The 47,239-nt window shown below is 72.9% G+C and carries 35 protein-coding genes; 25 read left to right on the top strand and 10 right to left on the bottom strand.

All coding sequences use genetic code 11. The features are described 5' to 3' along the window. Positions 1-79: 79 nt before the first annotated feature. From I5Q34_RS00080 to I5Q34_RS00090, 3 genes are read right to left on the bottom strand one after another with little or no spacing between them, the layout of a single operon-like run. The gene (locus I5Q34_RS00080; RefSeq protein WP_199889979.1) at positions 80-1,390 is read right to left on the bottom strand and encodes a coenzyme F420-0:L-glutamate ligase; all 1,311 of its coding nucleotides are present in this window, start codon (positions 1,388-1,390) and stop codon (positions 80-82) included. Continuing rightward, positions 1,387-2,346, bottom strand: coding sequence for a 2-phospho-L-lactate transferase (gene cofD, locus I5Q34_RS00085; RefSeq protein ID WP_199889980.1), 960 nt, complete (start codon positions 2,344-2,346; stop codon positions 1,387-1,389). The genes I5Q34_RS00080 and cofD overlap by 4 nt, the downstream gene beginning before the upstream one ends. A gap of 28 nt (positions 2,347-2,374) precedes the next feature. Beyond that, a complete protein-coding gene (locus I5Q34_RS00090; protein WP_199889981.1) occupies positions 2,375-2,902 on the bottom strand; it encodes a cysteine dioxygenase family protein in 528 nt (175 codons plus the stop codon). A gap of 651 nt (positions 2,903-3,553) precedes the next feature. Here I5Q34_RS00090 and I5Q34_RS00095 point away from each other — a divergent pair. The 3 genes from I5Q34_RS00095 (at position 3,554) to I5Q34_RS00105 (ending at position 9,280) form a co-directional block, all read left to right on the top strand. Beyond that, on the top strand, positions 3,554-3,817 hold the full coding sequence (locus I5Q34_RS00095) for a WhiB family transcriptional regulator (protein ID WP_004952403.1): 264 nt from the start codon (positions 3,554-3,556) through the stop codon (positions 3,815-3,817). Between the two features lie 376 nt (positions 3,818-4,193). Beyond that, positions 4,194-7,796 carry a glycosyltransferase family 2 protein gene (locus I5Q34_RS00100; protein ID WP_199889982.1) on the top strand — a complete coding sequence of 1,201 codons (3,603 nt, stop codon included), beginning with the start codon at positions 4,194-4,196 and terminating at the stop codon, positions 7,794-7,796. Then, positions 7,793-9,280: a DUF5719 family protein gene (locus I5Q34_RS00105; RefSeq protein ID WP_199889983.1), complete on the top strand. Its 1,488-nt coding sequence runs from the start codon at positions 7,793-7,795 to the stop codon at positions 9,278-9,280. The genes I5Q34_RS00100 and I5Q34_RS00105 overlap by 4 nt, the downstream gene beginning before the upstream one ends. A 7-nt stretch (positions 9,281-9,287) precedes the next feature. Here I5Q34_RS00105 and I5Q34_RS00110 read toward each other — a convergent pair whose 3' ends face one another. Then, positions 9,288-9,773: a metallopeptidase family protein gene (locus tag I5Q34_RS00110; RefSeq protein WP_199889984.1), complete on the bottom strand. Its 486-nt coding sequence runs from the start codon at positions 9,771-9,773 to the stop codon at positions 9,288-9,290. 274 nt (positions 9,774-10,047) lie between these two features. On the opposite strand from I5Q34_RS00110, the gene I5Q34_RS00115 reads away from it, so the two are divergent. The 6 genes from I5Q34_RS00115 (at position 10,048) to I5Q34_RS00140 (ending at position 15,851) form a co-directional block, all read left to right on the top strand. Next, positions 10,048-10,491 carry a DUF3499 domain-containing protein gene (locus I5Q34_RS00115; RefSeq protein ID WP_199889985.1) on the top strand — a complete coding sequence of 148 codons (444 nt, stop codon included), beginning with the start codon at positions 10,048-10,050 and terminating at the stop codon, positions 10,489-10,491. Between the two features lie 163 nt (positions 10,492-10,654). Continuing rightward, positions 10,655-12,013: a phosphomannomutase/phosphoglucomutase gene (locus I5Q34_RS00120; RefSeq protein WP_199889986.1), complete on the top strand. Its 1,359-nt coding sequence runs from the start codon at positions 10,655-10,657 to the stop codon at positions 12,011-12,013. A gap of 108 nt (positions 12,014-12,121) precedes the next feature. Next, complete coding sequence (locus I5Q34_RS00125; protein WP_199889987.1) at positions 12,122-12,325, top strand: Trm112 family protein; 204 nt, start codon at positions 12,122-12,124, stop codon at positions 12,323-12,325. A gap of 41 nt (positions 12,326-12,366) precedes the next feature. After that, positions 12,367-13,527: an SIS domain-containing protein gene (locus tag I5Q34_RS00130; protein WP_199889988.1), complete on the top strand. Its 1,161-nt coding sequence runs from the start codon at positions 12,367-12,369 to the stop codon at positions 13,525-13,527. Between the two features lie 49 nt (positions 13,528-13,576). Further along, the gene (gene manA / locus I5Q34_RS00135; protein ID WP_199889989.1) at positions 13,577-14,800 is read left to right on the top strand and encodes a mannose-6-phosphate isomerase, class I; all 1,224 of its coding nucleotides are present in this window, start codon (positions 13,577-13,579) and stop codon (positions 14,798-14,800) included. A 76-nt stretch (positions 14,801-14,876) separates the two neighbouring features. Then, a complete protein-coding gene (locus I5Q34_RS00140; protein WP_199889990.1) occupies positions 14,877-15,851 on the top strand; it encodes a cation diffusion facilitator family transporter in 975 nt (324 codons plus the stop codon). A 287-nt stretch (positions 15,852-16,138) separates the two neighbouring features. On the opposite strand, the gene I5Q34_RS00145 is transcribed toward I5Q34_RS00140, so the two are convergent. Further along, on the bottom strand, positions 16,139-18,154 hold the full coding sequence (locus I5Q34_RS00145; protein ID WP_277965270.1) for a fructose-specific PTS transporter subunit EIIC: 2,016 nt from the start codon (positions 18,152-18,154) through the stop codon (positions 16,139-16,141). Between the two features lie 406 nt (positions 18,155-18,560). Here I5Q34_RS00145 and ahcY point away from each other — a divergent pair, with 406 nt between their 5' ends. After that, the gene (gene ahcY / locus I5Q34_RS00150) at positions 18,561-20,018 is read left to right on the top strand and encodes an adenosylhomocysteinase (RefSeq protein WP_199889992.1); all 1,458 of its coding nucleotides are present in this window, start codon (positions 18,561-18,563) and stop codon (positions 20,016-20,018) included. Between the two features lie 120 nt (positions 20,019-20,138). Then, the gene (locus tag I5Q34_RS00155; protein ID WP_199889993.1) at positions 20,139-20,753 is read left to right on the top strand and encodes a hypothetical protein; all 615 of its coding nucleotides are present in this window, start codon (positions 20,139-20,141) and stop codon (positions 20,751-20,753) included. A gap of 489 nt (positions 20,754-21,242) precedes the next feature. On the opposite strand, the gene I5Q34_RS00160 is transcribed toward I5Q34_RS00155, so the two are convergent. After that, positions 21,243-22,301: a glycerophosphoryl diester phosphodiesterase membrane domain-containing protein gene (locus tag I5Q34_RS00160; protein ID WP_199889994.1), complete on the bottom strand. Its 1,059-nt coding sequence runs from the start codon at positions 22,299-22,301 to the stop codon at positions 21,243-21,245. A gap of 167 nt (positions 22,302-22,468) precedes the next feature. Between I5Q34_RS00160 and mtnA the strand changes: the two genes are divergently transcribed. The 7 genes from mtnA (at position 22,469) to I5Q34_RS00195 (ending at position 30,930) form a co-directional block, all read left to right on the top strand. Next, the gene (gene mtnA / locus I5Q34_RS00165) at positions 22,469-23,632 is read left to right on the top strand and encodes an S-methyl-5-thioribose-1-phosphate isomerase (protein WP_199889995.1); all 1,164 of its coding nucleotides are present in this window, start codon (positions 22,469-22,471) and stop codon (positions 23,630-23,632) included. Beyond that, entirely contained in the window at positions 23,629-24,306 is a 678-nt protein-coding gene (gene mtrA, locus I5Q34_RS00170) for a two-component system response regulator MtrA (protein ID WP_199889996.1), read from the top strand. Before mtnA ends, mtrA begins: the two co-directional genes overlap by 4 nt. A 1-nt stretch (position 24,307) precedes the next feature. Then, on the top strand, positions 24,308-26,269 hold the full coding sequence (mtrB, locus tag I5Q34_RS00175; RefSeq protein ID WP_199889997.1) for an MtrAB system histidine kinase MtrB: 1,962 nt from the start codon (positions 24,308-24,310) through the stop codon (positions 26,267-26,269). A gap of 5 nt (positions 26,270-26,274) precedes the next feature. Next, complete coding sequence (locus tag I5Q34_RS00180) at positions 26,275-28,074, top strand: LpqB family beta-propeller domain-containing protein (protein ID WP_199889998.1); 1,800 nt, start codon at positions 26,275-26,277, stop codon at positions 28,072-28,074. A 93-nt stretch (positions 28,075-28,167) separates the two neighbouring features. Further along, positions 28,168-28,884: a ComF family protein gene (locus tag I5Q34_RS00185; RefSeq protein WP_199889999.1), complete on the top strand. Its 717-nt coding sequence runs from the start codon at positions 28,168-28,170 to the stop codon at positions 28,882-28,884. Positions 28,885-29,250: 366 nt separating this feature from the next. Continuing rightward, positions 29,251-29,937, top strand: a complete 687-nt coding sequence (gene hpf / locus I5Q34_RS00190) for a ribosome hibernation-promoting factor, HPF/YfiA family (RefSeq protein ID WP_374192938.1) — start codon at positions 29,251-29,253, stop codon at positions 29,935-29,937. 243 nt (positions 29,938-30,180) lie between these two features. Then, positions 30,181-30,930 (top strand): response regulator transcription factor, encoded by a 750-nt coding sequence (locus I5Q34_RS00195; RefSeq protein WP_199890001.1) that lies wholly within the window; start codon positions 30,181-30,183, stop codon positions 30,928-30,930. A gap of 104 nt (positions 30,931-31,034) precedes the next feature. Here I5Q34_RS00195 and I5Q34_RS00200 read toward each other — a convergent pair whose 3' ends face one another. Next, positions 31,035-32,240, bottom strand: a complete 1,206-nt coding sequence (locus I5Q34_RS00200; protein WP_199890002.1) for a winged helix-turn-helix domain-containing protein — start codon at positions 32,238-32,240, stop codon at positions 31,035-31,037. Between the two features lie 56 nt (positions 32,241-32,296). Continuing rightward, the gene (locus tag I5Q34_RS00205) at positions 32,297-32,887 is read right to left on the bottom strand and encodes a GNAT family N-acetyltransferase (RefSeq protein WP_199890003.1); all 591 of its coding nucleotides are present in this window, start codon (positions 32,885-32,887) and stop codon (positions 32,297-32,299) included. Positions 32,888-33,151: 264 nt separating this feature from the next. Between I5Q34_RS00205 and secA the strand changes: the two genes are divergently transcribed. After that, complete coding sequence (gene secA / locus I5Q34_RS00210; protein ID WP_199890004.1) at positions 33,152-35,974, top strand: preprotein translocase subunit SecA; 2,823 nt, start codon at positions 33,152-33,154, stop codon at positions 35,972-35,974. Positions 35,975-36,045: 71 nt separating this feature from the next. On the opposite strand, the gene I5Q34_RS00215 is transcribed toward secA, so the two are convergent. Beyond that, positions 36,046-36,489, bottom strand: a complete 444-nt coding sequence (locus I5Q34_RS00215) for an Rv3235 family protein (RefSeq protein ID WP_199890005.1) — start codon at positions 36,487-36,489, stop codon at positions 36,046-36,048. 235 nt (positions 36,490-36,724) lie between these two features. Here I5Q34_RS00215 and I5Q34_RS00220 point away from each other — a divergent pair, with 235 nt between their 5' ends. The 3 genes from I5Q34_RS00220 to I5Q34_RS00230 all read left to right on the top strand — a co-directional run bounded on the left by I5Q34_RS00220 (position 36,725) and on the right by I5Q34_RS00230 (position 43,403). After that, positions 36,725-37,228, top strand: coding sequence for a hypothetical protein (locus I5Q34_RS00220; protein WP_199890006.1), 504 nt, complete (start codon positions 36,725-36,727; stop codon positions 37,226-37,228). Between the two features lie 106 nt (positions 37,229-37,334). Next, complete coding sequence (locus tag I5Q34_RS00225) at positions 37,335-37,997, top strand: HAD family hydrolase (RefSeq protein ID WP_199890007.1); 663 nt, start codon at positions 37,335-37,337, stop codon at positions 37,995-37,997. 378 nt (positions 37,998-38,375) lie between these two features. After that, the gene (locus tag I5Q34_RS00230) at positions 38,376-43,403 is read left to right on the top strand and encodes an NAD-glutamate dehydrogenase (protein ID WP_199890008.1); all 5,028 of its coding nucleotides are present in this window, start codon (positions 38,376-38,378) and stop codon (positions 43,401-43,403) included. A 137-nt stretch (positions 43,404-43,540) separates the two neighbouring features. Here I5Q34_RS00230 and I5Q34_RS00235 read toward each other — a convergent pair whose 3' ends face one another. Next, positions 43,541-44,089 carry a GtrA family protein gene (locus tag I5Q34_RS00235; RefSeq protein ID WP_374192939.1) on the bottom strand — a complete coding sequence of 183 codons (549 nt, stop codon included), beginning with the start codon at positions 44,087-44,089 and terminating at the stop codon, positions 43,541-43,543. A 124-nt stretch (positions 44,090-44,213) separates the two neighbouring features. Between I5Q34_RS00235 and I5Q34_RS00240 the strand changes: the two genes are divergently transcribed. The 3 genes from I5Q34_RS00240 to I5Q34_RS00250 form a co-directional block, all read left to right on the top strand. Beyond that, positions 44,214-45,293, top strand: a complete 1,080-nt coding sequence (locus tag I5Q34_RS00240) for a sugar phosphate nucleotidyltransferase (protein ID WP_199890010.1) — start codon at positions 44,214-44,216, stop codon at positions 45,291-45,293. Positions 45,294-45,326: 33 nt separating this feature from the next. Further along, positions 45,327-46,130, top strand: coding sequence for a polyprenol monophosphomannose synthase (locus I5Q34_RS00245; RefSeq protein WP_199890011.1), 804 nt, complete (start codon positions 45,327-45,329; stop codon positions 46,128-46,130). A 12-nt stretch (positions 46,131-46,142) separates the two neighbouring features. After that, on the top strand, positions 46,143-47,239 hold a 1,097-nt coding region (locus I5Q34_RS00250; protein WP_199890012.1), incomplete at its 3' end, for a hypothetical protein.

The following is a 47,239-nucleotide window of genomic DNA, read 5'->3' on the forward strand; positions in this document are numbered from 1 at the left end:
CCCGTCCGGCGCTTGAGGACAGCGCGCGCAGCGTGCTGCTGCGGAAACGGTGAAAGGGCGGGTCCGGGGCAAAACCTCCCTACCGCACCGCTACGAACGCCTCCGCGCTCCGCGCGCCCCGCTCCCGCGGCGCCCCCGCCGCCCGCCCGACGGCGACGGCCCCCATCGGATCCCAGTCCTCCGGCAGGGACAGAACGTCCCTCACCACATCCCGGCAGAACATCGTCGACGACACCCACGCCGACCCCAGCCGCTCCCCCGCCAACGCCACCAGGAAGTTCTGCACCCCGGCCCCCGTCGCCACCACGAACATCTCCCGCTCCGCCGCGGCGCGCCGCTCGTCCGGGTAGTCGTGGGAGCCGTCCATCACCAGGCACGGCACGACCAGGTACGGCGCGTTGCGCAGCACGTCCCCGCGCTTGACGCGGCGCGCGATGCCCGCCTCGGAGCGGCCGTCCCGGCGCAGGTCCGCGATCCACGCGTCCCGCATCGCGTCCAGCAGCCGCGTCCGCGACTCCGCGGACTCCAGGAGGACGAACCGCCACGGCGTCGTGTGATGCGGCGCCGGCGCCGTCAGCGCGGCGGCCACCGCGCGCCGGACCGCGCCCGGGTCCACCGGATCGTCCGTGAACTCCCGCACCGTGCGCCGCAGCGACAACGCCTCGCGCACCGCCTCCGACGTCCCCAGCCGGAACATGTCGGACTCGGCGGACCGGACCAGCGCCCGGGCGTCCTCCGCGTCCTCGGCCACCACGTGCGGCAGCCCCCGGACCACCGCCACCGGCAGCCCGCCCGCCTTGCCCTTCACCAGGTCACCGGCGGCCGCCAGTTCGTCGGCGGTCGCGACGACCGTCGCGTTCAGCGGGTTGCCGTGCGCGTCCGTGCCGCCGCGCAGGTCGTCGAGGACGCGGACGCCGGCGGCGCCGATCGCCATGTCCGTCAGACCGCTGCGCCAGGGCCGGCCGGCCGTGTCCGTGATCACGACGCCGACGTCCACGCCGAGCTCGGCGCGGAGCCCGGCGCGCAGGGCACGGGCGGAGGCGTCCGGGTCCTCGGGCAGGAGCAGGACGGTGCCGGCCGGGGTGTTGGAGGCGTCGACGCCGGCCGCGGCCATGACGAGGCCGAGCCGGTTCTCGACGATGCGCAACGCACCGCGGCGGGCCACGACCCGGACGGTCTCGGCGTCGATCGCGGCCTCGCGGTCCTCCGCCTCGACGACGCGCCCCTCCGCCTTGCTGACGATCTTCGAGGTGACGATCAGGACGTCGCCGTCGGCCAGGCCGGGCGTCCCCTCGGCGGTGGCCGCCGCCGCGACGAGCTTGACCAGGTCGTCGCCGGGCCGGACCTCGGGGATGCCGGGCAGGGCCCACACCCGGTAGGCGGGAATCACGCGCGTACCTCCTCGGCCAGGGCGAGCGCCTCCGCGGCCATCCGCGCCGTCGCCTCGATGTCGGTCATCATCAGCGGGACGGCTCGGCAGCGTATGCCCGCGGCCTCCACACCGGCGGCCTCGGCCGCGTCCACGGTGTCCACCAGCCAGCCGTCCAGCAGGCCGGCACCGTAGTGCCGGGCCACGGCCCCGGCGGTGGACTCCACGCCGACGGCCGCCAGCACCTTGTCGGCCATGCCGCGCACCGGCGCGTCGCCGACGATCGGCGAGAGGCCGACGACCGGCGCCGCGGCGCCCGCGACCGCCTCGCGGACGCCCGGCACGGACAGGATCGTGCCGACGCTGACGACCGGGTTGGACGGCGGGAAGAGGATGACGTCCGCCGCGCCGATCGCCTCCAGCACGCCGGGCGCGGGCTCGGCCTGCTCGGCGCCGACCGGGACGATCGCGTGGGCCGGCACCTGGGCGCGCAGCCGCACCCAGTACTCCTGGAAGTGGACGGCCTTCCGTCCGCCGTCCTCGTCGTCGATCAGGACGTGGGTCTCGACGCGGTCGTCGCTCATGGGCAGCAGCCGCACCCCCGGCTTCCAGCGCTCGCACAGCGCCTCGGTGACGGCGCTGAGCGGATAGCCGGCGGAGATCATCCGGGTGCGGACGATATGCGTCGCGAAGTCGCGGTCGCCGAGCCCGAACCACTCGGGCCCGACGCCGTAGGCGGCCAACTCCTCCTTCACGGCGAAGGTTTCACCGGCCCGGCCCCAGCCCTGCTCCTCATGGATGCCGCCGCCGAGCGTGTACATCACCGTGTCGAGGTCGGGACAGACCTTGAGTCCGAAGAGGTGGATGTCGTCACCGGTGTTCCCGATGACGGTGATGTCCGCGTCAGGGACTGCTGACTTGAGGCCGCGGAGGAAGCGGGCGCCCCCGATCCCGCCGGCCAGAACCACAATGCGCATGTGGAGCAGTGTGTCAGTCCGGGGGCGCTCACTGACGGGCGGGCGCCGGGGAGTTGCGGAGTGCGACCACATCGCGCCGGTCGTGGAACCGGTCGTGGAACGGCATTTCGGTCAGACCGGGGAAGTAGACGTGCAAGCTGACCGCCGGCTCCACCGAGTCGTTGACGACCTCGTGGATGTGGCCGGGGGCGAAGACCCGCTGGTCACCGGCGCCGAGGCGGCGCCGGACCGTGCTCCCCGGCGCGCGGTGCGTCTCGGTGAGCTCGCCGTGCAGGACGGTGAGCACCCCGGAGGAGCGGCCGTGGTCGTGCAGCCCGCTGCCCTGGCCGGGCACCCAGCTCAGCAGCCACACCTCGTAGCCGGGCCCGGTGCGCAGCCGGTGGTACCAGCGGCTGACGGCGTCGTAGCGGACGAGGTGGGACCAGGCGGCGCGGTCGGCGGCGATGGAGCGGGCGAGGCCGGCGAACTCGGCCACGGTGGCCGGGTGGGCGGCCGGCGGCGGCATGAGATGCGGGACGGCGAGCGGGTCGCCGGCGATCTGGACGTCGCTGTTCATGAAGGGTGGGTTCCTCGGTACGGCGGACCGACCGGGGCGCGGCAGCCGGAAGAGCGGCGCCACGGACCGGCCCGGGCAGGCGAAGGGAAAGAAAGAGAAGAGGGGAGAAAGATCAGCCGGAGCTCTGCGGCATCAACAGCTGGAACAGCGACAGCGCGCCTGCACGGCACAGCGCGACCCGTAGGCACGGGTCAGGCCGGACGGGGCGGGTGCGGTCGCGAGCATGCAGACAAGGAGACCGGCACGGACCGCGCGGTGTCAACCGGATGTCCGTTTTGATGCCAATCTTTCACCTCATCCGGTAACGGAGCCCGGTGAAGGGTTTGTGTCGGCGTGCGGCAGGACAATCGCCCGGCATCCTGGTCCTCAAACATCCTCCGACGCCCCGGTGCAACTGGATCGCCGCGGACGACGTCCCTCTCATTGGCGAGGGACTCTCGGGACGCTTGTGGCGGGCGGGAGATGTGTCCACTCTTGTGGCGATTTGGCAACTTTCCGCTCGGCCTTGGTTCCGCAGAGTGAATAAGGGGCCCAATAGCAGATCTCGGCTTGACTGGCCCGGATCGGCGCACTTGTAATTTCACTCGTGTCGTTCTGCCGTACCTGATCACGGCAGCATCACGGGGACGCAATGACAGACGAGGGGCGCACATGACCGAGCTGTTTCAGCAACTGCTGGTCGAGGAGGCGGACGAGGAGCTCGGCTGGCAGGAGCGCGCACTCTGCGCCCAGACCGATCCCGAGTCCTTCTTCCCCGAGAAGGGCGGTTCCACCCGCGAGGCGAAGAAGGTCTGCCTCGCCTGTGAAGTCCGCTCCGAGTGCCTCGAATACGCTCTCGCCAACGACGAACGCTTCGGCATCTGGGGCGGGTTGTCCGAGCGCGAGCGCCGCCGCCTGAAGAAGGCCGCGGTCTGAGGCGACGTCAGCCGCCCGCACCGGCTGCGCCACCACTCCACGCCACGCCGGCACCACCCCGCACCATCCCCGCCCGGACCAGGGCCGACGCCGTCCGGCCGGGCACCGCGCACGGGTCCGCCGTGACCCGGGAGCGTGAATAGGCCAGGACCCCGTCCGGCCCGCCCGAACCCGATACCCGCTCGTACCGCACGGTCCGCCTCCCGCGCCCCGCACTCAGGAGGCGGACCGCCGTGTTGTCAGCCACTAGTCTGGGGTGCCGTCCGTGACGCACCGGCGCCCCCGAACCGGGGTCGCACACGTCCACCGCAGTCCAGCACCGCGGTCCCGCCGGGAGCACGCCTCCCGTACGACCGGCCGGAGGGCCCGTACCCCGATGTCCGCGCACAGCAGCCACGCGTTCGACCTCACCCACCCCCCGGCGTTCCCCCGGCACGTCGTCACCGCCGTGCTCGTCGCCCACGACGGCGCCCGCTGGCTCCCGGACGCGCTCGCCGGGCTGCTCGGCCAGGACCGGCCCGTCCAGCGGGCGGTCGCCGCCGACACCGGGAGCGACGACGGCTCCGCCCGGCTGCTCGCCGACGCGCTCGGCGACGACCGCGTCCTGCGCCTCGCCCGCCGGGCCGGCTTCGGCACCGCGGTGGAGGAGGCGGTGCGCGCCGCCCCCGCGCCCACCGCCGACGACCTGCCCTACCTCGCCGGCTCCAGCGGCTGGGACCCCGTCGGCCGCACCTGGCGCGAGGACCCCCAGGACTCCGACGGCCGCGGCGCCACCGGCGAGCCCGTGCAGTGGCTGTGGCTGCTGCACGACGACTGCGCGCCCGAACCGGCCGCCCTCCACGAACTGCTGCGGGTCGCCGACGCCGAGGGCGCCGCCGTCGTCGGCCCCAAGCTGCGCAGCTGGTACGACCGCCGGCAGCTGCTGGAGGTCGGCGCCGCCATCGCCCGCGGCGGCCGCCGCTGGACCGGCCTCGACCGCCGCGAGCAGGACCAGGGCCAGCACGACCAGGTGCGTTCCGTGCTCTCCGTCTCCAGCGCCGGCATGCTGGTGCGCCGCGACGTGTGGGAGGCGCTGGGCGGCTTCGACGCCCGGCTGCCCCTGATGCGCGACGACGTCGACTTCTGCTGGCGCGCCCACGCCGCCGGCCACCGCGTCGTCGTCGCCCCCGACGCCGTGCTCCGGCACGCCGAGGCCGCCTCCCGCGAGCGCCGGCCCGTCGACTGCGCGGGCCGCAAGCCGGTCCCGGCGCACCGGGTGGACAAGGCCGGTGCCATCCACACCCTGCTCGCCAACGCCCGTGGCGCGGCGCTGCCTTACGTCCTGTTCCGGATCCTCCTCGGCACCCTGCTGCGGGTCCTCGGCTACCTCGTCGGCAAGGCGCCGGGTCCCGCCCTCGACGAACTCACCGGCCTCGGCGCCGTCCTGCTGCGGCCCGGCCGCGTGCTCGCCGCCCGCAAACGGCGGGCCGGGGCGACCGTCCCCGCCAAGGAGCTGCGCCCCCTCTTCCCGCCGCCCGGCGCCAGCCTGCGCGCCGCGTTCGAGCAGCTGACGGCCGCGTTCGGCGGGCGGCCGGACGCCGGCTCGTCGTCGGCCGGCCGGCACGGCGCGGTCGAGTCCGGGCCCGGCGGCGACGACGCGGACTACCTGGACATCGAGCAGTTCGCCCGGATCAAGCGGCTCGCCCGCAAGCCGGCCCCGGTCCTCTTCGCGCTCCTGCTGCTGGTCTCCGCCCTCGCCTGCCGGGGGCTCTACGGCGGTGGCGCGCTGTCCGGCGGCGCCCTGCTGCCCGCGCCCGACGGCGTCGGCGGGCTGTGGTCGCGCTTCGCCGACGGCTGGCACGCCGTCGGCACCGGCGACACCGCCGGCGGCCCGCCCCACCTCGCCGTGCTCGCGGCCCTGTCGGTGCTGCTGCTCGGCTCGGTGAACCTGACCCTCACCCTGCTGCTCGTCTGCTCGGTCCCGCTGGCCGGGCTGACCGCCTACTTCGCCGCCCGCCCGCTGGTCGAGTCCCGGCTGCTGCGCGCCTGGGGCAGCGTCGCCTACGCCTTCCTGCCCGCGGCCACCGGAGCGCTCGCGGCCGGCCGGCTGGGCACCGCGGTCCTGGCGATCCTGCTGCCGCTGATGGCCCGCGCGGCCGTCTCCGCCGGCGGCTTCCGCTCGGCGGGCGCCCGGCCCACCTGGCGCGCGGTCTGGGCGTACGCCCTCCTGCTCACCGTCACCACCGCCTTCACGCCCCTGGTGTGGCCGATCGCCGTTGCCCTGGGCCTGGGCGTGCTGGCCCTGCGCGTGCGCGGCGGGCAGCTCGCCGCGCACGGACCGGCGTTCCTCGCGGTCGCCCTGACCCCCGTCCTGGTGCTCGCCCCCTGGTCGTTCGGCCTGTTCGCGCACCCGGGCCGGTTCCTCGACCAGGCCGGGACGGAGTACGGCGGCGGCACGACCACCCCGCTGCTCCTGCTCCTCGGCGACCCCGGCGGGCCCAACACCTTCGGCGGGCTGGCGCTGGCCGGCGTGCTGCTGGCCGCGCTCGCCGCGCTGCTGCGCGCCGACCGCCGGCCCGTCGTCCTCACCGCCTGGGCCGTGGCCCTCACCGGGATGCTGGGCGCGGCGCTCGCCAACCACTCCGCGTGGGCCGGGCCCGCCACCCTCGTCCAGGGCCTGGCGCTGATCGCGGCCGCCGCGGTCGGTGCCGAGGGCGCGCGCGAGCGGGTCGCCGCGCGCAGCTTCGGCTGGCGGCAGCCGGTCGCCGGACTCGTCGCGCTCGCCGCCGCCGCGGGCCCGCTGTGTGCCGCCGTCGCCTGGGCGGCGGGCGGGGCGGGCGGCCCGCTGGAGCGGCGGGACCCGGTCCAGGTCCCGGCGTTCGTCGCCGAGGCCGCCACCACCCGCGACCAGGCCCGCACCCTCGTGCTCGGCGGCACGGCGGACGACCTCGCCTACGCGCTCGTCCGGGGCTCCGGCGTGCGTATGGGCGACGAGGCGCTGGGCGGCGGTCGTGACCGGCGGTTCGACGGCGTCGTCGCGGACCTCGTCTCCGGCTCCGGCGCCGACCAGGCCGGCCGGCTGGCCGGGTACGCCGTCGGCTTCGTGCTCGTCCGCGACGGCGCGGCCAAGGAGGCCGGCGCCGCCCTGGACGCCACGCCGGGCCTGACCCGGCTCAGCCAGGAGGGCCGCACCGCGCTGTGGCGGGTGGACCGCGAGGTCGCCCGCGTCACCGTCGTCTCCGGCGGATCCGCTCCCGTCCCCGTCGCCTCCGGCCCGGTCGGCGCCCGCGCCGACCTGCCCGCCGGTTCCGGCGGCCGGGTCCTGCGCCTCGCCGACAAGGCGGCGCCCGGCTGGCACGCCACCCTCGACGGCAAGGAGCTCGAGCGGACCACCGTCGACGGCTGGGCCCAGGGCTTCCGGCTCCCGGCGAACGGCGGCACGTTGACGCTCTCCTACGAGACGCCGCTCACCCGCACCGCCTGGGTGTGGACCCAGGCCCTGCTCGGCGTCGTCCTGGTCGTCCTCGCCCTGCCGGGCCGCCGGCGCCACGTCGACGACGACCTGCCCGAGGCCGCCGCACCGGCCGCGGCCGTGCCCGCGCAGGCACCGGCCGGGGAGGGCCGCCGGGCGCGGCGACTGCGCGCTGCCGCGGAGCCGGCGCCGACGGCTCCCGTCGCGCCGGAGCCCGCTCCGGAACCGGTGCAGCACGACCCCTACGCACAACCGTCGGCCGACCCGTACGCCGCCGTGCCCCAGCAGCCCTACGCCCAGGCCTCCGCCGCCGAGGGCTGGGAGGCGTACTACGGGCAGCAACAGCCCTACCAGGAGGGCGCGTACGACGGCGGCTACGCGCAGCAGGCGTACTACCCCGACGGGACCTACCAGGCGGACCTCTACGCGGGCGGCGCCCACGACCCGTACGGCTACGGCACGCAGCCCCACGACACGACGTACGGCGGGGCCGACGCGGCCCGCCGCGACGGGAGCGAGCAGCAGTGAAGCGCACGACCCTCTCCCTGTTCGCGACGGCCGCGGCGCTCGCCGCCGTCACCGGCGTCGCCCTGGTCACCGGCCCGTCGCAGGACGGCACCGCCGCGCCCCGGCCGTCCGCCGCGCGGATGCCCGTCCAGCACACGTCCGTGCTCTGCCCGGCGCCCACCTCCTCCGAGGTGGGCGAGACGACGTACACCGCCTACGCGCCCGGCGGCGGCCGGGGCGAGACGAAACCGGCCGACCTGCTGCCCGCGGCGGACGGCAAGAAGGACGACGCGAAGAAGAGGGACGGCAAGCCGGTTCTCTCCCTCAAGGCACCGGGCAAGCCGGTGACCGCCACCACCGACCGCTCCGACGCCCCCGCGCTGACCGGCTCCGCCGACGGCGCGCTGGCCCCCGGCTGGACGGTGCAGCAGACCACCACGATCGCCGCCGGCAGCGGGCGCGGGCTGCAGGGGCTGACCTGCACGGCGCCGGACACCTCGTTCTGGTTCCCGGGCGTGGCCACGGCCAAGGGCCGCCAGGACTACGTCCACCTGACCAACCCCGACGCCACCACGGCCGCCGTCGTCGACCTGGAGCTCTACGGCAAGGACGGCCGCGTCGCCGCTCCCACCGGCGAGGGCGTCACCGTCCCGCCGCGTTCCACCGTGCCCGTGCTGCTGACCACGCTCCCCGAGACGTCCGACGGCACCGAGGGCGACCTCACCCTCCACGTGGCCGCCCGGTCCGGACGGGTGGGAGCCGCCGTGCAGTCCAACGACGACAAGCTGGGCGGCGACTGGCTGCCGGCCTCCGACGCCGGGACGGGCGCGGTGCTCCCGGGCATCCCGGCCGACGCCACGTCCGTGCGGCTCGTCGCCTTCGCGCCCGGCTCGGACGACGCCGATCTGACGCTGCGGCTGGCCGGGCCCAGCGGCACCATCCGGCCGGCCGGTCATGAGTCGCTGCACGTCAAGAGCGGGATGACCGCCTCGGCGGATCTGGGGGCCATCACCAAGGGCGAACCGGGGTCGCTGCTGCTGACGTCCGAGGGCGGCGTCCCGTTCACCGCCGGGCTGCGGGTGACCCGGGGCAAGGGGGACAAACAGGAGACCGCGTTCGTCCCGGCCGTCCCTCCGATCGGCACCCGGGGCACCGTGGCGGACGCCCGGGCGAAGGGGACGACGCTGTCGCTCACCGCTCCCGAGAAGGACGCGCAGGTCAAGGTGGTCGCCTCGGCCGGTAGCGAGGGCGGCGCGCCGGCCTCGCGGACGTACACCGTCAAGGGCGGCACCACGCTGACGGTCGAGCCGCCGACGCCCGCGGGGGGCAAGGGCGTCTGGGCGGTCGGTGTGGAGAAGGTGTCCGGCGGGCCCGTGCACGCGTCCCGGATGCTGGCCCTGCCCAAGGACGGCGTCCCGGCGTTCACGATCCAGCCGCTGCCCGACGACCGCTCCACGGTGGAGGTCCCGGCGGTCCGTCAGGACCTGTCCGCCGTCACCCGCTGACGGGCGCTCAGTCCTGGCCGTAGCGCGGGTCGACCGACTCGGGGGCCAGCCCCAGCAGTTCGGCGACCTGCTCGACCACGACCTCGTGCACCAGCAGGGCCCGCTCGTCGCGGCTCTTGGTGCGGATCTCCACGGGACGGCGGTAGACGACGATCCGGTCGGGCCGGTCGCCATGGGCCGCGACGTAGCGGCCGAGCGGCACGGACTCGCCGTCGAGGAACTCCGCGGGGGGCTCGCCGTCCTCGCCCGGGACGGGCACCTCGCGCACCGCGAAGTCCACCGACGCCAGCTGCGGCCAGCGGCGCTCCAGCCGCTCCGCCGAGTCGTGGACCAGGTCGACGAACGCCTCCGCGCGGCTCACCGACAGCGGCACCTGCGGCGGAGCGATCGGGCCGCGCATGCCGCGGCCGTGCCGGTCGCGGTGGCGCGGGCGCGGGCCCGCCGGGCTGGAGTCGCCGCCGGCGGCGGCCGGTGGCGGTACGGGGCTGTCCATCACCCCCGAGGGTATCCGCCGCCCGGCCGTGTACGCGCCGTAGCCGCGCATCTCATCGGATGTCGCCCGATGAGCGTTCCGGTCATCCTTGCGATCGGATAAAGCCACCCATGAGACCGGTGATCGCATGCCGAATGACACTATGGTGGCCAGGTGATGACTAAGTCCCAGGGCCGCGCCTCCCGTCGCGGTCGCTCCCCGCGCAGGTCAGCCAGGCGGTTCGGGGCCGGTGTCCACGGGACGCTCCGGCACGACACGGAGGGGTGAGCCAGGAGTGAGTCGTCGCGGCCCGCTCAAGAGTGCGGTACCGTCCAACGTCGTGAGCCCTGTACGTCGCTGTTCGCGCACCGCGTGCGGCCGCCCGGCCGTGGCGACGCTGACGTACGTCTACGCCGATTCGACCGCGGTCCTCGGCCCGCTCGCCACCTACGCCGAGCCCCACTGCTACGACCTGTGCGCCGAGCACTCGGAGCGCCTGACCGCCCCGCGCGGCTGGGACGTCGTCCGCCTCGCCGTGGACTCCGGCCCCGCCCGCAGCAGTGACGACCTCGAAGCGCTGGCCAACGCCGTGCGGGAGGCGGCCCGTCCGCATCCGCAGGAGCGCGCCGCGGGCGCCGGGCCGGCCGTCGGCCCCGTCGGGCCGAGCACCCGCGAGGTCAACCCGATGGAGGTGGCCCGCCGAGGTCATCTCAGGGTGCTGCGCTCGCCGGACTCCTGACGCCCTGTGGGCACCGTCCCTTTACGTCCGTGACGCTTCGTCGTCGGCCGTTCGCACACCGTCCTCCGCCGGTTCCGGGCCGGGACCGCCGTCCGCCGTCCGGATTGTCGGTCCCGCCAGGTAGGTTGGGGTCCCTGTTCCAGGACTCCAGGAGGGGTTGACCGTGGCCGATCTGTCGCAGCTCGTGAAGGCCTACGACGTGCGTGGTGTGGTCCCCGACCAGTGGGACGAGAAGCTCGCCCAGCTCTTCGGCGCCGCCTTCGTCGAGGTGACGGGTGCCGCAGCGATCGTGGTCGGGCACGACATGCGGCCCTCCTCGCCCGGTCTCTCGCGGGCCTTCGCGCAGGGGGCGGCCGCCCGCGGCGCCGACGTCACCGAGATCGGCCTCTGCTCCACCGACCAGCTGTACTTCGCCAGCGGTCACCTGGACCTGCCGGGCGCCATGTTCACGGCGAGCCACAACCCGGCCCAGTACAACGGCATCAAGATGTGCCGCGCCGGCGCCGCGCCCGTCGGCCAGGACACCGGCCTCTTTGAGATCCGCGCCCTCGTCGAGGGCTGGACGGAGAGCGGGGCGCCCGAGGCCGCCGCCCGCCCGGGCACGGTCACCCAGCGGGAAACCCTCGCGGACTACGCCGCCCACCTGCGCTCCCTGGTGGACCTCAGCGGCGTCCGGCGGCTGAAGGCCGTGGTCGACGCGGGCAACGGCATGGGCGGGCATACCGTCCCCACGGTCCTCCAGGGCCTGCCGATCGACGTGGTCGCGCTCTACTTCGAGCTCGACGGCACCTTCCCCAACCACGAGGCCAACCCGCTCGACCCGAAGAACCTGGTCGACCTCCAGGCCAAGGTCCGCGAGACCGGCGCCGACATCGGCCTGGCCTTCGACGGCGACGCGGACCGCTGCTTCGTCGTCGACGAGCGGGGCGAGCCGGTCTCCCCGTCCGCCATCACCGCCCTCGTCGCCGCCCGCGAGCTCGCCAAGCACCCCGGCGGCATCGTCATCCACAACCTCATCACCTCCCACTCGGTGCCCGAGGTCGTCCGCGAGCACGGCGGCGAGCCCGTCCGCACCCGCGTGGGGCACTCCTTCATCAAGCAGGAGATGGCCCGCACCGGCGCCATCTTCGGCGGCGAGCACTCCGCCCACTACTACTTCCGCGACTTCTGGAACGCCGACACCGGCATGCTCGCCGCGCTCCACGTCCTCGCCGCCCTCGGCGAGCAGGACGGCCCGCTCTCCGAGCTCGTCCGCGCCTACGACCGCTACGCCGCCTCCGGCGAGATCAACAGCACCGTCGCCGACCAGCCCGGCCGGGCCGCCGCGGTCAAGGCCGCCTATGCCGGCAGGGAAGACGTCACCGTCGACGAGCTCGACGGCCTCACCGTCACCGCTCCCGACTGGTGGTTCAACCTCCGCGCCTCCAACACCGAGCCCCTCCTGCGGCTGAACGTCGAGGCCCGCGACGCGGAGACGGTCGCCCGCGTCCGCGACGAGGTCCTCGCCATCGTCCGGGCCTGACGCCCGTCACTCCCGTGGGGCCACGCGGCGCGTGGCCCCACGGCCCGGCGGTACCCTGACCGCACAGCTGGAACGCACGAAGACGCACACCTCCCGAAGGGAACCCCCATGCCGCTCGAAGCCGGCCTCCTGGAGATCCTCGCCTGCCCGGCGTGCCACGCCCCCCTCCGCGAGGCTGCGGCCACCGAGGCAGAGGGCGCCTCCGACGAGACCGCCGAGCTGGTGTGCACGAGCGAGGGCTGCGCCCTGGCGTACCCCGTCCGCGACGGCATCCCCGTCCTGCTGGTGGACGAGGCCCGGCGCCCCGCCTGACCCACCGCGCCCACCCGACGGCGATCGGAGACTGATCAACGGTGTTCGACGAGTCACTGCTGGACGATCCCGACGCCCTGTCCCGCGCGGACGTCCACGGCCTCCTGCGCGGCGCGGCCGAATCCGGCGCGCGGGTGCGCACGGCGGCCCGCAACGCCGCCGAGGCGGGCGTCGGCTCCCTGCGGCCGGACGGCCGGCCGCGTGCCCTCCTCGTCGCCGGTCCCGGCCCGGCCGTCGGCTCCACCGCCGACCTGCTGGCCGCCCTGTGCGGCGGCAGCTGCCCGGTGACGCACCTCCGCCCGGCCGGCGTCGCCCCGGCCCCCGGAGCTCTGCGCTGGACGCTCCCCGGCTGGACCGGCCCGCTCGACCTGCTGCTCGTCGTCAGCCCGGACGGCACCGAGCCGGGCCTGGCCCAGCTGCTGGAGGCCGCCTACCGGCGCGGCTGCCCGGTCGTCTGCGTCACCCCGGCCGGCTCGCCGCTCGCCGACGCCACCGCCCAGGCCCGCGGCCTGGCCGTCCCGCTGACCAGCACTTCGTACGAGGCCACGATGGCCGGCGACGACGCCCCGAGCGGCGGTGAGAACGTCCTGCCGACCGGCCCCGGCACCCTCTGGTCGCTGCTCACCCCGCTGCTCGTGCTCGCCGACCGCATCGGCCTGTTCGACGCCCCGGCCTCCGCCCTCGACGCGCTCGCCGACCGGCTCGACGAGCTGGCCGAGCGCTGTGGCCCGGCGATCGCCACCTACAGCAACCCGGCCAAGACGCTGGCCGCCGAGCTCGCCGACACCCTCCCGCTCATCTGGACCGAGGGCGACCTCGCCGCCGCGGCCGGACGGCGCTTCTCCACCGTCCTGGCCGCGCTCGCCGGCCGTCCCGCGCTCGCCGCCGAGCTGCCCGAGGCGCTCACCGCCCACGGCACCCTGCTCTCCGGGGCGTTCGCCGCCGGAGCGGATCCGGAGGACTTCTTCCGTGACCGGGTGGAGGACCCGGAGGCGCTGCACGCCCGGGTCGTCCTCCTCCGCGAACGGGCCCCGGCCGTCACCTCACCGGCCCCCGGCGCCCGCGACCTCGCCCTCCACCGCGGCACGCCCATCAGCGAACTGGAGGCGGCCGACGACGGGACACCGCTGGAGACCGCCGCCGACCTGCTGGCCGTCACCGATTTCGCCGCCGTCTACCTGGCCCTCGCCGGCACCCCCTAGCGGGCCGCGCGAGCCGGCCCGACCCGTACAACACGTCAGGAACCGCCTCATGGACCGCCTCGCCAACACCGTGCGCCCCTACGCCTGGGGCTCCACCACCGCGATCCCCGAGCTCCTCGGCACGCCGGTGACCGGTGAGCCGCAGGCCGAGCTGTGGCTGGGGGCCCACCCCGGCGCCCCGTCCCGCGTCGACCGCGGGGACGGCCCCCGCCCCCTCTGCGACGTCATCGCCGCCGACCCGCACGGCGAGCTCGGCGCCGCGGCCGTCCGGGAGTTCGGGCCCACCCTGCCGTTCCTGCTCAAGCTGCTGGCCGCCGCGGCGCCGCTCTCGCTCCAGGTGCACCCCGACCGGGCCGGCGCCGCCGCCGGGTTCGCCGCCGAGGAGGCCCGGGACATCCCCCTCGACGCCCCGCACCGCAACTACAAGGACACCAACCACAAGCCCGAACTCCTCTGCGCCCTCACCCACTTCGACGGCCTGTGCGGCTTCCGCGACCCGGCCGCGACGGCGGACCTGCTCGCCGCCCTCGACGTCGACTCGCTCAAGCCGTACGTCGACCTGCTGCGTGCCCACCCGGAGGCCGACGCCCTGCGCGAGGTCCTCACCGCCGTCCTCAGTGCCGACCGCGCGGCCATGGCGGAGACCGCCGTCGCGGCCGGCGCCGCGGCCGAGCGGCTGGCCGGGCAGGAGGGCCCGCACCGGGACGACTACGCCGCCTACGCCTTCGTCGCCCGGCACTACCCCGGCGACCCGGGCGTCATCGCGGCCATGCTCCTCAACCACGTACGGCTCCAGCCCGGCGAGGCGCTCTACCTCGGCGCCGGGGTGCCGCACGCCTACCTCGACGGACTCGGCGTCGAGATCATGGCCAACTCCGACAACGTGCTGCGCTGCGGCCTGACGCCCAAGCACATCGACGTCCCCGAACTGCTGCGCGTCGTCCGCTTCGAGCCGAGCGTCCCGGGCGTGCTGCGTCCGGAGGCGGGGCCGGACGGCGAGGAGGTGTACGCCACGCCGGTGGGGGAGACCGCGGCCGAGTCCGTGGACGAGTTCCGCCTCTCCCGGTACGTACGGCCCGTCGGCGCCCCGCCGCACCCGCTGGACGCCCGCGCCCCGCAGATCCTCCTGTGTACCGCGGGCACCGCCCGCCTCCGGGGGGACGACGGTGAGCAACTGTCCCTCGCGCAAGGGGAGTCCGCCTTCGTCCGGGCAGGGGAGCATGCCGTGCTGGACGGCGCGTGCACCCTCTTCCGCGCGACCGTGGCGGTCTGACCCTGCGACAATGGCCCGCCTAGGCGGCAAAGAAACAGCAAAGCCGTCGGCAGGCTGGAAGGGACAACGCGTACGTATGAGTGCTCAAGGCGGGACCAAGGCCATCGTCGCCGCGCTGGGGGCCAATCTGGCCATCGCCGCGGCGAAGTTCGTCGCCTTCGCGTTCAGCGGGTCGTCGTCGATGCTCGCCGAAGGCGTGCACTCGGTCGCCGACTCCGGCAACCAGGCGCTGCTGCTGCTCGGCGGGAAGAAGGCCCGGCGGGCGGCGAGCGAGGAGCACCCCTTCGGATACGGCCGCGAGCGCTACGTCTACGGTTTCCTCGTCTCCATCGTCCTGTTCACCATCGGCGGCGTCTTCGCGCTCTACGAGGGCTACGAGAAGATCAAGGAGCCGCACGAGCTGGACAACTGGTACTGGCCGGTCGGTGTGCTCGTCTTCGCCGTGATCGCGGAGGGCTTCTCCTTCCGCACGGCGGTCAAGGAGTCGAACGAGCTGCGCGGCCGGCAGTCGTGGGGCCAGTTCGTCCGCACGGCCAAGGCGCCCGAGCTCCCCGTGGTCCTGCTGGAGGACCTCGGCGCGCTGGTCGGTCTCGTCCTCGCGCTGCTCGGCGTCACCCTGACCGTCGCGACCGGCGACGGGGTCTGGGACGGCATCGGCACCCTGTGCATCGGTGCCCTGCTCGTCCTGATCGCCCTGGTCCTGGCCGCCGAGACGAAGTCGCTGCTCCTGGGCGAGGCGGCCGGCCCCGAGCAGGTCGCCCGGATCCGGGCCGCGGCCGTCGACGGTGAGACGGTGACCGGCGTCATCCACATGCGCACGCTGCACCTGGGCCCCGAGGAACTGCTCGTCGCGGCCAAGATCGCGGTGCCTCACGACGAGACCGCGGCCCAGGTGGCCCGCGCCATCGACGCGGCCGAGTCGCGCATCCGCGAGGCGGTCCCCATCGCCCGCGTCATCTACCTGGAGCCCGACGTCTACAGCGAGAAGGCGGCAGCCGCGGGCCCGGACCCGGCGGCGACGCCGGGCGGCCCGGGGCCGGAGGCGGCCTGAGCGCCGAGGGCGGCAACTGAGGGGCGGAGCACGTGCCTTGTCGGCCCCGCTCCGCCCTTTCGCTGTTTCTCCTGCGACTCGCCTGCGACTCGCCGCTCTGTCCGCACCGCTTGCTGGGCGATGAGGCTGTGATCCCTGCACCCCGGAAGCGGGGGTGGGTAGTTCAGCCTCCGGCGTTTGAGGACGAACGCGGCAAAGCCGCATTGTGGGGCCCGGGGCCTCGCCCCGGAGGAAACGGTGAAAGGGCGGGGCTGGGGAAACCACCCCACGCGCACACATCGCACCCGTCACCGAATCTCCGACAGAACCCCCAGAATCGCCCCCACCCCCACCGCCCCCGTCAACCGCCGCCGGAACCCCGGATCCATCAACCGCCGCGCCAGCGCCGCCAGGATCCGCAGATGCTCATCCGCCGCCGCCCCGCGCGGCACCGCGATGAGGAAGAGCAACCGTGCCGCGGTGCCGTCCGGGGATCCCCAGGCCACCCCCGCCTCCGACCGCGCGAACGCGACGACCGGCGCCTCCACCGCATCGGACCAGGCGTGCGGGATCGCCACCCCCGCCCCGAACCCGGTGGTGCCCCGCCCCTCCCGCCGCAGCACATCGGCGACGAGGGCATCGACGTCCGTGACACCACCCCCCTCGGCGAGCAACTCGGTCAGCTCCCGGATCGCCTCCTCCTTGTCGCGTGCGGCCAGCCACGGTCGCACCGTCCGCTCGTCCAGCCGCCCGGACAGCACCGCGGCCGGCTCGGCCGACCTCGCCGGCGAGGGGGCAGCCGGTCGCCGCTCCCGCCCGTCCCCGCCCCTGGCCGGGACAGCCGGCACAGGCGCGGACACGGACGGAGCCGCCCGCCCGAGCGACATCAACGTGACAGTCGCCAGCCCCGTCACCACCGTCCCCACCGCCACCGCGATCAAGAACATCGGCACGCCCCCCACCACCCCCAGTGCCGCCACCACCGGCCCTCCGTGCGGCACCCCGTCCGTGACCGCCCCGAGCCCCGCGACCGCACCCGCCACCCCGCCGCCCAGCATGTTCGCCGGGATCACCCGGGCGGGCCGGGCCGCGGCGAACGGAATCGCCCCCTCCGTGAGGCCGAACAGCCCCATGAACAGCGCTGCCAACCCCGCCTCCCGTTCCTGCGCGCGGAACAGCCCGCGCCGCAGCAGCGTCGCCAGGCCCTGCCCGAGCGGTGGTACCGGGATCGCCACCGCGCACATCCCCATGACCTCGGGATTCCTGGGGATGAGCCCGGCCGCGAAGAGGAAGGCCGTCTTGTTCACGGGCCCGCCCATGTCGAACGCGATCATCAGCCCCACGAGCACCCCGAGCACCACCACACTCGCCCCGGTCAGCCCGCCGAGCCAGTCGGTGAGGCGCTCGAAGACCCAGGAGACCGGCTGGCCCAGGACATAGACGAAGAACAACCCCAACGCCGAGGTCGCCGCCACCGGGATGACGATGATCGGCATGATCGGCCGGACGAACCCGGGGACCGCGATCCGCCTGATCCCCAGCACCAGCCACCCGGCGAGGAACCCCGTGGCGATGGCCCCGATGAAGCCCGCGCCCGACCGCGAGTCGTACAGCGCGCCGTGGTCGGCGAGCCAGCCGCCCGCCATCCCGGGCACGAGCGCCGTCCGGTCGGCGACGGCGTAGGCGATGTAGCCGGAGAGCACCGGCAGCATCAGCGTGAACCCGATGCCCCCGATGTCGTGGAGATGCTGCCAGAGCGATCCCTCGGGCAGCACCAGCCCGCTCGGCCCCGGGTGCCCGCCCAGGGCCAACGACACGGCGATCAGCAGGCCGCCGACCACGACGAACGGGATCATGTACGACACGCCCGTCATCAGCGCCCGGTAGCCGACCACGCCCCAGGGCCTCCGTCGGCCGGGCCGGCCCGCCCGGTGGACGGGGGCGGTGCGCACGCGCTCGATCAGCCGCTCGGGATGGTCGATGCCCTCGGTCACGCCGGTGACCAGCACCCGCTTGCCGTCGAAGCGGCCAAGGTCCACGTCCTTGTCGGCCGCCACGACGATCCCGTCGGCCTCTTCGATGTCGCGCGAGGTGAGGACGTTCTCGGCCCCGACGGCCCCCTGGGTCTCCACCTTGATCTCATGGCCCAGCGCACGGGCGGCCTGGGTCAGCCTCTCCGCCGCCATATAGGTATGGGCGATGCCGGTGGGACAGGCGGTGACGGCGAGCAGTTTGAGCCGTTGCCCGCCGGTCCCGGCACTGTCCCCTGTGTCTCCGTCCCCGCGGGATCCCGCGTCCTCGGGGGGACCGGCCGGACTGGTCACGCGGGCCCTCCTCTCCATCGTCCGCCGGATCCCTCCGGACAGTGCACGTCTGGTCGCATTGTGTTACGAATTGGGGTCGCAGTGTGGCGATGCCCGCTCCGGTCGGCGTGGCAGCGCAGTCCGGAACCGTTCGCTCCGCGGATCGGGCCCCGGAAGGGGCTGGGGCTCGGCGCACGGTGCGGTGTAGATTCGGACCCGGTGCCAGACGTCGCTGCTGATGGCGGTCGGGCGGTTCGCACGACGGACCGGCCGAGGGAGAGAGGGCCTCCGACGGACTGCGCTGCGGCCAGGTGTGACGCGCGGGAGCCTCAGGGAGCGGAAGCCTCATGGAGACCGTCGCGCACGCGACCTGTCCGTCGCACGGCCGTACCCATCCCTCGCTCGCCCTTCAGGAGGAGCAGCCCGTATGACCACCACCTCCACCAGCCAGGACTTCAAGGTCGCGGACCTTTCCCTGGCGGCATTCGGCCGTAAGGAAATCACCCTCGCCGAGCACGAGATGCCCGGTCTGATGGCGATCCGCAAGGAGTACGCGGAGGCGCAGCCGCTGGCGGGCGCCCGCATCACCGGCTCGCTGCACATGACGGTGCAGACGGCGGTGCTGATCGAGACGCTGGTGGCGCTGGGCGCGAAGGTGCGCTGGGCGTCGTGCAACATCTTCTCCACCCAGGACCACGCCGCCGCGGCCATCGCGGTGGGCCCGAACGGTACGCCGGAGAACCCCCAGGGCGTGCCCGTCTTCGCCTGGAAGGGCGAGACGCTGGAGGAGTACTGGTGGTGCACGGAGCAGGCGCTGACCTGGGCGGACTCCCCGACCGGCGGCCCGAACATGATCCTGGACGACGGCGGTGACGCCACTCTCCTGGTGCACAAGGGCGTCGAGTTCGAGAAGGCCGGCGCCGCGCCGGACCCGTCCACGGCGGACAGTGAGGAGTTCGCGCAGATCCTCACGCTGCTGAACCGCACGCTGACCGAGAATCCGCAGAAGTGGACCCAGCTGGCGTCGGAGATCCGCGGTGTCACCGAGGAGACCACGACCGGCGTCCACCGCCTCTACGAGATGCAGGCCAACGGCACGCTGCTCTTCCCGGCGATCAACGTCAACGACGCGGTGACGAAGTCGAAGTTCGACAACAAGTACGGCTGCCGGCACTCGCTCGTCGACGGCATCAACCGCGCCACCGACGTCCTGATCGGCGGCAAGGTCGCAGTGATCTGTGGCTACGGTGACGTCGGCAAGGGCTGTGCGGAGTCGCTCCGCGGCCAGGGCGCCCGCGTGATCGTCACCGAGATCGACCCGATCTGCGCCCTGCAGGCCGCGATGGACGGTTACCAGGTCGCCACCCTGGACGACGTCGTCGAGATCGCCGACATCTTCATCACGACGACCGGCAACAAGGACATCATCATGGCCTCGGACATGGCCAAGATGAAGCACCAGGCCATCGTCGGCAACATCGGCCACTTCGACAACGAGATCGACATGGCCGGTCTCGCGAAGACCCCCGGCATCGTGAAGGACGAGGTCAAGCCGCAGGTCCACACCTGGACCTACCCCGACGGCAAGGTCCTCATCGTGCTCTCCGAGGGGCGTCTGCTGAACCTGGGCAACGCCACCGGTCACCCGTCCTTCGTGATGTCGAACTCGTTCGCCGACCAGACCCTGGCGCAGATCGAGCTCTTCACGAAGCCCGAGTCCTACCCGACCGACGTCTATGTGCTGCCTAAGCACCTGGACGAGAAGGTTGCCCGCCTCCACCTGGACGCGCTCGGGGTGAAGCTGACGACGCTCCGCCCGGAGCAGGCGTCGTACATCGGCGTCAAGGTCGAGGGCCCGTACAAGCCCGACCACTACCGTTACTGACGATCGCACCCGTGCCGGCAACACCGGCACGAGCAACGTCAGCAGCCGGTGAACCCACCGGCCGGCCAGGCCCCCGCCCCTGCGGCGGGGGCCTGGCCCGTTCGCTTCAAGGAACTCACCATGCCCCGCGGCCGCTACTCGCTCCACGATCCGCACGATCGCACCCCCCTCGGTGACGAACACTTCCAGTGCGCTGCCGGTCCCTCCGGCTGGCGCTACGTCTCCACGATCACCACTCCGTCCGGCGAGCGGACCGGATCCGCCGATCTCTCCATCGACGCCCTCGGCCGGCCCATCCGCCTCCAGCTCCGGTCCGCCGACTGGCAGGTGCGGGCAGCGCTGGTCGACGGCGTGACCTGGGTCCGCACGGACCCGTCGGGTGAACACGCCACCGAGGGCAATGTCCGCGCGCACGGTTTCACCGGCGCTTCCCCCGCCTTCTACGTGGCCCTCGCCCGTCTGCTCCGTCTCGCCCCCGGCGGCTCCCCGACCCGCGTCCGCCTGGTGGCCTTCACCGCCCCCGTCCTCGCCCCCCTCACCGTCGACCAGTCGTGGGCCTTGGTCGGAAGGACACCACACCCCACTGACAACGGGGTGCTGGAGGTGGACGAGTACCAGGTCAGCGCCCTGGACACGGGGGAGCGGCACACCGTCCACCTCGCCGGCGACGTGGTCCTGTCGGCTCCGGGCATCGAGCTGGAGGACCTGGAGAGTCCGCCGACAGTCTTCGACTGAGGGGGGAGTGTGCAACGGGGGCACGGGGCCTGGTAAGGTTCTTTTTGCCCCGAGAGAACCGTTGACACGGATCGATCGGGGAGGTAGATTCAAACGGTTGAGGCGGCTGGACCAAGCCGCAATCAGCAGGTAGTATCTACAACGCTTCACGCAGTGACCGATCGGTCGCTCCGAATCGAAGCACCTCGACTCCTTATCGGAAGCGAAAAGCCGATGTGAATCGGCTCGCCTCGAATCTGATAAAGTCGGAATCGCCGGAAAGCGAAAGCGAGAAGGCGAACCCCGCTCCGACAGGGGGCCGGAAACGAGAAATCGGGTCTGGTAAGGTTGGAACCGAACTAAATTTGATAAAGCCGTAGGCCCCGTACCGTGAAAACGGTCCGGGGCCCACGGCTTTTTTGCGTTGCCAGGAAGAGGGCTTTGGGCCCCGTCGAAGTGGTTCTGCCCGCCTGCCCGCCTGCCCGCCTCCGGAGAGGCGGGCAGAAGTGTTCAGGCAACCGGCCCCTGGCCGGCAGCGCGAATGAGTTCCACATCCAGGGACTCCCGGCGAATGCGCTGGTCCATGTAAATCAGCGCCGTCACACCGGCCGTGAAAGGCAGTGTGAGGGTGGAACTGATGACGGCTCCCACACCCATAATGATCACGGAAGTCCAGCTGAACGAAGCAGCGGATTCAAGATCACCAGCGGCAATCAATTGAATGATGCCCACCGGTATCTCCACGATCATGGCCACTGCGAAAAGGAGCAGCAACGCCAGGATCTGTACTCCGAATATCCGCCACCAGGCGCCACGGACCAGCTTCGCGCTGCGTCGCATGGATGCGATCACGCCCTGCTTTTCCAGCACCAGGGTCGGCGCCGCGAGACAGTAGCGGATCCAGAGCCACATCGTCCCTGCCATCCCCGCCAGGGCACCGAAGAGGACGAGAGCCGCGCCGACGGGCTCCGCCCCGGCCGCATAGAGCAGCAGGCCCGGGGCTGTGGCCAGGGCGAGGACGCCCACCATCAGCAGCGGAATGAGGCAGAGCAGCCCGGCCATGCGCGCCAGCTGCGGGCGGGAACTCCGCCACGCCTCGCCGGCCGTGATGGACTGCCCGAGGACGGCACGGCTGACCACCATGGTCAGCATCGTCGCCGCGATGATCGAGCCGATGAGTCCGATCACCATGGTGACGCCCATGGAGCCCATGCTGTCGCCCATGGCCTCCAGCACCCGCCGGGGACTGGGGTTGTCCCTGAGGCTCTCCAGAGCCTCGCTGTCCTGCCGCCACAGACCGGTGACCACGGTGGTCACGGCCTGGGTGCCGAGGGCGATGCCGAGGGAGACGGGCAGGACGGTCCGCCAGTGTTTGAGCATCGTGGTGAGCGAGCCCTGGAGGATCTCGCCGATGCCGAGCGGACGCAGGGGGATGACGCCCGGCTGGGGCGCGCGGGGCGGGGGAGCCCAGGGCTGGTGGCCCCAGCCCCGGCCGGGCTGCTGCCAGCCGGGAGGCGGGGGGCCGGAGGGGGAGGGTCCGGGCGAGCCCGGGCCCGGAGAGTCGTTCATGTTCTGTCGCTCCTTCTGGGCCCGCTTGCCGTTCCGGCCGTCGAGCCATACGCAAAGCCGTTACACAAACATCGTGTCACGGTGCCTGTCGCACGCTGTGGGCTCGTAAGGGGGAGAGCGCGCGGGGTGGCCTTCAAGAGTCGGGCCGCCAGGGGCAGACTGGGTGAATGGCCGATCAGTACGCGCTCCGCACGGACGCCGCCGGTTATCCCGTCTCCGCCGCTCTGCGCTGGGAGGAGCCGCCCGAAGGCCCTGTGATCGTTCTGCTGGACCAGCGTCGCCTGCCCGCCGAGGAGGTCGAGCTGGTCTGTACGGATGTGCCGGCCCTGGTCGAGGCGATACGTACGCTCGCGGTGCGTGGCGCCCCGCTGCTCGGTGTGGCGGGTGCGTACGGTGTGGCGCTCGCGGCGGTTCGGGGCTTCGACGTCGAGGAATCCGCCACGATGCTGGCCCATACCCGACCCACCGCCGTCAACCTCGCGCTCGGGGTCGGGCGGGCCCTGGAGGCGTACCGGGCGGCCGTGAAGGGCGGCGCCGACGCCCGGCGGGCGGGGGAGGCCGCCCTCGCCGAGGCGCGTGCGGTCCACCGGGAGGACGCCCGGGCCAGTTCTCTGATGGCCCGCCATGGGGTGGAGCTGCTCGACGAGTTGCTGCCCGGTGGGGCGTATCAGATCCTGACGCACTGCAACACGGGTTCCCTCGTCTCCGGCGGGGAGGGCACCGCGTTCGGCGTGGCCCGGGCCGTTCACGAGGCGGGGCGGCTGAGGCGCCTGTGGGTGGACGAGACGCGGCCGCTGCTCCAGGGCGCCCGGTTGACGGCGTACGAGGCGGCGCGCGCCGGAATGGCGTACACGGTGCTGACCGACAACGCCGCGGGTTCGCTGTTCGCGTCCGGTGACGTGGACGCCGTGCTCATCGGGGCAGACCGGATCGCGGCCGATGGTGCGGTGGCCAACAAGGTGGGCAGCTATCCGCTCGCCGTGCTGGCCCGCTACCACCACGTGCCGTTCGTCGTCGTGGCCCCCTGTACGACCGTGGATCCCGGGACGGGGGACGCGACGGGCATCGAGGTGGAGCAGCGGCCCGGCCACGAAGTCACGGAATTCCCCGCGTCCCTCCCGGCGGCGCCCGAGGCCGGGGCCGCGCCCACGGTGGGAGTGGCCGTGGCGCCGCCCGGAGCGCAGGCGTACAACCCTGCGTTCGACATCACACCGCCCGAGCTCGTGACCGCGATTGTCACGGAAAACGGGGTTGTTTCCCCCGTGACCGAGGGCGGTCTGGCGGAGCTGTGTGCCAGGTCACGATCGGGTAATGGGATGATGTCGATATGAAGGGACGCGTCCTTGTCGTCGACGACGACACCGCACTGGCCGAGATGCTCGGAATCGTGCTGCGTGGTGAAGGTTTCGAGCCGTCGTTTGTATCCGACGGCGACAAGGCACTCGCCGCATTTCGCGAGGCCAAACCGGATCTTGTATTGCTCGATCTGATGCTGCCCGGGCGGGACGGTATCGAGGTGTGCCGGCTGATCCGCGCCGAATCCGGCGTGCCGATCGTGATGCTGACCGCCAAGAGCGACACGGTCGACGTGGTGGTCGGTCTGGAGTCCGGCGCGGACGACTACATCGTCAAGCCGTTCAAGCCGAAGGAGCTGGTGGCCCGGATCCGGGCCCGCCTGCGCAGATCGGAGGAGCCGGCGCCGGAGCAGCTGACGATCGGCGACCTCGTCATCGACGTGGCGGGCCACTCCGTCAAGCGCGACGGCCGGGCGATCGCCCTGACGCCGCTGGAGTTCGACCTGCTGGTGGCCCTGGCCCGCAAGCCCTGGCAGGTGTTCACCCGTGAGGTGCTCCTGGAACAGGTGTGGGGCTACCGGCACGCGGCCGACACGCGGCTGGTCAACGTGCACGTGCAGCGACTGCGCTCGAAGGTGGAGAAGGACCCCGAGCGTCCGGAGATCGTGGTGACGGTCCGCGGCGTCGGCTACAAGGCCGGGCCGAGCTGACGTGACCGAGCGCGGTGCCGCTCCGGAGCGGAGCGCGGGGCGGCCCGCCGAGACAGCGGGCGGCATATCTCTCTTCCGCCGGCTGTGGCGCGCCGGGCTGTTGCTGCCCGACGGCGCCGCCGCGCCCGTCCATCCGGTGCTGCGGCTGTACGCGCGCTGGGTGCGGCGGCCGCTGCTGCCCGCACTGCGGCTGTGGCGGCGAAACATGCAGTTGCGGGTGGTCGTCACGACGCTGCTGATGTCGCTGGGCGTGGTGCTGCTGCTGGGGCTCGTCGTCATCGGGCAGGTGCGCAACGGCCTGTTGGAGGCCAAGCGCAACGCCGCGCAGAGCCAGGCGGAGGGCGGCTTCAAGGCGGCCCGGGACGCGGCCGACGCGGGTGCGACCGGTGCCGACGGCGGAGGCCAGGACGCCTCCCGCGCGGGCGGGCGGAACCCGGACCCCGGTGCCTGGCTGACCGGGCTCGTCCAGCAGCTCGCCAGCGGCGGCCAGGGCGTGTACCACGTGGTGGCGCTCAGCGAGGGCGGTACGGACCCCACGCACGTGGGCACCCGCGGTCCGCGCGCCTCCGGGGACATTGATCCGGAGCACAGCATTCCGCAAGATCTGCGCCGCAAGCTGGAGACCCAGTCCGGGGCGTACGAGGAGCCGACCTCGATCAAGCGCAACGCCTCCGACGAGGGGGAGCCCGCGCTGGTCGTCGGCAAGCGGCTCTACGACGTCAACGGCAAGTCGTACCAGCTCTACTACCTCTTCCCGTTCACGCAGGAGGAGAAGTCGCTGAGCCTGGTCAAGGGCACGCTCGCGACGGCGGGGGTGTTCCTCGTCGTGCTGCTCGGGGCCATCGCCTGGCTGGTCGTGCGGCAGATCGTCACGCCCGTGCGGATGGCCGCGAGTATTTCCGAGCGGCTCGCCGCAGGGGTGCTCCAGGAGCGGATGAAGGTCAGCGGCGAGGACGACATCGCCCGGCTCGGCGAGTCGTTCAACAAGATGGCGCAGAACCTCCAGGTGAAGATCCAGCAGTTGGAGGAGCTGTCGCGGATGCAGCGGCGGTTCGTCTCCGACGTGTCGCACGAGCTGCGGACGCCGCTGACCACCGTCCGGATGGCGGCGGAGGTCATTCACGAGGCGCGGGACGGCTTCGATCCGGTCACGGCGCGCTCCGCGGAGTTGCTGTGCGGGCAGCTGGACCGCTTCGAGTCGCTGCTGGCCGATCTGCTGGAGATCAGCCGGTTCGACGCGGGCGCGGCCGCCCTGGAGGCGGAGCCGGTCGACCTGCGGGACGTGGTGAACCGGGTGATCGAGGGCGCGCTGCCGCTGGCGGAGCGCAAGGGCAGCCGGCTGCTCGTGGAGGGCGCGGAGGAGCCGGTGGTCGCGGAGGCGGATTCCCGGCGCGTGGAGCGGGTGCTGCGCAACCTCGTCGTCAACGCCGTGGAGCACGGGGACGGGCGGGACGTGGTCGTGCGGCTGGCGATGGCCGGCGGCGCGGTCGCGGTGGCCGTCCGGGACTACGGCGTCGGGCTCAAACCGGGCGAGGCGACGCGGGTGTTCAACCGTTTCTGGCGTGCCGATCCGGCTCGTGCCCGGACGACGGGCGGCACCGGCCTGGGCCTGTCCATCGCGGTGGAGGACGCGCGGCTGCACGGCGGCTGGCTGCAGGCATGGGGCGAGCCGGGCGGCGGATCGCAGTTCCGGCTGACGCTGCCGTGCGCGGCGGGCGGCGCGCTGCGCGGCTCGCCCATCCCGCTGGAGCCCGCGGATTCGCGGCGCAACCTGGGGCTGAACGAGGCGGGGGTGCCGCTGGCGCCCCCGCGGCGCGGCGCGTCCGTACCCCCGCAGACGCGGCAGGCCCCGCCGGCCGTGGACCCGGCGGCCCTGCCGGGCAACGGTGCGCGCGTGGTGGCCCGGCCGGGCGGTGCACCGGTGGACGGAAGCACGGGCGGCCAGGACCGGAGGCGGGCGTGAGGAGCATGAACAGCGGTGCCGGGTGCCGGCGGCCGGGCGTCGCGCTGCTGGTGGCGGTGGTGTGCGGTGGTCTGCTGGCCGGCTGTGCGTCGATGCCGGACAGCGGCGAGGTCGATTCCGTCGACTCCTCGCAGCGCGCGGACGCCGACGCGCAGGTGCGCGTCTACGGCGTGCCGCCGCGCAAGAACGAGCAGCCCGGGGAGCTCGTGAAGGGCTTCCTGGAGGCGACGACGAGCGACGAATCGGACTACGTCACCGCCCGGATGTACCTGGCGAAGCATGCCAGGCGGCAGTGGAACCCGACCGCGTCGACGACAGTGCTCTCGGAGATCCCGCAGGTGCAGGTGGAGGCCGGCGGCGGGGACCGGGACGCGGGGCTGACGGTCACCCTGACCGGCAAGCAGGTGGCGCAGGTGGACGCCCAGCACGCGTACCGGCCGGACGCCCGCTCGTACCGGCAGCGCATCCACCTCACGCGCGAGGACGGCGAGTGGCGGATCGACGCGCTGCCGACCGGCCTGGTGGTGGGTCTCTCGGACTTCCAGCGCATCTACCGGTCGGTCAACAAGTTCTACTTCGCGGACCCGGTGCCGGGCGTGGGCGGGAAGGCGCGGGACGTGCTCGTCGCCGACCCCGTCTATCTGCGCAAGCGGATAGACACTGTGACTTCGGCGGTGAAGGCGCTGCTCGACGGCCCCACAACCTGGCTGGACCCGGTGGCCGCCTCGGCCTTTCCGGCGGGCACGCGGCTGGAGGACGAGCGGCTGTCGCTCGACGACTCCAACAGCCTGAAGGTCCGCCTCAGCGCGCCGGCGGAGAAGGCCGGGCAGGACCAGTGCCTGCGGATGGCGGCGCAGCTCTTCTACACGGCGCAGGAGTCGGCGCGGGTCGACCGGGTGACGCTGCAGAGCAAGGACGAGACGCTGTGCTCGCTCAGCCGCGGCGACGCCCGCGCCTACGGGCCGGACCAGACCGCGGGGCGCCCCGACCGGCAGTACTTCCTCGACGAGCAGCACCGGCTGGCCGGTCTGGCGGACGGGGACGAGGAGCCGCGGCGGGTGCCCGGGCCGTTCGGCGCGGATGGCGGGCTGCAGTTGCGGTCGGTGGCGGTGGACCGAGCGGAGCGCCGCGCTGCGGGTGTGTCCCTCAATGGGCAGGCGCTGCATGTCGCGGACCTGGAGGCGGGGGCTTCGCCGGGCGAGGCGCGGCTGACGGTCCGCGGTGGATCGAAGTACGGGCTGACCACGCCGAGCTGGGCGCTGGGCGATCTGTGGGTGGCTGACCAGGATCCGGACCGTCCGCGGCTGCTGCGGCTTCGCGGTGGCACGGGGGCGCCCGAGGAGGTCCCGGTGGACGGGCTCAAGGGGCAGCGGATCACCGGGGTGCGGGTCGCGGCCGACGGGGTGCGGATCGCGCTGCTGGTGGCCGACGGTGACCGGTCGGTGCTGCGGCTGGGCCGGGTGGAGCGGCAGGGGAGCGGGGGGCTGTCGGTGCGGGAGCTGCGGTCGGTCGCGCCGAAGCTGGTGGACGTCGACGCGGTGTCGTGGGCCGGCGGGAGCCGGCTGCTGGTCGCGGGGAGTGAGCAGGGCGGGCTCCAGCAGGTGGAATTCATAGACACGGACGGCTCGCTGTCCAGCACGTCGGCGCTGCCGGGCATCACGGGTGTCGGGGGCGTGGCGGCGCCGGAGGGCGCGGGCAAGGCGCAGGCGGTGCTCGCCGAGCGGGACGGCGGCATCGTGCGGCTGTTGCCGGACACCAACTGGAAGCCTGTGGCGAAGGGCTCCGCGCCGGTCTACCCGGGGTAGGCCTGTGGATGGCCGCCACGATCCGTGTCCATGGGTTGCTCTGAGTTATCCACAGGGGTGGCGGTGGCCGGGCCGTGGCGGCAGAGTGGGCGCATGCGGGGGTGGTGGCGGGAGATCGCCGGCCTGGTGCTGCCGGCGGAGTGCGCGGGGTGCGGGGCCGGCCGGTGTGTGCTGTGCGAGGAGTGCCGCGAGGAGGTGAGGGGGCGGCCGCGGCGGGCGTGGCCGGAGCCGGTGCCCGACGGGCTTCCTCCGGTGTACGCGGCAGCGTGGTACGCGGACGCGGTGCGGGAGGTGCTGCTCGCGCACAAGGAGCGAGGGGCCCTGGTTCTGGCGGAGGCCCTGGGCGGCGCGCTGGCGGGTGCGGTGCTGAGGGCCGGTGCGGTTGGCCGGGCCCGGGACGGCGGGGACGCGGGTGCGCCCCTGATGCTCGTGCCGGTGCCTTCCGCGCGGTCGGCGGTGGCCCGGCGGGGGCACGATCCGGTGCGGCGGCTGGCCGCGGTGGCGGCCGGGGTGCTCAGGCGTGCCGGGGAGCGGGTGTGTGTGGCGGCGGTGCTGCGGCAGCGCCGGGCGGTCGCCGATCAGGTGGGGCTGGACGCCTCGGAGCGGTGCGCCAATGTCGCCGGAGCCATGGCGGCGGTCGGCGGGGTGGCCCGCCGGTGGTACGGGGACGCTCCGGTGGTGCTGGTGGACGATCTGATGACGACGGGCGCCTCGCTGATCGAGGCGGCCCGCGCGATCGGTGAGGCGGGCGGCAGGGTCGTGGGCGCGGCGGTGGTCGCGGTGCCGCCGCGGCGGGGGCGGCGCCTCTGAAGGGCGGGGCCGTGGCTGGACAGCAGCGAGCCGATGTCAAGTGGAACTGGCCGGTAACGCCCTTCGTTCTTCAGGGAAACGGGCGGAGAACACCTGAATGGAGGTACGCCGAGGTTAGGGGTACCGACGGGCTTCCGAGCGAGATATGTTCGGTTGTGAGGAATCGCAGGAGCTATGCCTCGTATCTCCGGAATGGCGCGTTTTGTGTGCCGTCGAAGAAGCTGGAGACGGGCGGGATGTAGATCTTGCAGCAGGGGGAGGAGGAGGTGAAACCGCCGTGTCGGTGGCTCCGGGCATCCCCGGGGTCTGATGCAAGAGGGATGCGCTCCGCATCGTCGGCGGAGTGATCCGGGAACGGAGTTCTGCGTGGACATCGTCGTCAAGGGCCGCAAGACAGAGGTGCCCGAGCGCTTTCGCAAGCACGTGGCCGAGAAGCTGAAGCTGGACAAGATCCAGAAGCTCGACGGCAAGGTGATCAGCCTCGACGTGGAGGTGTCCAAGGAGCCCAACCCCAGGCAGGCCGACCGCTCGGACCGAGTGGAGATCACCGTGCGCGGACGCGGACCGGTGATCCGGGCGGAAGCCGCCGCGACAGATCCCTACGCCGCGCTCGACCTGGCCACGGCCAAGCTGGAGGCGCGGCTGCGCAAGCAGCACGACAAGCGGCTCAGCCGCCGGGGCAACGGACGCATCCCGGCGAGCGAGGTCCCGGCCGCCGTCGGGGCCGCGGAGCTCGACTCGAGCGGCCGGCTCGTCACCGAGGAGACGGCCGGCGAGGTGCCGGTGACCCGCATGGGCTCGCTGGAGATCCGGGGCGAGGGCCCCGTCGTGGTCCGCGAGAAGACCCACACCGCCGCTCCGATGTCGCTCGATCAGGCGCTCTACGAAATGGAGTTGGTGGGTCACGACTTCTACCTGTTCGTCGACGCCGAGAACAAGACGCCGAGCGTCGTCTACCGGCGGCACGCCTACGACTACGGCGTCATCCACCTCAACACCGACGCGTTCGCCGAGGAGACGCCCGGCGGCGCGGGAGGGGCGCTCGGCGGCTGAGCCGGGCCCCGCGGCGCCCCGGCCGGCCGCGACACGCCACGGTGACGCGGAGCCGCGGGGAAGCTGTCCGTGACGGTGTCCCGGAGGCCGAGGGCCTCCGGGACACCGTTGTGCGGCCGTGGGAGCACCGGGCCGTCGTCCGGCATGGAATCATGGGCGGGCGGCAACGGCCGGTCCGCCGTGACCGGTTGGGACGCCGGCAGCAGTGCAACCGCGAGGCCACGGCCTTCAGGGGGAGGAACGATGGCGGACAGGTTCGGACCCGTCTCCGGGCCCGGTGAGGACGGCGCCGCGGGCGCCGCCGCGGAGCGGGCCGCGGGGGCTCCGCGGGACGAGCCGATCCGGGTGCTGGTCGTGGACGACCACGCGCTCTTCCGCCGCGGGCTGGAGATCGTCCTGGCCCACGAGGAGGACATCCTCGTCGTCGGCGAGGCCGGCGACGGGGCGGAGGCCGTGGACAAAGCCGCCGACCTGCTGCCCGACATCGTGCTGATGGATGTGCGCATGCCCCGGCGCGGCGGCATCGAGGCCTGCACCTCCATCAAGGAGGTGGCCCCCAGCGCGAAGATCATCATGCTGACGATCAGCGACGAGGAGGCCGACCTCTACGACGCGATCAAGGCGGGGGCCACCGGGTACCTGCTCAAGGAGATCTCCACCGACGAGGTGGCGACCGCCATCCGGGCGGTCGCCGACGGCCAGTCGCAGATCAGCCCCTCGATGGCGTCCAAGCTCCTGACCGAGTTCAAGTCGATGATCCAGCGCACCGACGAGCGGCGGCTGGTCCCGGCCCCCCGCCTCACGGACCGGGAGCTGGAGGTGCTCAAGCTCGTCGCCACGGGCATGAACAACCGTGACATCGCCAAGGAGTTGTTCATCAGCGAGAACACGGTGAAGAACCATGTGCGCAACATCCTGGAGAAGCTGCAGTTGCACTCCAGGATGGAAGCTGTGGTCTACGCGATGCGGGAGAAGATCCTGGAGATCCGCTGACTGTGCGGGTGCTCCCCCGATGGCGCTCCGGCTGGAGGCGGTGGCCTATGCGATGCGGGAGAAGATTCCCGAGAGCCGCTGAGGTCGTCCGCCGGAGGCCAGGGTCAGTCCAGGGCCTTCGTCAGCGCCTTCGCCAGGCCCGCGTCGTCGCACCGCTCCACGCGCACCGCGTCGCAGCCCACCCACTCCGCCGCCTCGCGCAGCGCCCGGGCCATCGGCGGCACCGCGGCGGCGCCGTCGAGCGAGACCTGCCGGGCCACCAGGGTCCGCCCTTCGCGGGCCGGGTCCACCCGGCCCATCAGCCGGCCGCCGGCCAGCAGCGGCATCGCGAAGTATCCGTGGACGCGCTTGGCCCTGGGCACGTACGCCTCCAGGCGGTGCGTGAAGCCGAAGATCCGCTCCGTGCGCGGCCTGTCCCAGACCAGTGAGTCGAAGGGGGACAGCAGCGTCGTGCGGTGCCGCCGGCCTTTCGCGGCGGACTCCTCGGCCAGCGCCTCCGGGTCGGCCCACGCCGGCCGTGACCAGCCCGCCACCTCGACCGGCACCAGACCCGTCTCCGCCACGACCGCGTCGACCTGCTCGCCCTTGAGCCGGTGGTAGTCCGCCAGGTCCGCCCGGGTGGCCACGCCCATCGCCGCCCCGGCCTGCGTCACCAGACGTCGTATGCACGCGGCGTCGTCCAGGTCGTCGTGGAGGAGGGCGTCGGGCACCGCGCGCTCCGCCAGGTCGTACACCCGCTTCCAGCCCCGGCGTTCGGTGCAGACGACCTCGCCGGTGTCCAGCAGCCACTCGACGGCGATCTTCGTCTCCGACCAGTCCCACCACGGCCCGCCGTTCTTCGCGCCGCCCAACTCGGTTGCCGTCAGCGGCCCCTCGGACCGGAGCCGGTCGCGCACCGCCGCGCAGGAGCGCTCGGGCTCCGCCATCACGTGCCAGCGGTGGCCGCGCGCCCGGAAGGCCCGCCGCCGGAAGGCGAACAGCGGCCACTCCTCGATGGGCAGCACGCACGCGGCGTGCGACCAGTACTCGAAGCCGTGCGCCGGCTGCGGTGCGCCCGCCCAGTACGCCCGCTCCACCGCCGTCCGGCCGACCGCGCCCAGCCGTGCGTACGGCACCAGTTCGTGCGAGCGGGCCAGCACCGAGATCGTGTCCAGCTGGACCGCCCCCAGCCGGCGCAGCACGCCGCGCACCCCCGCCCGGCGGTCGGGGGCCCCGAGCAGGCCCTGGGCGCGCAGCGCCATGCGGCGTGCCTCGTCGGCGGAGAGACGGACGGTGGCCCCAGGGCCCTTGGCAGCGGCGGCAGTTGTCATGCGGACACCCTAGGACCGGCCACTGACAACGCCCCTGGCCACCGACGACGTCCGGGTCAGCCGCGTTCCGGGTAGGGCAGGTACGGGGTCGGCGAGGGCAGGCCCAGGTCCGAGGGGAGCAGCGTCGCCGTCCAGGCGTCGCGGCGCGTCCCGTTGTGCACGATCAGGCCGCGCACGGTGCCCTGCATGCGGAACCCGCATCTGAGGGCGACCGCGCGCGAACCCGTGTTCCCCGCTTCGGCGATCCACTCCAGCCGCTCCGCGCCCAGATCCTCGAACGCCCAGCGCACGACCTCGCGGGCCGCTTCGGCGGTGTAGCCGCGCCCGCGCTGCTCCTTGGCGGTCCAGTAGCCGATCTCCGCCTGCCGGGCGGGCACGTCCAGAGCGAGCCGCATCAGGGCCATCGCACCGGCCAGCCGGCCCTCGTCCCGGGTGAACACGCCGAAGGTGTACGCGGTGTCGTCCCGCCAGCCCGCCGGACAGCTCTCCTCCACATAGGCGCGGGCGTGCCCGTCCGTGTACGGCGAAGGCACCGGTGTGTAGCGCGGGATCTCGGGATCCTGGCACGCGGCGTGCACGTCCGGGGCGTCCGACGGCAGGAAGGGGCGCAGCACCAGGCGCTCGGTCGTGAGGGATATCGCTTCCATGCGCGCAGAGAATGTCACAGGCGGGGAAACGGTCCGGCAACACCGTGCACCCCGGTTACCCCGGGCGGGCACTCCGCGCCCGCCCCGTTCGTTCATCGTGCGGGTGACAGCCGGTCTCGGAGATGACGGACCTCCCGGCGCGACGGGGTCCTCGCTTACGATGGCCGTTGCGGCGGGGACTGTCCCGTCGTGCCCGCGCACCCTCTCCCCGCCGGTGGCGGGGGACAGCCAGTGCCAGGCCCGACCGGCAAGGAGTCAGCCTACGTGTCCGTCTTCGGCAAGATCATGCGTGCAGGAGAAGGCAAGATCCTGCGCAAGCTGCACCGCATCGCGGACCAGGTCAATTCCATCGAAGAGGACTTCCTCCACCTCTCCGACGCCGAGCTGCGCGCCCTGACCGAGGAGTACAAGCAGCGCTACGCCGACGGCGAGAGCCTCGACGACCTGCTCCCGGAGGCGTTCGCGACCGTCCGCGAGGCCGCCAAGCGCGTGCTCGGCCAGCGCCACTACGACGTCCAGCTCATGGGCGGCGCCGCGCTGCACCTGGGATACGTGGCGGAGATGAAGACCGGTGAGGGAAAGACCCTCGTGGGCACCCTCCCCGCTTATCTGAACGCGCTCTCCGGCGACGGCGTGCACCTCATCACGGTCAACGACTACCTCGCCGAACGCGACTCGGAAATGATGGGCCGGGTCCACAAGTTCCTCGGTCTGTCGGTCGGCTGCATTCTGGCCAACATGACTCCGGCCCAGCGCCGCGAGCAGTACGGCTGCGACATCACCTACGGCACCAACAACGAATTCGGCTTCGACTACCTGCGCGACAACATGGCGTGGTCGAAGGACGAGCTGGTGCAGCGCGGCCACAACTTCGCGGTCGTCGACGAGGTCGACTCGATCCTCGTCGACGAGGCCCGTACGCCGCTGATCATCTCGGGCCCGGCGGACCAGGCCACCAAGTGGTACGGCGACTTCGCCAAGCTGGTCACGCGGCTCAAGCGGGGCGAGCCGGCCAACCCGCAGAAGGGCATCGAGGAGACCGGCGACTACGAGGTCGACGAGAAGAAGCGCACGGTCGGCATCCACGAGTCCGGCGTGGGCAAGGTCGAGGACTGGCTGGGCATCGACAACCTCTACGAATCGGTCAACACCCCGCTCGTCGGTTACCTCAACAACGCCATCAAGGCGAAGGAACTGTTCAAGAAGGACAAGGACTACGTCGTCATGGACGGCGAAGTCATGATCGTCGACGAGCACACCGGCCGTATCCTCGCCGGCCGCCGCTACAACGAGGGCATGCACCAGGCGATCGAGGCGAAGGAAGGGGTGGACATCAAGGACGAGAACCAGACCCTCGCCACGATCACCCTGCAGAACTTCTTCCGCCTCTACAACAAGCTTTCCGGAATGACCGGTACGGCCATGACCGAGGCCGCCGAGTTCCACCAGATCTACAAGCTCGGCGTGGTGCCGATCCCGACCAACCGTCCGATGCAGCGCATGGACCAGTCGGACCTGATCTACCGCACCGAGGTCGCGAAGTTCGACGCCGTCGTCGAGGACATCGCCGAGAAGCACGAGAAGGGCCAGCCGATCCTGGTCGGCACCACCTCCGTCGAGAAGTCCGAGTACCTCTCGCAGCAGTTGGCCAAGCGCGGCATCCCGCACGAGGTGCTCAACGCCAAGCACCACGAGCGCGAGGCGCAGATCGTCGCCCAGGCCGGCCGCAAGGGCGCCGTCACCGTGGCCACCAACATGGCCGGCCGCGGTACGGACATCAAGCTCGGCGGCAACCCCGACGATCTCGCCGAGGCGGAGCTGCGCCAGCGCGGCCTCGACCCGGAGGAGCACATCGACGAGTGGGCGGCCGCGCTGCCCGCCGCCCTCGAGAAGGCCGAGGCCGCGGTCAAGGCCGAGTTCGAGGAGGTCAAGTCGCTCGGCGGGCTCTACGTGCTGGGCACCGAGCGGCACGAGTCGCGCCGCATCGACAACCAGCTGCGCGGCCGCTCCGGCCGTCAGGGCGACCCGGGCGAGTCCCGCTTCTACCTCTCGCTGGGCGACGACCTGATGCGGCTGTTCAAGGCGCAGATGGTCGAGCGCGTGATGGCCATGGCCAACGTCCCCGACGACGTGCCGATCGAGAACAAGATGGTCACCCGGGCCATCGCCTCCGCCCAGTCGCAGGTCGAGCAGCAGAACTTCGAGACCCGCAAGAACGTCCTGAAGTACGACGAGGTCCTCAACCGCCAGCGCGAGGTCATCTACGGCGAGCGCCGGCGCGTCCTGGAGGGCGAGGATCTGCACGAGCACGTCCAGCACTTCATGGACGACACCATCGACGCCTACATCCAGGCGGAGACCGTCGAGGGCTTCGCGGAGGAGTGGGACCTGGAGCGGCTGTGGGGCGCTTTCAAGCAGCTCTACCCGGTGCGGGTCACCATCGAGGAGCTGGAGGAGGCCGCGGGCGACCGCGCGGGCCTGACCGCCGAGTTCATCGCCGAGTCCGTCAAGGACGACGTGCTCGAGCAGTACGCGGCGCGCGAGGAGCAGCTGGGCTCCGACATCATGCGCGAGCTGGAGCGCCGCGTGGTGCTGTCGGTGCTGGACCGCAAGTGGCGCGAGCACCTCTACGAGATGGACTACCTCCAGGAGGGCATCGGCCTGCGTGCCATGGCCCAGAAGGACCCGCTGGTCGAGTACCAGCGCGAGGGCTTCGACATGTTCACCGCGATGATGGAGGGCATCAAGGAGGAGTCCGTCGGCTACCTGTTCAACCTGGAGGTCCAGGTCGACCAGCAGCTGGAGGAGGTGCCGGTGCAGCCGGGCGCCGAGGCGCCGTCGCTGGAGAAGATCGAGGATGCCGTGCCCGCCGCGGCCCGTCCGGAGATCCGCGCCAAGGGCCTGGACGCCCCGCAGCGGCCGGACCGGCTGCACTTCTCCGCTCCCAAGGTGGACGGCGAGGGCGACATCGTCGAGGGCGACTTCGTCAGCGACGACAGCTCCTACCGCTCCCCGGCGGACGGCATGACCCGCGCGGAGCGCCGCAAGGCCCAGAAGAACGGTGGCGGCCGCCGCCGCAAGAAGTAGCGAGCGACGTACGACACGACCGCCGGGGGGGGGGGGCCCCCCGGGGGCCCCCCCCCCCCCGGCGGCGTCGTTCAGGCCGGGGTGAGGCCCAGTTCCACCGCCGAGCACCGCCAGCGCCGGTCCGTGCCCTGCTCCAGCCGGAAGGCCAGCGCCTGCAGCCGGTCCCCGGAGACGATCCGCGCGTACGCCTCGATCACCCCGGGCCGCGGCTGGAACTCGTCGCAGCGGTGGACGACAGGGGTCCTGCCGCCCGGGGCCGCCGGCCGCAGGGGCGCGCTGGGCGCCAGCTCGGCGAGCAGGTCGTAGGCGGCGGGCAGGGTGTACCCGATCATGCGGTGGACCGGGCGCTGCCCGCTGAGGGTGAGCAGCAGCTGTTCGGCGAACCAGTAGCGCGGGATGCGCGCCCGTACCTGCCGCGCGGCCGCCGTCCCGCCGCCCGGACGGCGGGAGTCGGCCCGCCGCGGTGGTGCGCTCCGGTGGGCCGCGTGCCGGCCCGGCCCAGTGGTCCTGTTCAATGTCGTCGCCCCCTTCGGTAGGGGATCTTCTACCGGGGTGCCGCCGGGCCCGACAAGGGCTCCGCGCGGTCCTGGGCGATTCACCTATCAGGGCGGTCGCCGCCGGATCTGTGCTGGTCGCGGCGGTGCGCCGGGTCGGGGTCGGCGAGGGCGCCGGGCGCTCCCGGCACTTCGAAGGGGGACTCGCCCCCGTATGCTGGCAGCACAACCACAGGTACTCCGGAAAGCGGCGGTCATGCGCGTCTACGTCCCCCTGACCCTCCCCGGTCTCGCCGAGGCGCACAAGGCGGGCGAGCTCGGCCCCGCCCCCGTCGACGCCTACGCCGTCACCCCCGCACTGCGCGAGTGGTACACCTCCGACGACATGGAGGAGCTGGAGTACGCCGCGCTCGGCCGGGCCGCGCTGGGCTCGCTGCGCCGCCTCGCCGCCGACCCCGCGGCGGCGCGCCGCCGGGTGGTCGTGGCGGTCGACGTGCCGGACGCCGATGCGGCCGTGGACCCCGATCGGGGTCTGGACCGGGACGCGGTCGGCGAGGTGCGGCTGGCCCGGCCGGTGCCGCTGTCGAAGGCGGCCGCCGTGCACGTGGACGCCGACGACGCCGAGGCGGACGTCAGCGCCGCCGCGGCGGCGCTGGGCGCGGCCGACCTGGGCGACGACGACGCCCGGTTCACGGTGGACGGGGCCGAGGACCACGAGCTGATGTGGTTCGGGGTGCAGGAGATCCCCAACCTGATCTGATCCCCAACCTGACTGATCTGATCCTCAACCCGATCCGGTCCCCGATCTGATCCGGGGCGGGAGCACCGGCCGGGGCGTTGTCAGTGGCCCCCGGTACCGTCATGGCATGACTCAGCACGGCGCCCACATCGTCTGGGACTGGAACGGCACGCTGCTCCACGACGTCGATGCCGTCCTCGCGGCCACGAACGGCTCGTTCGCGGAGGTCGGCCTGCCGCCGATCACCCTCGAGCGCTACCGGGACCTGTACTGCGTGCCCGTCCCGAGATTCTACGAACGCCTGATGGGCCGCCTGCCCTCCGAGGAGGAGTGGCTGGCCATGGACGAGGCGTTCCAACGGCACTACGCGGCCCACGCGGTGGACGCCGGGCTGGCCGAGGGGGCCCGGCAGCTGCTGGAGGAGCGACTGGCCGCCGGGCGGACCCAGTCGCTGTGCTCCCTGGCGCCGCACGACCAGCTGATACCGCTGGTCAGGACCTACGGCATAGACCGGCACTTCGTCCGGGTGGACGGCCGCACCGGCCGGAGCGACCAGGGCAAGGCCCGCCAGATGGTCCAGCACCTGGCGGCCCTGGAGGGCATATCCCCGGAGCGGATCGTGGTCGTGGGGGACGCGCTCGACGACGCCTCGGCCGCCGCCCACGCCGGAGCGAAGGCGGTGCTCTACAGCGGCGGGTCGCACAGCCGGGCCAGCCTCGTCTCGGCGGGCGTGCCGGTGGCCGACACCCTGGAGGAAGCGGTCGAGGCGGCCGAGCGGCTGGTGGGGTGAGGGAGCGGGGAGGGGCGGACGGAGCCGGGCACTGTCCGGACCGTCAAAGTCGCGCGCCGGGTTTTGCCACTATCGCCTCATGACGGGCTCCCCCGGAAGGGCGATAGCCTTACCGGGTGATCAGCGCGATATCCGCCAGGGGCGACGACGCCGCTGTGCCGCGCCCGGAGCGTCATGACGCCCGGGTCTGCGCTGGTATCCGGGACCGGTCCCGTCCGGCATTGGCAACGTTCTCGACGTTTCTGCCACAGTTGCCGCAGAACGGCCCGGTCACCCCTCATCCCGGCATACCGTCGAAGACGACCGGAGATTCCGCGTCGCGGCGTGATGCCTTCACCACCGATGTCACGCAACGGCGCGCGACAGGAGCCAGAGGACATGCAGACCAAGCTGGACGAAGCCAAGGCCGAGTTGCTCGCGCGGGCGGCCCGCGTCGCCGAAAACGGTCCGGCCGGGGGGCCACCTCCGACCGGTGCGGAGGGTGAGAGCGGGCTCGCCGGGGATGCCCTGGCCGCCTACCTCCAGCGCTACTACCTGCACACCGCCCCCGAGGACTTGACGGGCCGCGACCCCATCGACGTCTTCGGTGCCGCGCTGTCGCACTACCGTCTCGCCGAGAACCGGCCGCAGGGCACCGCGAACGTGCGGGTGCACACCCCCACGGTCGAGGAGAACGGCTGGACGTGCAGCCACTCCGTCGTCGAGGTCGTCACCGACGACATGCCGTTCCTGGTGGACTCCGTCACCAACGAGCTCTCCCGGCAGAACCGCGGCATCCACGTCGTCATCCACCCGCAGATGGTCGTCCGCCGCGACGTGACCGGCCGCCTGCTGGAGGTCCTCGGCTCCAGCTGCGACGCGCACGGCACCGGCAAGAACGCCACCCTGCCGCACGACGCCCTCGTCGAGTCCTGGATCCACGTCGAGATCGACCGCGAGACCGACCGCGGCGACCTCAAGCAGATCACCGCCGATCTGCTGCGCGTCCTGTCCGACGTCCGCGAGGCCGTCGAGGACTGGGAGAAGATGCGCGACGCCGCGCTCCGCCTGGCCGACGGCCTGCCGGACGAGCCGGCCCCCGCCGACCTCCCGGGCACCGAGGTGGACGAGGCCCGCGAGCTGCTGCGCTGGCTCGCCGCCGACCACTTCACCTTCCTGGGCTACCGCGAGTACGAGCTGACCAAGGTCCCCGTCGCCGACGGCGGCGAGGAGGACGCGCTCACCGCCGTCCCCGGCACGGGCCTGGGCATCCTGCGCTCCGACCCGGCCCACACCACCCACGGCCACCACGAGGGCAACCACGCCCCGCTGGCCCGCCCGGCATCCGCCTCCTTCAGCCGGCTGCCCGCCGACGCCCGCGCCAAGGCCCGTGAGCACAAGCAGCTCGTGCTCACCAAGGCCAACAGCCGTGCCACCGTGCACCGCCCGTCCTACCTGGACTACGTGGGCGTCAAGAAGTTCGACGCCGACGGCAACGTGACCGGCGAGCGCCGCTTCCTGGGCCTGTTCTCCTCGGCCGCGTACACCGAGTCGGTGCGCCGCGTCCCGGTCATCCGCCGCAAGGTCGCCCAGGTCCTGGCCGACGCCGGCTTCTCGCCCGACAGCCACGACGGGCGCGACCTGCTCCAGATCCTGGAGACCTACCCGCGCGACGAGCTCTTCCAGACCCAGGCCGACCAGCTGCGGGCCATCGCGACCAGCGTGCTCTACCTCCAGGAGCGCCGCCGCCTGCGGCTGTACCTGCGCCGCGACGAATACGGCCGCTACTACTCGGCCCTGGTCTACCTGCCGCGCGACCGTTACACCACCGGCGTCCGGCTGCGGCTGATCGACATCCTCAAGGAGGAGCTGAACGGCGCCGGCGTCGACTTCACCGCCTGGAACACCGAATCGGTCCTCTCCCGGCTGCACTTCGTCGTGCGCGTCGAGCCGGGCTCCACGCTGCCCGACCTCACCGAGGCCGACGAGGAGCGCATCGAGGCCCGGCTGGTGGAGGCCGCCCGTTCCTGGGCCGACGGCTTCGCCGAGACGCTCACCGCCGAGGTGGGCGAGGAGCGCGCCGCCGAGCTGCTGCGCCGCTACGCGCACGCCTTCCCCGAGGGCTACAAGGCCGACCACAGTCCCCGCGCCGCCGTCAACGACCTCGGCCACCTGGAGCAGCTGACCACGGGCGGCGGCGACCGCGACTTCGAGTTCAGCCTCTACGAGCCGGTCGGCGCGGGCCCCGGCGAGCGCCGCTTCAAGATCTACCGCACGGGCCGCCCCGTCTCGCTCTCCGCCGTCCTGCCGGTGCTCAACCGCCTGGGCGTCGAGGTCATCGACGAGCGCCCGTACGAGCTGCGCTGCTCGGACCGGACCACGGCCTGGGTCTACGACTTCGGCCTGCGGATGCCCGAGCACGTCGAGGGTGACGACGCGCGCGGCCGCTTCCAGGAGGCGTTCGCCGCCGTCTGGACCGGTGCCGCGGAGAACGACAACTTCAACAAGCTCGTGCTGCGCGCCGGTCTCGACTGGCGGCAGGCCATGGTGCTGCGGGCCTACGCCAAGTACCTGCGGCAGGCGGGGGTGACCTTCAGCCAGTCGTACATGGAGGACACCCTCAGCAACAACGTCCACACCACCCGCCTCCTGGTCAACCTGTTCGAGGCCCGGATGTCCCCGGCGCTCCAGCGCGCGGGCAACGAGCTGATCGACGGGCTGCTGGAGGAGCTGGAGGGCGCGCTCGACCAGGTGGCGAGCCTGGACGAGGACCGCATCCTGCGGGCCTTCCTCACCGTCATCAAGGCCACGCTGCGCACCAATCACTTCCAGCGCGTCAGCGCTGGAAGCGAAGGAGGGAGCCAGCGGGACGGGGCCGGCCGGCCGCACGACTACCTGTCGATCAAGCTGGACCCGCAGGCCATCCCGGACCTGCCGGCGCCCCGCCCGGCCTTCGAGATCTGGGTCTACTCCCCGCGCGTCGAGGGCGTCCACCTGCGCTTCGGCAAGGTCGCCCGCGGCGGTCTGCGCTGGTCCGACCGGCGCGAGGACTTCCGCACCGAGATCCTGGGCCTGGTCAAGGCGCAGATGGTGAAGAACACCGTCATCGTGCCCGTCGGCGCCAAGGGCGGCTTCGTCGGCAAGCGGCTGCCGGACCCGTCGGTGGACCGCGACGCCTGGCTGGCCGAGGGCATCGCCTCGTACAAGACCTTCATCTCCGGTCTGCTCGACATCACCGACAACATGGTCGGCGGCGAGGTCGTCCCGCCCAAGGACGTCGTGCGCCACGACGAGGACGACACCTACCTCGTCGTCGCCGCCGACAAGGGCACCGCGACGTTCTCCGACATCGCCAACGAGGTCGCCGAGTCCTACGGCTTCTGGCTGGGCGACGCGTTCGCCTCCGGCGGCTCGGCCGGCTACGACCACAAGGGCATGGGCATCACCGCCCGCGGCGCCTGGGAGTCGGTCAAGCGCCACTTCCGCGAGCTGGGCCACGACACCCAGACCGAGGACTTCAGCGTCGTCGGCGTCGGCGACATGTCCGGCGACGTCTTCGGCAACGGCATGCTGCTCTCCGAGCACATCCGTCTGGTGGCCGCCTTCGACCACCGGCACATCTTCCTCGACCCGAACCCGGACGCCGCCACCTCCTACGCCGAGCGCCGGCGCCTGTTCGAGCTGCCCCGCTCGTCGTGGGCCGACTACGACAAGGCGCTGCTGTCCAAGGGCGGCGGCATCCACCCGCGCACGGCCAAGTCGATCCCGGTCAACGCGCACGTCCGCGAGGCCCTCGGCATCGAGGCGGGCGTCACCAAGATGACCCCGGCCGAGCTGATGAAGGCCATCCTGCGCGCCCCGGTGGACCTGCTGTGGAACGGCGGCATCGGCACGTACGTCAAGTCCTCCGCCGAATCCCACGCGGACGTCGGCGACAAGGCCAACGACGCCATCCGCGTGGACGGCCAGGACCTGCGTGTCAAGGTCGTCGGCGAGGGCGGCAACCTGGGCCTGACCCAGCTCGGCCGCATCGAGTTCGCCCTGGCGGGCGGCAGGATCAACACCGACGCCATCGACAACAGCGCCGGCGTGGACACCTCCGACCACGAGGTGAACATCAAGATCCTGCTCAACGCCCTGGTGACCGACGGCGACATGACGGTCAAGCAGCGCAACAAGCTGCTCGCCCAGATGACCGACGAGGTCGGCGAGCTGGTGCTGCGCAACAACTACGCGCAGAACGTCGCCCTGGCCAACGCCGTGGCGCAGGCCCCCAGCCTGCTCCACGCCCACCACCGGATCATGCGCCGCCTCAGCCGCGAGGGCCACCTGGACCGCGCGCTGGAGTTCCTGCCCACCGACCGGCAGATCCGCGAGCGGCTCTCCGCCGGGCGCGGGCTGTCCCAGCCCGAGCTGGCGGTCCTCCTCGCCTACATCAAGATCACCGCGGCCGAGGAACTGGTCACCACCGGCCTGCCGGACGACCCGTATCTGCAGCGCCTGCTCTACGCCTACTTCCCGACCGCGCTGCGGCAGTCGTTCGGCGAGCAGATCGACCACCACGCGCTGCGCCGCGAGATCGTGACGACCGTCCTCGTCAACGACACGGTCAACTCCGGTGGTTCGACCTTCCTGCACCGCCTGCGGGAGGAGACCGGGGCCTCGCTGGAGGAGATCGTCCGGGCGCACACCGCCGCCCGCGAGATCTTCGGCCTGAACGCCGTGTGGGACGCCGTCGAGGCACTGGACAACACGGTCGCCGCCGACGTCCAGACGCAGGTGCGGCTGCACTCTCGGCGCCTGGTCGAGCGCGGCACCCGCTGGCTGCTCAACAACCGCCCGCAGCCGCTCGCGCTCGCCGAGACCATCGAGTTCTTCCGCGACGGCGTGGCCACGGTCTGGGCCGAGCTGCCCAAGCTGCTGCGCGGCGACGACCTCGAGTGGTGGAAGTCCATCCACGACGAGCTCGCCGCCGCCGGGGTGCCGGACGAGCTGGCGATCAGGGTGGCCGGCTTCTCCTCGGTCTTCCCGGCGCTGGACATCGTCGCCATCGCGGAGCGCACGGGCAAGGAGCCCCTGTTCGTCGCGGAGGTCTACTACGACCTCGGTGACCGGCTGCACATCAGCCAGCTGATGGACCGCATCATCGAGCTGCCGCGCTCCGACCGCTGGCAGTCGATGGCCCGCGCCTCCATCCGCGAGGACCTGTACGCCTGCCACGCCGCGCTGACCGCCGACATCCTCTCGGTGGGCAACGGCTCCTCGACGCCGGAGCAGCGCTTCACGGCGTGGGAGGAGCGGAACGCGCCGATCCTGACCCGGGCGCGCACCACGCTCGACGAGATCCGCGGCTCGGACTCGTTCGACCTGGCCAACCTGTCGGTGGCCATGCGGACGATGCGGACGCTGCTGCGCACGCACACCTGATCCCGTCGCGAACGGACGGGGGCGGCCCCGGGGTGATCACCCCGGGGCCGCCCCCTTTTTCACGTTCTGGTTCCTGCCGGTTCCGCTGGAGTTGGCGGTCCGGCCGCCCGGGCGTGCTGCCCTGGGTCCGGTGGTTCCTACGGTGGAGGTGCGGTGGTCTCGGGTCGGTACGCGGCGGGGTCGCCCGGAGCGCCGGCGGGCGCGTCGTGAGGCAGGGCGTGCCGCGGTCCGTGGCCGGGACGGGTCCGGAACACCCAGGCCCGGTAGGCCCAGAAGCGGAACAGGGTGGCCGTCCCGATGCCCAGGAACTTGAACGCGTTGTTCTGGAACGGGGTGTCCCAGCCGAACGCGTAGGTGGCGACGTAGAGCACCCCGTTCTCGATGACCAGGCCGGCGGCGCTGAAGACGGCGAAGAGGGCGACCTCCCGGCCGGGGCCGCCGCGGTCGCGGTCGCGGTAGGTGAAGTACCGCAGGCCCAGATAGTTGAAGGCGATGGCGACGACGGTGGCGATCACGCTGCACCGGACGACCGGGAGCCGGGTGATCCCCCGGCAGAGGTTGAAGACGCCGAAGTTGACGAAGATCCCGATGCCGCCGACCGTGCCGAATTTCGCGAATTCCCGGACGAGCGCCAACAGCCTCGACGGGCCGGTCCGACGTCTCCCTCTTGCCTTCACCTGTCGCAAGGGCATCTCCCGATACGTTCGCCACGCATAGCAGACATTGCACGCAGACAGCCGATTGTAGTGTAATTTCCCGCGAAAACTAACGCAGTGCGACGATGCGACGACAAGGCGCGAGGACAGTGGCATGACAGAGGCGGTACTGCTCGTCGGCGGCAAGGGCACGCGGCTCCGGCCGCTGACCCTCCACACCCCCAAGCCCATGGTCCCGGCAGCCGGGGTGCCCTTCCTCGCCCACCAGCTGGCCCGCGCCCGGGCCGCCGGGGTCGAGCACGTCGTCCTGGCGACCTCCTACCTCGCGGAGGTCTTCGAGCCGTACTTCGGCGACGGCTCCGCCCACGGCCTGCGGCTGACCTACGTCACCGAGCGGGAGCCGCTCGGCACCGGCGGGGCGATCCGCGGCGCGGCCGACGCGCTGGACGCCCGGCCGGGCGACGGCGTGCTGGTCTTCAACGGCGACGTCCTCACCGGCCTCGACATCCGCGGCCTGCTCCGCCGGCACGAGCGGGCGCAGGCGGACGTGACGCTGCACCTGACCCGGGTCGCCGACCCCCGGGCGTTCGGGCTGGTGCCCACCGATCCCGCCGGACGAGTCCTGGCCTTCACCGAGAAGCCCGTGCGCCCGGAGGAGATCGTCACCGACCAGATCAACGCCGGCTGCTACGTCTTCCGCCGCGAGGTCATCGACACCATCCCGGCCGGCCGTCCGGTCTCGGTGGAGCGCGAGACGTTCCCCGGCCTGCTCGCCGGGGGCGCGCTGCTGCACGGCGTGGTGGACGCCTCGTACTGGCTGGACCTGGGCCGGCCGGCGTCCTTCATCCAGGCCTCCGCCGACCTGGTGCGCGGCATCGTCCGCTCCCCGGCCGTTCCCGGTGAACCCGGGGAACACCTGGTGCTGCCCGGCGCCCACGTCGAGCCCGGGGCACGGCTCGGCGGCGGCACCGTCGTCGGCGCCGGGGCCCGCGTCGCGGCCGGCGCCGAGGTCGAGGGGACGGTCGTGCTGGACGGGGCCCGGATCGAGGAGGGCGCGCGGGTGCGCGCCTCCATGGTCGGCGCCGGGGCGCGGGTCGGCCCCCGTACCGTGCTCGACGGCGCCGTCGTCGGCGACCGGGCCGACATCGGCGCGGACAACGAGCTGCGCGACGGCGCCCGCGTCTGGTGCGGCACCGCGATCCCCGACGCGGCCATCCGCTTCTCCGCGGCCTGACTCCCGACCCCCTACGCGACGAGGACAGCCCCCATGAGCGTTCCGCACACCGTCATGACCCCCCTGCCCGCCGAGTGGGGCCGCACCGCGACGACCGTGGTGATGCCCACGTACAACGAGGCGGAGAACCTCCCGATGATGGCCGAGGCGCTGATGGCCCTGCCGCTGGAGGGGCTGCGGCTGCTGGTCGTGGACGACGGCAGTCCCGACGGCACCGGCCGGGTCGCCGAGCAGCTGGCCGAGAAGTACAACGAGCCGGGTCGCACGCGCGTGGCCGTCCTGCACCGCACCGCCAAGGAGGGCCTGGGCCGGGCCTACGCGGCCGGCATGGCGCGGGCCGTCGAGGACGGCGCGGCGTACGTGCTGCAGATGGACGCCGACGGCAGCCACCCGGCCGACAAGATCGCCGAGTTGCTCGGGGTCGCGCTGTCCACCGGCGCGGACGTCGTCGTCGGCAGCCGCTACGTGCCGGGCGGGACGCTCTCCGCCGCCTGGGGCACCCACCGCAGACTGCTCTCCCGCTGGGCCAACGCCTACGCCGGCACCGTCCTCGGCACCCGGCTGCGCGACATCACCGGCGGCTTCAACCTCTGGAGCGCGGCCGCGCTGCGCGCCCTGGACCTCGACACCGTCGACAGCGCGGGCTACAGCTTCCAGGTCGAGACCAAGTACCGGGCGCTGCGGGCCGGTTTCACGGTCGTGGAGGTGCCCATCCACTTCGAGGACCGCACCGTGGGGGAGTCGAAGATGAACCTGACCGTGCAGCTGGAGTCCGTCGCCGTGCCCTGGCGGCTGAGGGCCAGAACCCTGCGCGCGGGCGGCGGCCGGACCCGCTGACCGCGCGCCGCCGTGATCCTTCGCGCTGTCGGCGCGCACCGGGCGCTGTGGGGCGCCGCCCTGCTGCCGGCCGCCCTGCTGCTGGTGACGGCCGTGCGGCTGCCCTGGGCGGGGGACCTGGGGATGCACGCGGCGGTCGTGGAGCGGCTGCGCGCCGACCTGCCGCACCCGGGCCATCCGCTGGTGGCCGCCGATGTGCCCAGTCCCTACTACTCGCCGTGGACCGTCCTGCTGGCGCTGGCCGCGCGGGCGGCGGGTCTCGGCGGCCTCGGAGTGCTGCACCTGGCCGCGTTCGCCGGGCTCGTCCTGTTCGTCACCGGCGTCGCCGCCTTCGTCCGCACCCTGACCGGCCGCCCGGCCGCCGTGCCGCTCGCCCTGCTGTGCGTGCTGCTGCTGCACGGGACGCGGCTGTCCGCCTGGAGCGGGATGCCCGGGCTGACCTCGCTGGCCCTGACCCTCGCCTACCCGAGCACCCTCGCGCTCGGTCTCGCCCTGCACCTGTGGGCGCTGGTGCGCCGTGCGGTCGCGGAGGGCTGGGGGTTCGCCGCCTTCCTCTCGCTGGGGCTGCTGCTCGCCGTGGTGCTGCTGGTGCATCAGTTCACGGGGGCTGTGGCGGTGCTGGGGGTGATGGCGGTGCTGGCGGGAGCCGGGCGCGAGGTGTGGCCCAAGGCGGCGGCGGGGGGCTGTCTCGCGCTGGTGGCGCTGTGGTCCTGGCCCTACTACCCGTTCTTCGCGCTCTTCGGCGCGGACGGTCTCGACGCCATCCACCGGCCGCTCTACACCCACCTGTTGGGGAAGTTCTGGCTGCTCGCGCCGGGCGTCGCCGCGCTCGTGGCGCGGTGGCGGCGCGACCGGCGCGACCCGCTCGCCCTGCTCTTCGCGGCCGGCCTGGCCGTCTTCGCCGCGGGCGGCTGGAGCGGGCACTGGGCCTGGGGTCGGGTCCTGCCCGCCGTCCTCCTGCCCGCCCAGCTCGCGCTCGCCGTCGCGACGGCGGAGGCCGTGGGCCGGGCCCGCCGGGCCCTCGCCGCGGTCACGGGCGCGGCGCTGCTGCCCGGCGCGTGCGCCCCGGCGGGCGCGGTGGCGGACGCGCTGCCGGCGCGGGGCGCCCC

This window comes from Streptomyces sp. AV19, assembly GCF_015999245.1.
Classification (GTDB): Bacteria; Actinomycetota; Actinomycetes; order Streptomycetales; family Streptomycetaceae; genus Streptomyces.

What these genes read in the sequence shown, in the direction of transcription:
- I5Q34_RS00185 (WP_199889999.1), top strand. Translation starts at nt 28,168, where the DNA reads ATGCGGGGGTGGTGGCGGGAGATCGCCGGCCTGGTGCTGCCGGCGGAG.
- I5Q34_RS00095 (WP_004952403.1), top strand. Translation starts at nt 3,554, where the DNA reads ATGACCGAGCTGTTTCAGCAACTGCTGGTCGAGGAGGCGGACGAGGAG.
- ahcY (WP_199889992.1), top strand. Translation starts at nt 18,561, where the DNA reads ATGACCACCACCTCCACCAGCCAGGACTTCAAGGTCGCGGACCTTTCC.
- manA (WP_199889989.1), top strand. Translation starts at nt 13,577, where the DNA reads ATGGACCGCCTCGCCAACACCGTGCGCCCCTACGCCTGGGGCTCCACC.
- I5Q34_RS00200 (WP_199890002.1), bottom strand. Translation starts at nt 32,240, where the DNA reads ATGACAACTGCCGCCGCTGCCAAGGGCCCTGGGGCCACCGTCCGTCTC.
- I5Q34_RS00090 (WP_199889981.1), bottom strand. Translation starts at nt 2,902, where the DNA reads ATGAACAGCGACGTCCAGATCGCCGGCGACCCGCTCGCCGTCCCGCAT.
- I5Q34_RS00205 (WP_199890003.1), bottom strand. Translation starts at nt 32,887, where the DNA reads ATGGAAGCGATATCCCTCACGACCGAGCGCCTGGTGCTGCGCCCCTTC.
- I5Q34_RS00230 (WP_199890008.1), top strand. Translation starts at nt 38,376, where the DNA reads ATGCAGACCAAGCTGGACGAAGCCAAGGCCGAGTTGCTCGCGCGGGCG.
- cofD (WP_199889980.1), bottom strand. Translation starts at nt 2,346, where the DNA reads ATGCGCATTGTGGTTCTGGCCGGCGGGATCGGGGGCGCCCGCTTCCTC.
- I5Q34_RS00125 (WP_199889987.1), top strand. Translation starts at nt 12,122, where the DNA reads ATGCCGCTCGAAGCCGGCCTCCTGGAGATCCTCGCCTGCCCGGCGTGC.
- I5Q34_RS00225 (WP_199890007.1), top strand. Translation starts at nt 37,335, where the DNA reads ATGACTCAGCACGGCGCCCACATCGTCTGGGACTGGAACGGCACGCTG.
- I5Q34_RS00160 (WP_199889994.1), bottom strand. Translation starts at nt 22,301, where the DNA reads ATGAACGACTCTCCGGGCCCGGGCTCGCCCGGACCCTCCCCCTCCGGC.
- I5Q34_RS00155 (WP_199889993.1), top strand. Translation starts at nt 20,139, where the DNA reads ATGCCCCGCGGCCGCTACTCGCTCCACGATCCGCACGATCGCACCCCC.
- I5Q34_RS00110 (WP_199889984.1), bottom strand. Translation starts at nt 9,773, where the DNA reads ATGGACAGCCCCGTACCGCCACCGGCCGCCGCCGGCGGCGACTCCAGC.
- I5Q34_RS00240 (WP_199890010.1), top strand. Translation starts at nt 44,214, where the DNA reads ATGACAGAGGCGGTACTGCTCGTCGGCGGCAAGGGCACGCGGCTCCGG.
- mtnA (WP_199889995.1), top strand. Translation starts at nt 22,469, where the DNA reads ATGGCCGATCAGTACGCGCTCCGCACGGACGCCGCCGGTTATCCCGTC.
- I5Q34_RS00195 (WP_199890001.1), top strand. Translation starts at nt 30,181, where the DNA reads ATGGCGGACAGGTTCGGACCCGTCTCCGGGCCCGGTGAGGACGGCGCC.
- mtrA (WP_199889996.1), top strand. Translation starts at nt 23,629, where the DNA reads ATGAAGGGACGCGTCCTTGTCGTCGACGACGACACCGCACTGGCCGAG.
- I5Q34_RS00220 (WP_199890006.1), top strand. Translation starts at nt 36,725, where the DNA reads ATGCGCGTCTACGTCCCCCTGACCCTCCCCGGTCTCGCCGAGGCGCAC.
- I5Q34_RS00140 (WP_199889990.1), top strand. Translation starts at nt 14,877, where the DNA reads ATGAGTGCTCAAGGCGGGACCAAGGCCATCGTCGCCGCGCTGGGGGCC.
- I5Q34_RS00180 (WP_199889998.1), top strand. Translation starts at nt 26,275, where the DNA reads ATGAACAGCGGTGCCGGGTGCCGGCGGCCGGGCGTCGCGCTGCTGGTG.
- I5Q34_RS00100 (WP_199889982.1), top strand. Translation starts at nt 4,194, where the DNA reads ATGTCCGCGCACAGCAGCCACGCGTTCGACCTCACCCACCCCCCGGCG.
- I5Q34_RS00245 (WP_199890011.1), top strand. Translation starts at nt 45,327, where the DNA reads ATGAGCGTTCCGCACACCGTCATGACCCCCCTGCCCGCCGAGTGGGGC.